Origin of the sequence: Westiellopsis prolifica IICB1, assembly GCF_004323185.1 — a bacterium.
Lineage (GTDB): Bacteria > Cyanobacteriota > Cyanobacteriia > Cyanobacteriales > Nostocaceae > Pelatocladus > Pelatocladus prolificus_A.
Genome location: NZ_NAPS01000002.1, coordinates 1,954,049 through 2,000,313 on the forward strand (window position 1 = coordinate 1,954,049; position 46,265 = coordinate 2,000,313).

Sequence of the window (46,265 nt, forward strand, 5' to 3'; positions counted from 1 at the left end):
ACTACTATAGTCTAAGACTGTAGCTTTGATGCTTTTACCATCAATCGCTAGCCATTCAAATTCGCCTAACTCCATGTACTGGTTTGCCCAGCAATTAAACACTTGTGTCAAGTCATTAAAGTTCACACGCATCATTACACGTCGAATTGTTGAATAAGATGGGACTCGTTGTTTAGGTATCTCCAATGTTTCAATTAAAGATTGTTTATGCCGTTTGACGAAATCTCCCAACCCTCTATAACCAAGACAACCACTCATTGTTCCCATGATTACTAGCAACAACACAAACCACAATGGATGTCTTTGTCCCTTTTTGGTGCGAAAATCTTTAATTTTTTTGAGTTCTTCAATCAAGCCTGCTGTCATAGATACCCCCGGACAATTTGTCGAAAGTCTGATTAGCGCTTGGGTGCGGCGTAGCCGCACCCTCGCTTAAGTTTGTTACCTCAGTTTCGATTGAATCATTTTTCTTCCAAGAATGAAACAGCCCTGCCCAAGGGAGTGGGGATTAGGGGCGAAGGGGTAACGGGGATCGGGGACAAGGGAGACTTATCAGTTATCAGTTATCAAATTAAACTGTTAACTATTAACTGTTAACTGATTCATGCCCAATCCCCAATCCCTTATCCCTTATCCCTTATCCCCAATCCCCTATCCCCTATCCCCTACTTAAACTTATATGCCACCTCAACTTTGGCCTTATATTAGTCCTGGTATTCCCGATGATTTATTCGAGCATTTACCGGGAATTCCCCTCAGTCAGAGAGAAATTCGACTGTTATTGATCGCCCAATTACGTCTATTACCCAACACTGTTTTGTGGGATATTGGTGCGGGTACTGGTACTATTCCTGTAGAAGTGGGATTGCTATGTCCCAAAGGGCGAATCATCGCCGTGGAACGAGATGAAGAAGTTGCTAACCTCATCCGTCGTAATTGCGATCGCTTTGAAGTCAAAAATGTTGAAGTCATTGAAGGTAGCGCCCCTGAATGTTTGCATGATCTTAAAGAAGCACCCCACCGTGTTTGTATAGAAGGTGGACGGGCCATCAAAGAAATTTTGCAAGCAGTTTGGCATTATTTGCCGCCATCAGGTAGAGTTGTCGCCACAGCTGCTAATCTAGAAAGTCTGTATGCAATTTCTCTAAGCTTTGCTCAACTACAAGCGAGAAATATTGAAGTTGTGCAGTCTGCGATTAATCGCTTGGAAACACGCGGTTTTTCTCAAACTTTCAGTGCTGTCGATCCAATTTTTATCCTTAGTGGCGAAAAGCTAGATTAAACACACATAAAACTATCTAGGAGATGACTAAATTAATAATTTTTAATTTTTAGTTTTTAATTTTTAATTGAGTAGTGCTTATTCTCTAGTCTTTAGTCTTTAGTTATTTATGCCTTGGTCTCGAATTTTTAGTGGAATTGTTGCGATCTTTGTCGCTTTATCGGCAACTGTTTTGGGCGGATGGTACTTTACCATTGTATTTGCAGTCATCATTTTTTTAGGTCAAAAAGAATTCTTTAATTTAGTCAAAGCTAAAGGCATAGCTCCCACTGTGAAAACTACTATGGTTGTTAGTCAAATTCTCCTAGTAATTTGCACATTAGATGGAAATTTGGCTGATGCTGTTATGCCAATAGCGGGTACTTTTATCTGTTTTTACCTATTATTTCAACCCAAAATGGCAACGATCGCGGATATTTCCGCTTCAATCTTAGGGCTTTTTTACACTGGTTATTTGCCGAGTTACTGGGTAAGGTTACGAGCATTTAATACAACAGCCAGCAATCTTCCTTTGGGAGGCTACTGGCCGCCAAGTTGGTCAGATTTCTTTGCACATAGACATTCAGTTTCTTTACCAGACGGTTTGACTGCTACAATGCTGACTTTCCTCTGTATCTGGGCAGGAGATATTGGTGCTTATACTTTTGGGAAATTTTTTGGCAAAACCCCTTTATCTGATATTAGCCCGAAAAAAACTGTAGAAGGTGCTGTCTTTGGTGTTGCGGCTAGTGTACTCGTTGCATTTGCTGTGGCTTATTATTTCAACTGGCCCAAGTATCCTATTACTGGTCTGACGTTAGGCTTGTTAATTGGTGTAGCTGGTCTTTTAGGTGATCTGACGGAATCAATGCTCAAGCGAGATGCTGGGGTAAAAGATTCAGGACAATTGATTCCCGGTCATGGTGGCATTTTAGACCGTACTGATAGTTACATTTTTACTGCTCCTTTGGTTTACTATTTTGTATCTCTTATATTACCGTTGCTGATTTAGTTATTAGTAGCACTCTAGGCTAACGCACCATCCCGGATTTTTGGTGCGTTATACGATTTCACAAAATTCTTCCCCTTTTCTTCCCAGTCGATACATTATCCTGATATTTCTTAATATTTAAAATAGTGATTACTCACAACAATAAAAGATTGAAATCTAAGTTTTAAATTCTGATTAAGATTGATTTTTTAGCATAAATCGAAAAAATATAGCTAATTTGTTAAGTAAGCCAGATAACTCAACAGTTATAAAGATTAGCAAACAAGAGGTTATAGCTTTTTCGTAAAAATAATACTAATGATAGATGCATAAATCAGAATCTTATCAATACCTGAAAGCGAATCTCAGCTTTAATAAATCTATGTAAATTTGTAGTGATCCTAATGGTAAATATTACAAATTTGAATTATTTATTTGGGTAATTTACCCTAAAAAATATACTTTAATTAGGAGAAGATAATTATTGTCTCAATTTATTGAGAAAAGCGGCTGTCTTGCAATCTTATAAGAAGCTGCCTCTATTTCTAGGCTGCATTTCATTAACAACTTCGTACTTGTATAAGTAGTGTTTTGAAAAAAAAGTGGCACTAACAGCCCAGCGGCAAAGGAGAAGATAATGCAAAGGGAAAAGTCTCTGGGTATTGACGTGACTAGATTAGATGCTCGTAAGCATGTCCTTACCAAGTCGCCCATATTATCAAGTCATGAATCAGGATGGAAAAATCTGGGTTTGGAGTATCACATCCAACCTGCTTATGAAAGCCCGGAACATTACTCCAAGAATTATGTGCTTGTAATTCGGCTAAAATGCCAGTTAGAATTACAAAGGTGGTTGGGAGAATGCCACAGAAGTGAAAACCCTTTAGCAGGAGACGTCGCAGTCATACCGCCCTACGTAACTCACAGAGCAACTACTATAGGGAAATCTGAGTTTATTGCTTTGACTTTAGACTCTGATTTCGTAGCAAACATAGCTTACGAATCAGTTGATTCAGAAGCGGTTGGAATACTACCACATTTTTCCAAACCTGACCCATTGATATATCAAATTACCCTTGCCCTCAAAAAAGCGCTAGAATATAATAGTCAGGTTAGTGGTCTGTATGCTGATTCTATGGCGACAGCATTGTCAGCCCATTTGTTGCAACAGTATTCTGCACCTAAACATTCTCTGCAAAACTATCATGGTGGTTTACCCAGACATAAGCTACAACGGGTAACTGAGTATATCATTGACAATTTGGCAGAAGATTTATTGCTAGGAGCAATGGCTCAGGAAGTTGGTATGAGTAGATACCACTTTGCCCGATTATTTAAACAATCCACAGGGCTTTCTCCTTATCAGTATGTCATTCACTGCCGCATTGAGCGTGCTAAGATGTTGCTCCTACAAAATAAACTAAAAATTGCTGAAGTAGCCTCTATAGTTGGTTTCGCTGATCAAAGCCAGTTTACACGTCATTTCAAGCGCATATTGGGAGTCACGCCCAAAGAAATCCGGAAGAAATAGCAATAATTTTCTAAAAAAGCAATAATTATCTATACAGCAACAATCAAGTTTATATATTTTTAGGTAGAAAGATTTAAAATCCCTATTGTCCTCGGCTAGTGGTGTTCAGCCCTAGCAATCCCCTCTATTTTTGCCCCAAGTAGTAGAGTAGCTAGCTGTCTACAACCCAAAAATTGATGGAGGGATGGGAAATTTGGGAAATGGGGAGATGAGCAATCATACTTTTTCTCTCCATTACCCCATCACCCTATCCCCACAGACCCCTCAACATTCCTGGGGCTACATATTTTATTTATAGGTGTGATGGGGGATTAAAGCTTTAGCCAAAGTTCTGAAAAGCAATTTACAGATACTGATGCAAAAAGCGCTAGCTGGGCGTTATACCACTAGATCCTTTCTTCTTTAAGGAAATCTAATGAACGGTAGTAGCGAACCTCTCGGTAAAAGCCTAGATCAAAGTGAAATTAGTCTATCTTTACAAGTTCGAGCGCAATTAATCGATATTCTCAATCAAACGCTTGCAACTACAATAGATCTCAAGACTCAAATCAAGCAGGCCCATTGGAATGTTGATATTACAAAATCCTCTAACCTGCACGAGTTGTTTAATGAAATCGCCACAGAACTAGATGTGTATATCGATTTGCTTGCACACAGAGTCACAACTCTTGGGGGTTTGGCAATTGGTACTGCTCGGAGTGCAGCAGAGCTATCAGTTTTACCTGAATATCCTCTTAATATTATAGAAGGTAAAGATCATGTGAATTCGATCGCAGAGCGTTTGGCTATCTACGGAAATTTGCTCTGGGAAAACATTGATCTTACGGCTGTTTTGGGGGATGCAGATACAGCCTATCTTTACGCAGAAGTTTCTATGGTTGTTGACAAGCGTCTGTGGTTCCTAGATGCTCATCTAGTTAGTTCAGTTTTGCAAGTGGAGCCTCAGCTAGCTGAGTATAACTAGATTAAGGGATGGAGTCAATGGTCAATGGTCAATGGTCAATGGTCAATGGTCAATGGTCAATGGTCAAGAATTTATTGCTATTACACTGGACACTGGACACTGGACACTGGACACTGGACACTTGACACTTGACACTTGACACTTGACAACTAAGGATTAACATTGATTTTTCCCTGACAAAATAACTTTCCTCTGATCAGCTTTAGTTCTTGGATCTCAACATCAGAACCGAGATTGAGATAGTGTCGATCATGAGTTTCTAGCACTACTCCCATAGGAGCTTTGGCTTGGATATGCGATAGCTCTAACTCATAACTACTCAGTAAGTTGATGTCTGCACAAACTTCTGAGACTGTGGAACTGTTGTCAGAAGGTTGGGAAACGTGAAGTATGATCTGGCTGTTGTCAAGAATAATTTTTTGGTAAAAAATTGACTTGGATTTTGGACACTGTTCTGGTAAAACTTTATCCAGTACATCATTTAAGCCAGTCGATAATAAAGTAGATGAAGTAGAAGCATTCAGATCATCCTCTTCTACTACTAGTTCGCCAACCACTGGTACAGTCTCTAATAGCCGTAACGGCTGACCCTTGAGTACTGAACCAATGTTGATACGAATATTTTCGGCTACAAGTTGAATTTGGGTAATATGAAGACCTTGATAAACCGCATGATTAGCAAAAATCGACACCCAAGGAATGGAACCAGAGAGAATTTGGCGATCGCTCGCTTTGATCTCGACTTCCAACTGAGATACTTGACTGACCTGGGATCTCAGCCATAATTTGAGTGCTGTCGTCAGTACGTTCGTAATGATGCGAACTTTATTGCTGGAAGTTTGTGTTTCTAAATTGTTTTGTGCCATCTACCACTTTATTGATTACTTATGGTTAATTACTTACAAATATATAAATATTTAAACGATTCTTAACTTTACCATTTGCGGCTATTAACCACAAATTGCCAAGGTAAAGTTTTGTGCAATTAATTGTATGTTTTACTATTGACTTAAAGTCAAGTAATTTCCGCATGGAGGAAAGACTACAAAAGATTTTAGCCCAATGGGGTATTGCCTCACGCCGTCAAGCCGAAGAAATGATTAGGCGATCGCGCGTGCGGGTAAATGGCGAATTGGCGCACTTGGGTCAAAAAGTTGACCCTCAAAAAGATACAATCACTGTTGACGGTAAGTCAGTATCACCTGACCAACGTCCAGCTTTAGTGTATCTGCTACTGCACAAAGAAGTAGGTGTAGTTTCCACTTGTCATGATCCCCATGGAAGAAAAACTGTTTTGGATCTATTACCAACAGAATTACATTCTGGTCAGGGTATTCACCCTGTTGGTCGCTTAGATGCAGACTCTACAGGAGCAATTATACTTACCAACGATGGAGAGTTAACATTTTGGCTAACCCATCCACGTCATAATATCCCAAAAACTTACCAAGTTTTAGTAGAAGGGCATCCGACCGAATCAGTAATCCGCACTTGGCGTCAGGGTGTGCTGTTAGATGGGAGAAAAACACGACCAGCACAAGTGAAATTCATCGAAAAATTTGCCGATAGTACTTGTTTGGAAATCATTTTAAAGGAGGGAAGAAATCGTCAAATTCGTCGTGTCGCCGAACAGCTAGGACATCCAGTAATTAAATTACATCGTACCGCCATAGGTAAGATTCAACTGCGATCGCCTAGAGGTAAATCCTTACGCGAAGGTGAATATCGTCACTTAGAAGAAAGTGAAATTCGCTTTTTAGAAAAACTTAAAGCAAATTCCTATTGAAAAATTTAGCTGGATTTTAGGAGTGTAAATAAACCATGAAATGGTTAAGCAAGAAAAAAAAGCATGAGTTCATAAATACATTGGATCATCAGCAAAGAGAAAAACTGACAGTAATGGGTTCACAACTTAGCTCCTCACGTCAAGAAAAAGGTTTATCATTAGACGAAATGGTTGTAATGACCAGAATACCCCGACGACTATTACAAGCAATTGAAGAAGGTAATTTACAAGAACTACCAGAACCTGTTTATGTTCAGGGTTTAATTCGACAATTTTCTGATGCATTAGGCTTTAATGGTGCAGAATTTGCTAGTGATTTTCCAGTTGGAATTAATCGAGTTAGCTTAAAATCTGGTTGGAAAAATAAATCAGTGGGTGAGTTACGTCCATTTCATCTGTATTTACTTTATATATTGATGATTTTTTGTTCTGTGGGTGGTTTATCTCAGTTATTGAATGCTAATGCTTTGCAAACAGCAAGCAATAATCAAAATTCCAAACATAATCAACAGACTGTAAATCCATCACAAAAGTTTCAGCCTGTGAGCAACCTTACTAGCAATCTCAATCATGCTCAACAGGTACAAATAGGTTTGACCTTAACAGAAAAAACTTGGATTCAGGTATTAGTTGATGGCAAAGTAGAGTATGAAGGCGAACTACCAGAGGGTACTCACCGGATTTGGAAAGCTCAAGAGCAATTAACAGTGAGAACTGACAATGCTGGTGGGGTATTGGTAAGTATCAACAAAGAAAAAGCCAAGCAACTGGGAGAACCAGGGAAACAAAAAGAAGTAACGATCGCAGCTCATACAAGGTCGTAGTTATATTCTGAAGAAGCAATTTTGTGCTGTCAATGCTTTGTGCATAGCAGCACTATTTTTTGATAAATTTATAGATTTAAGACTATAGTTAATGCTTGTGATACTAATTCCATTTCATCATTAGATAGTAGTCCTAACTTTTTTACTAATCTAGTTTCGGAAACTGAACGAATTTGAAATGTATCCACAGCAGAAGTTTTAATTAAGTTGTTTTCTGTGCTGGGTTCCAATCGCACCATCCAAGGTCTAACTGTATATCTTTCTTTCCATTCAGTAATTGGGACAATAACCTTCAATGGCAAAATTCCTATAGCATTGTCATTAACGATAATGCTTGGCCGAGTTTTGCTGATTTCTGTACCTATTGTTGGATCTAGATTAACCAACCAGATTTCTCCTCTACGCATGTGCATTTGACTCGTGGAGATCATCACCTGGATAATCGTAAAAATCTTCTCCCTCTATATCAGAGAAAACAATTAATTCGCTATCAGGAGCATAATCTGTAATGGCTGTCATTGCTGCTATTGCCATTTGATGCTTTTGCTCTTCTTTTGTGATTGATTCTTTTTCTTGACGGATTAGTAGCAAAGCTGCTTCAGCTATCTTTAAGCGATCGCTAATACTAAGTTTTGGCAGTGCTTGGAGAATTTCTTTAGTTTCCATACAACTGTGGTGACCATCTTAATTTAAATTTATGAGTATCAAAAATGCTTTTCTAGGGTGACGACACAATAGTAACTTATCTTTTTCTTCTACATGATATCCATTAAATTCCAATCACCTGTCAACTCAGCCAAATTCAAAAGGAAAAGGTCGAGGTACAATCCTGCTGACGGGTGCTACCCCTAGAATCAGAGGTTCGGCGTGGTTTGCGGCTTGAATTCAAACCCCTGATACCATTTCACAATATTTTTGATACAAATCTTCCCTCTTGTTCTCACACCCTCTTCTCAACGCGTGAATTTTGAATCAGCGATCGCACACCTGTTTTAGAAGCATGACATTTTGAGGTGAAGCGATCGCATCCTCATCTAAATTTTTACTAACGAACTGCTTCCCCACGAACAGTATTTTCTTTTCTTACTTCGTTAGAATAAACTCCTAGCAGCTAATTTCTTCTATTCAAACTTTAATTTAGTTACCTACTATTACTGATGTCTGGTGACTAATTGTGTTTGTTCATGCATACACACTATTTGTCTGGTGAGTTGTTAACTCTAGTTAATCAACTTGAATTAATGCCTAAGTATAGTTTAACGTAGGTATGCAGTAGTTTTTGATCAATATGCGGGGGAAAATTTGTATTTAAATTGACACATTAAAATTTAACATTCCAAGGGTGCTATATACTGATATCTATTAAGTAACTATTAATTCATCGGAGAGCAAAACGTGATTATTTTTGCAGATAGCATGAACTATATTGATAAAATCAAGTTGTTTTGTGTCTGGAAAAATGAGCCAAAAGTTAAATATTAAATTCCCTATTTTATCTAGTGGAATTGTTGACTAATTATTTCTTCTTCTGTTTGATTTATTTACAATTATCTGCACAACTCATTGCTGGCGCTAGAAGTTTGCAGTACCCTTGCGAGGTTTTTTGATGGATTGGATTAGCTTACTCAAAGCTCAACAAGCTGATTTCCTGCAACGAGTGAAAAAACCAAGGACTCATGACGTATCTTTGCTAGAAACTCAAGTCAAAGGTTGTCACACTGAAATCATGGCATTTTCAGGTGAAGCACTGGAAAAAATGCTGACAGTTGCTTGCCAAAAAGCAGAAATTATTGGTAAAAACCCACCTCCCATACCACCTGAATATCCAGAATTTTCTGACTGGAATATACCCTTTGATGCATACTTCCAGCAGCAAGCAGAAGATTATGTTTTGCGGGAGCAAATTGTTGATCAAATCATGCATCAATGCTTGGGTAAGTCAGTGAAAAAAATACCACAAGATGCTATTCAAAACATGGTTTTGGATGATGAAGGTAACTTAGGTGGAGAAAGCAAATTTCCTTATTTATTTCTCAATAATCTCAGCAATCAAATTCTTGTTTGTGTCGCCGATGGAGAAAGTTTTAATGGAATTAAAAAAAATAAAATTAAATGGTCAGTTACTCAAGAAGACATAAGAAATTATAGAGTCTTGATTTTCATATGTCTGTTTTATCCATCTCATAGTGAGAGAGGTTATGAGAAACAAGCGATAGTTACTGGTTTTTTGCCGACCAATCAAATTGAATTTAGCGAACCAAAAATTTATGTTTCTCCCAGTAATTTATTGTATGCAGGTGGATTGAGTTGGTATTTAGGAGGTGGAATCAGCAAAGAAGATACGCCACCATTGTTTGATAATATATTTATGCCAGAAAAAACTCAAACTTTACCACCAGAGCATCCCCTCAAAAAAATAGTTGGAGATTGGCAATTTTGGCAAACACTCAAAGGACATACTAAAGGTATTAACTGTCTGGCTTTTTATCCAGGAACTAATAATAGCGGTCATTCTACTTTAGTAGCAAGTGGAAGTCGCGGAGAAACAAAATTATGGGATTTAACTAAGGGAGAACTAATAGGTACTTTATCAGAGCATCCCTGGATGTTGTCTGGATTAGTAGATGAAGTCAATGCTTTGGCTTTTAGTCCAGATGGACATACTTTGGTAAGTGCTGGTGCAGATTCTACAATCAAAATGTGGCACGTCGGTGCTAGGGATTTGATCGATATTCTACACAAGCATAATGGCATGGTGCGGTGTGTGGCGTTTACTCCTGATGGACGTATGCTAGCTACAGGAGGAGACGATAGAACAATCTGCTTTTGGGACTTGATGCAACGCCGCGTTATCGTTACTCTGTCTTTAGATGATACTGCGGCTCATTCTCTAGCTTTGAGCCAAGATGGAGAAATTATAGTTACAGGTAGTTACCGCAAAATCAAAGTATGGCAAGTTTGTCAACAACCACAAGGTAAGACTCCAAATACCCAATTATTACATGCTCTAACTGGTCATTCTCATATTGTGACTTCTTTGGCGATGAGTAGCGATCGCAAAATTCTTGTCAGTGGTAGTCGAGATAAAACCATTAAAATTTGGCAATTAGAGACAGGAGAATTATTGCACACTCTCAAAGGACATGCAGATGGAGTCTATGCAATCGCTCTTAGTCCTGATGGACAAACTATTGCTAGTGGTAGCGCTGATCAAACAATTAAATTGTGGTACTTACAAACTGGCGAATTATTAGCTACATTTACAGGTCATCACCACACAGTGACAGCAGTAGCATTTACTGCTTCCGGGGAAATTTTGGTGAGTGGGAGTTTGGATAAGACGATTAAAATATGGCAACGGAGTTAAATTGTCTCAAAATATTTTGGGCAAATGCCCAATGAACTATAGTGCATAACTATGTAACTTTAAAACAGTTGCCCTTGCAGATAAAGATGCATGTTACACGAACTTCAATGCCTCAAGCAACTGTCTACTTGTCGAATAGCTATTGTGCGATCGCTCCCGGCTTTGAGTGATTTACTTTGTACTGTACCAGCTTTAAGATCGCTGAGAGCAGCTTTTCCTGAAGCTGAAATTATCTTCATTGCTCCAGGTTCAGCGCGTTCTTTTGTAGAACGTTTCAGCCATTATGTTGATCAGTTCTTAGAATTTCCTGGCTATCCAGGAATGCCAGAAATACCACCTTCAGTTCATAAATTACCAGAGTTTTTGGTGAAAGCTCAAGGGCAGCATTTTGACTTAGCATTGCAAATGTATGATAACGGCATTATTAGTAATTCCTTTACTGCTTTACTTGGCGCTCGTATTAACGCAGGTTTTCGTCTCCCCGAACATTATTGCCCGAATCCAGATTACTTTTTGTCTTACCCCCATAACGAACCAGAAATATGGCGTCATCTGCGGTTGATGGAATTTTTAGGGATACCACTCCAGGGAGATGAGCTGGAATTTCCATTGCAAAATGAAGATTTTGGGGTTTTGCGCCATATTCCTGATAAATATGTCTGCATTCATCCTGGTGCTACTTTGCCAGAAAAACGCTGGTCTTTGAAAAGCTTTGCAGTTGTTGCTGATGCGATCGCTGCTAGTGGGTATCAAGTAGTCCTTACTGGTATAGCATCAGAAGCAAATTTAACACATTCTTTAGCAGCAATGATGCGTTGTAAACCGATTGATTTGGCTGGAAAGACTAGTTTAGGTGCAATAGCAGCGCTTTTGAGTAAAGCTAGTCTACTAGTTTGTAATGATACGGGTGTATCACATTTAGCAGATGCTTTAAAAGTAAAGAGCGTTGTCATTTTTACAAATGCATCAATATATAGATGGGCGCCTTTAAACCGTGATATTCACCGTTCTCTCAGTCCTAGTTTTATGCAGATGACGGATGTAGAAGAATTATTTGTAGATTCTACGACCAACCTCAGTGATACAAAATTTGGTGGTTTTTATTTTCCCGTTATACCAGAAGTAGTAATAACTCAGGTCGAAGATCTACTGGCAATAGAAGCTTCAAATGTTACTTAATTTTTTGGAAAATCGCAGAGCTTCGGCGTATGGTGGGGGATTTAAATCAGTGAACAGTGTAGACGCGTAAGCGGCTTCCCGTAGGGTACAGTTATCAGTGATCATAAACCCAAGAAAAAAGACATCACTCTTTACTGATAACTGATAACTGATAACTGATATAGGACTCATATTTGATTTCTGAAATACACGTAGTGGCGTGTCAAGGCTAAAATAGTGCATTAATAAACCGCAGAGGCGCAGAGAACACAGAGATAGAATCAGAGATTTATTGCATCATTTTAGCCTTGACAGTCCAGTAGGGTGCGTTACGCCAAAGGCTAACGCACCAGTTAAGGATTTAGGTGCGTGATAGCTACGCCATAACACACCCTACAGATACTGTACAGACGGCTGCATTAACAATGTAAGCCGATACATTAACAATGTAAGTCGATACAATAACAATGTAAGCCGATACATTAACAATGTAAGCCGATACAATAGCAATGTAAGCCGATACAATAGCAATGTAAGCCGATACAATAACAATACAGGTCGATAAGTAGGCTTATTTTAGGAATACTATAGTTTCAAACCCGACGAAATCTCCTCAAACCCTTCATACTCGCTTTCTCACATCAGAAATATTCAGTTTCCGCAGCAGCAAAGCCAAACGGATTTGTACTGCATCATCGAAGTGGCGGGGGTTAAGCCCGGTTAACAGCTTCACCTTATCTAATCGATAACTCAAAGTATTTCTGTGAATAGAAAGCCGATTAGCAGTCGAAGAGGGACAGCAGTCTTCTGCAAAGAAAGTATCAAGGGTAGCTAACAATTCCGGTTCGTGGTTGAGAGGACTAAGTAAATAAGCAGCCAGTTCAATTTTTGTGCGCTCATCGCCAATACCGACAAACGCAGTAATTCCTAATCCATCTAAACAGTATACTTGGTTGCGATCGCTTATTGTAGTTTGACTAATTACTAGTTCTACAAGTTCTTGGACTAGACGAGAAGAAATTACTTCGCCGTTGCGTGGTTTAGAAACAATGACCTCACCAACTTGTGTATTAAATGATAATGGTACTCGCAAATAGTTAGAAGCTTTTTCTTTATAAATGTAGTTGAAAGAATAATTAATTAACTTGGGGTTGCTACTAGCAATCACATGAGCATCTTGGTCAATAACAAAAACTTCAGTACACAATAACTGTGCTACACGTTCTGTAACTATTGTGGCAATTTTTCCAAATTGTGTAGTAGTGTTCAATAAAGCGTTCATTTAATCAAATTCAAGGACACTGGCAAATAAACTTGTGACAAAATGACTATTATTTTAATTATAAAAAGTAGCCAAATTTACATTATTATTTTTTGAGATAATGGGTTAGAAAAATTTTCCAATCAAGTTATGAACAGCTAACTAAATTTTAGAGAGAAAAGCATCTTTCTTAAGTTGTATTTATATTTGGTAATTTTGTGAACACTTAGAAACAAAATTAAATATAGGTATTTTGTTAATTAATCAATGCCTAGTTTTAATGCTATTTTGCTGATAAAATAAACAGCGATCGCTCTTTTGTGGGGCGATCGCTATTCAAGCTTAAATTTAATCTAAAATTCTTACACCAGCAACGTTTGCATCAAAGGTTTATCTTCTGAGACTTTACCTGTCCGCAACCATTCTTCTAACTCTGCTGGTGGTTTGGCTTGGCTGAGTTTCTCTCGCAGTTCTGCACCTTCTAAAATTTCTTTTTGCAACAATTCTTGAGCAGTTTCCTCTAATAAATCACGGTTTTCGTGCAAAATTGTCAAGGCAATGTGGTGAGCATTATCTACAATTTGCTTCACCTCGCGATCAATTTCTTCAGCTACTTTCGGACTGATAGAACGACGAGGATTACCATAACCTTCTATAAATTGTTGTTGAATCTTCTCAAATGCAACAGGGCCGAGTTTATCGCTCATCCCGTAGAGAGTAATATAACGTTCTGCCAAATCAGTAGCTTTTTGAATGTCATCACTAGCACCAGTGGAGACTTTAGCAAACACTGTTTCTTCTGCGGAACGTCCACCCAACAGGATAGCAATTCGACCACGAATCTCATCTTCAATCATCAAAAAGCGGTCTTCTTCTGGCATTTGGATTGTGTAACCCAAAGCACCCACTCCTCTAGGAACTACGGAGATTTTTTCAACTTTACCCGCTCCAGGCATCAAAGCACCAATAATGGCGTGACCAACTTCGTGATAAGCTACGGTTTTCTTCTCGGTTTCATTGAGAACACGAGAGCGTTTTTCTAAACCAGCTACCAGACGCTCAATCGCTTCGTTAAAATCAGCCATGACTACTGATTGACGATTTTGGCGTGCAGCCAGCAGTGCAGCTTCATTCACCAAGTTAGCTAAGTCTGCTCCCGCAAAACCAGGAGTTTTGGCGGCGATATTACCCAAGTCTACATTATCAGACAACAAGACGTTGCGGGCATGGACTTTGAGAATTGCTTCCCGACCAATTTTATCAGGACGATCCACAACTACTTGACGGTCAAAACGTCCGGGACGACGCAAAGCTGGATCAAGGACTTCTGGACGGTTGGTAGCGGCGATGATAATTACGCCAGTGTTCGCATCAAAGCCATCCATTTCGGTGAGTAACTGGTTGAGGGTTTGTTCTCGTTCATCGTTACCACCCATAATCGGGCCTGCACCACCACGAGATTTACCCAAGGCGTCTAATTCATCAATAAAGACGATACAGGGTGCTTGTTGTTTGGCTTGTTCAAATAAGTCACGTACACGGGCCGCACCTACACCCACAAACAACTCAATAAATTCTGAACCAGAAATACTGAAGAAAGGTACACCAGCTTCTCCAGCGATCGCTTTAGCTAAAAGTGTTTTACCTGTTCCTGGAGGCCCTACCAACAGCGCACCTTTAGGGATTTTCGCACCCAAGCGGGTGTATTTCTCAGCATTTTTTAGGAAGTCTACAATTTCTTCCAATTCGGCTTTGGCTTCATCTACACCAGCAACATCAAGAAATTTGACGCCTGTTGTTCCTTCGGAATAAATACGAGCTTTACTTTTACCAACTGTCAGCGCCGCAGGGCCGCCGCCGCCACTACGATTAAGTAAGAAACCCCAAATTCCAAAGAAAATTAATGGTGGTATCACCCAACTCAGGATAGTAGAAATCCAACCAGTTTGATTTGGTGGTGGTGCAGCAAATTCCACATTATGATTGCGAAGAATCTTAGGTAAATCTAGATCAATTGCTATGGGTGTGGTTTGGAAAACCTGTTCACTTGGTTTACCATCAGGGGTTTGAGTTTGAAGTGAATATTCAATGCGATCGCTACCCACAACCGCCCTATCTACTTTACCTGCTTCTACCTGAGCAACAAAATCACTGTAGGGGACTTGGGGTATTCTGGGGCCAAGGAAGCTAGGAATAATCAAGTTAAGAATAAATAACAGAGTCAAAAGAATCAGCAAGCTACCACCAAATTGGCGTATTTTTGGGGGTTTAATTTGTTTGTTATTATTAGTTTCTACAGGCATTTGTGTTTTACTCTCCAATTGAAACTTTTTTGTCATTAGTTATTTGTCCTTTGTCCTTTGTAATAAGAAATAACCAATGACCAATGACTAATGACTAATGACTAATGACTAATGACCAATGACTAAGGAATAGTAGTAATAGCAGCAGAAATAGTAGTAATGAAACTGGCAAATAGATCATAAGAGGTGTGCAAGCAGAGAGTTTGCTTTTGCTCTGCTTGAATTTATTGTAAAAATTGGGTGTTACAATTCGTTATCGTGTCTACCGCCCAGAACAATGTGAATAGCCGTACTTTCTATGAAAAATCAACTTGGATTTCTTTTAAAGGTATTTTTACTCTCTGCTGTGATTTCGTTATTGATTAAGTATGCAGGCCCTTTTGTGTTCATCCCTGCAACGTCAATCAATGCCTTAATTATAGTTTTATTGCCGACTGTGATTATGGCGATCGCTCTGCTGTGGCGATTCCAAACCCAAAAACAAATGCTCGATTAAATTTAAAATCCTCAAGTCCTCGGATAAATGCTGGGGATCAATCCAAAATCGGATGACTACCAGGAGGTTCGGTGAATCTAGGTCAATGGATCGGCTTAATTGCCATACTCATGTCTGTGTATATATTGTGGCAACTCAAAGAAGTACTTCTACTAATGTTTGCTGCAATCGTATTAGCAACTACCTTGAATCGGCTCGCTCGGAGATTTCAACGCTCTGGGATGAAACGCGGGTTTGCCGTAGCCTTATCAGTGGGAATTTTTCTTGCTACTATAGTTGGTTTTTTCTGGCTAATTGTCCCGCCTTTTGCCGTTCAATTTCAACAAGTTACCTATCAGGTTCCTAGAGGTTTAGAACGCTTTAATATTTGGTTTTCCCAAATTAGATCAGCCCTTCCCAGTCAAGTAACTCCATTCATTCCTGATATTAACAGTTTGAGTCAACAAGCACAGCCATTTATTAATCGAGCAGTTGGTACTTCCTTTGCAGTCGTTTCTGGTTCTTTGGAAGTAGTTCTCAAAATATTATTAGTGCTTGTTTTAACAGGGATGTTTTTAGCCGATCCCCAAGCTTACCGCAAGCTATTCATTCGCTTATTTCCTTCTTTTTATCGACGACGGGTAGATGGAATTTTGGATAGATGCGAAGTTTCCTTGGAGGGATGGGTTACAGGTGCTTTTATCGCTATGTCTGTGGTGGGATTGATGAGTGTGATTGGCTTATCAATTTTGCGTGTTCCCGCGGCCCTCGCTTTAGGGGTTTTAGCAGGATTTTTAAACTTGATTCCCAATCTTGGCCCGACACTCAGCGTTATTCCAGCAATGGCGATCGCACTTTTAGATGCTCCCTGGAAATCTCTGGCTGTGTTGGGACTCTACTTTTTCATTCAACAAACTGAAAGTAATTTCATCACACCAATTGTAATGGCACATCAGGTTTCCTTACTCCCAGCCATTACTTTAATTGCTCAACTATTTTTTGCATATTTGTTTGGCTTTTTAGGCTTATTTTTAGCCCTACCTTTAACTGTTGTGGCTAAAATTTGGCTAGAAGAAGTTTTTGTAAAAGATGTTTTGGATCAATGGAATAGTAAACCTAAACGAGAAACTGAATTTATCATCGTTTCTGATAAACTCAACGATGAAACTACACGAGTAACAGACGATTTAACAGTGAAAAAAATTACAAATAACGAAGAACAGTCTGATATTGATGATAGTTAGTATCTTTGTGACCTATGATTTTTTGTTCAAGAATTTGTCTTGTTTTTACGTCTTCTGTAAATTTTATCAAAGATGCGATCGCATCTTTTGTTTAATTTAGATAAGAGTCGATAACTTTTGCGAACAATATCTAGGAAAAAGTAGGGAATTCTGAGCCGCAATGGTGAGAATATAGGGCGATACAACCAATAGTATGCTCTTTTGAGATTCTCCCATTTGAAACATTTTTCTTCATGAAGAAAGTCTGAAATATCTACGACTAATCCCCTACCTTGATACATCATCACATTACGCCCATGCACATCATGGGGATATAGTCCCCGCTGACGTGCATAGTCTAGGGCCTGGTCAATGTCTTTGATAACTTGCTTGGGGATACGCAAACCACGTTGAATAGAGTCATAAAGGGTAACTCCATGTAACCGCTTCAGGATTAAAAAGCCTTCTGTAGCATATAGACATTCAGAAAAAGCGGGGTGAGAACCCAGACGACGGTAGACTTCTACCTCTTCCTCAAAACCTGGACGTCCGGGTGCGTAAATCTTTACTACCCAGTCTGGGTAGTCCGGGTGGTAAACTACTGCGGCGTAATTTCCTGCTCCCAGTTTTTGCCAAGGATGGGGAAGATAGCTGATTTTTACTGGGTCATGGGGATGTATGCTCTCAATCTGTAATTTAGGAATTAACTCTTGGTGAACAGTCTCTATGATCTGATCTATGAGCGATCTATCCATATTGAGTCTCGTGAGAGTAGTTCAATTGTTCGGAATTATACATTATTGCTCATTTAGTGTCATTCATAGCCTAACAACACTTTGGAATTGATGAGCCTTGCTCAGAAAAATTCTCAATTTTTTGTCAGAGACAAGATCCCCGACTTTTATCAAAAGTCGGGGATCTAAGCTCTGCGATTCTCACAAATCATCTTATGGATTGTGATCTGATTTTGTGCGCTCTTTCATAAAGTTGTGAAGAAAGCTTTACATAAGTCATGATTATTCATAAATCATTAATTTAATTACTCAATATTAATCAAAAGTTAATTAAACATTTCCTGACACTTAACCTATAAATATCTTATTCTTTAAGTCAACGATTTTAAACTGAAATAAATAATTAAATGCGATTAAATAAGATATACATAATTACTTTTCTCGATTTCTAAACTTTACTTTGTTAAAAAGGAATATTCTTCCCAGATTTTTGCTCACTTTTCTATTGATTCTGAAATAACTTTAGAGAAAATCATGCTGAAAATTTTAAGTAAAATTACTGTATTACATTCAATTTTATGTTGTCGATTTTGCTAACGATATTCTATTTCTTATTTTTATATAGAGAATATATTGCAATTTTTATATAAATTATTCTTGCTCCAACCACACATAAGTACTTGAGTGAAATTAAGTAACAAATTTATTCACCATGACACAGGATACAATTCGCTTTGCTCAGTTTAATGCTTCCTTAAACCGGAATACAGAAGGTCAGCTAGTTGCAGATTTATCTACACTAGACAATTCTCAAGCTAAAGCTATTGCCGAAATTATTCAACGCACAAATCCTGATGTCATCAGTATTCAAGAATTTGATTATTATGCAGATGACCCAACCAAAGCAGTTGATTTATTTCGCAAGAACTATCTGCAAGTCAGTCAAAATGGAGCAGATCCCGTTGAATATCCCTACTTTTATATTGCTCCTTCCAATACGGGGATTAGTTCTGGTTATGATTTGAACAATGATGGCAAGATTGTAACCACACCAGGCGAAAGTGGATACGGAGACGATGCTTTTGGCTTCGGTAATTTTCCTGGGCAGTATGGAATGCTCGTGCTGTCCAAGTATCCAATTGATACAGATAACGTGCGTACTTTCCAGAATTTTTTGTGGAAAGATATGCCCAATTCTTTGCTATCAACGATCGCACTTCCTAATTCTGACACTCCCTGGTACTCTCAACAAGAGCAAGAAGTACTGCGGCTATCTTCCAAAAGTCATTGGGATGTGCCAATCGAGGTGAATGGTCAAATTATTCACGCATTAGTCAGTCATCCCACACCGCCTGTCTTCGATGGACAAGAAGACCGCAATGGCAAGCGTAACCATGATGAGATTCGCTTCTGGTCAGACTATATCACTCCTGGAGCAGGCGATTATATTTATGACGACAACGGCAATTATGGAGGACTGACGAAACAATCAGCCTTCGTGATTCTGGGTGATCAAAATGCCGATCCTAATGACGGAGACAGTTATAACTATGCGATTCGGCAGTTACTAGAAAATAGATATGTCAATACTAGTGTCACACCAAACAGCCTGGGTGGTTCGGAACAAGCGCTACTGGATGGTAGAAATAACACCACTCACATCAGTGATCCAGCGTATGACACAGCAGATTTCAATGACAATAATCCTGGAAACATCCGTGCTGACTACGTTTTACCTTCTAAAAACCTAGCAATTCAGGATGCCAAAGTATTCTGGCCTACCACTAACGATCCACTTTATCGGCTAGTGGGCGATCGCCAAAATGCAAATACCACGCCTTCTTCAGACCACAGTTTAGTTTGGGCAGATTTAACCATGACAAAAGCTTCTCTGATCAAATATTCTTCACTACCCGCTGATACCTATGCCGACGGCCCACCATCGGGTCAAAATGATGGTAATGGCAAAGTCATTTCCGGTAACGGGCGTACTGGGCCTTTTCCGGGACAACCTGTACAAGGTTTTAGTGGAGTCCAGTTTGCTGACTCCGATAGCTACTGGTTTTTGTCAGATAACGGTTTTGGTGGTCAAACCAACAGTGCAGATTATCTACTGCGGGTTTACAAAATCGATCCAGATTTCAAAACGGTAGACAATGGTAGTGGTAATGCACAGTGGACTGACTATATTCAATTATCCGATCCGAATAACCTCATTCCTTGGCAAATTGTCAACGAAACGACAACAGACCGCTTCTTAACAGGGGCTGACTTCGATCCTGAATCTATTGTTTTAGCTGAAGACGGTACAATTTGGATTGGTGAAGAATTCGGTCCCTATCTCTTACATTTTGATAGTAATGGCGTGTTGATTGATGCGCCTGTTTCTACCCCCAATATTTACCCAGTTAACACTCTCAACGGACAAGACCCAATTGTTATCGGTCATCGTGGTGGGGCGCCGGGAATTCGTCCAGAACATACAATTGGCGATTTAGGCGGAAATTTAGTTGCTTCTAATAATTTGGGCGCTGAATTTGGCGCTGATTTTCTGGAACCAGATTTAGTTGTCACCAAAGATGGAGTTTTGATCGTCCGTCACGAACCAGTGTTGGCGAGTGTGAAGACGGATGCAAACGGCAACATTATTTATGATGAGAATGGCAAACCTGTTATTCTCGAAGCCACAACCAACGTTGCTAATTTTGAAAAATTTAGCGATCGCCTAACGACTAAAGTATTAGATGGACAAACGATCACAGGCTGGTTTGCAGAAGACTTCACACTGGCTGAAATCAAAGAACTGCGCGCTATTGAACGTATTCCCAACATCCGTCCTGATAGTGCTAAGTATGATGGTTACTTCCAAATCCCCACACTGGAAGAATACATCAACTTTATCAAAGAGTACGAAGCCCAAACCGGGATCAAACTGGGTATCTATCCCGAAACCAAACACCCCACCTACTTTGCTCAAGAAGGCAAGTTTTTAGATGGTACTCCCATCAATTACAATACCTCACAAATTTTAATTGATACCCTAATTGCCAATAATTTCGTCGATCCTGACCGGATTTTCATTCAATCTTTTGAAGTTTCTAATCTCGTTGAACTAGAAAACGAGATTATGCCCGATGCTGGGGTTGATATTCCCTTGGTGCAGTTAATAGATAGTAGTGGTTCTCCCTACGACTATACATATCAGGGAATTGGTAAAACCTACACCGATCTAATTACTCCCGATGGCTTGACAGAAGTCGCTACCTATGCTGAAGGTATTGGTCCCAGTAAGCGACTGATTGTACCAGCTAAAACCGTTGATAGAAATGGTGATGGTCAACCAGACGATATTAACGGCGATGGACAAATTAGTGACGCCGATAGATATTTAGAAGAACCAACCACCCTAGTCTACGATGCTCATCAAGCAGGATTATTAGTACATCCGTATACCTTCCGTAGCGATTCATATTATCTCTCACCCGACTACAAAGGCAACCCACAACTAGAATATGAGCAATTTATTCGGTTAGGAGTAGATGGCTACTTCACCGATTTTGCCGATGATGGAGTGATTGCAAGAGACAAAATTATTGCAGATTATGTTGCTTCTCCCCAGAATCCAGGAGTAGAAAACAACGAAGCGATCGCCAATTTATCAGGTTCACGTGGCTTTGAAGCTATTAGTTACAGCCCTGATCACAAAACACTTTACCCAATTTTAGAAGGATACGTTACAGGCGACCCCACAGACGCCTTACGTGTTTACAAATTTGATGTTGCAACTAAAACCTTCAGCAATGATTTGGTTGGTTACTATCAATTAAGCGATCCCAGCCATGCGATCGGCGATGCAACTCCCATCAACGACCACGAATTTCTGATCATTGAACGAGATAATTTGTCAGGAGACAATGCAAAGTTCAAGAAAGTCTTCAAAGTCGATATTTCCCAAACCAACGCCCAGGGTTATCTCTACAAAGAAGAAGTAGTTGATTTACTTAACATTGCTGATCCCAATGATCTCAATGGCGATGGTAACAATGTCTTCACTTTCCCCTTCCAGACTATTGAAAATATTTTAGTTCTGGACAAAAATACCATCCTGCTCGCTAACGACAACAACTATCCATTCAACGCCACCCGCAACGCATCTCAACCAGACAACGATGAATTTATCGTATTGGAATTATCTAATCCCCTTGATCTTGATCCGCGTTTAGGAACACCCAAATCAACCATCTACGGTACACCAGGAGATGATTATTTTGATGATTATCTCTACGATCCAAATACCGATAATGCTGCTCTCTATCCAGATTTATTCATTGGAGATAATCAAAAACTCTTTACCGGAGATGGTAATGACATCGTTGATGTCAGTATATTTGGTAGCAACAACCAAATTGACACTGGTAATGATGATGACATCGTATTGGCTGGTACAAAAAATCTCATAAACACCGGTTCAGGTAACGACGAATTATATGTTGGTGTTGGCGGAGGCCAAAACATTGTTACTGGCGGTGAAGGATCAGATGAGTTTTGGATTGTTACCGATGAGACAGACTTACCAGCAAAACCTAATACAATTACTGACTTTAACATTACAGAAAAAGATGTAATTGGCTTTGCAAACATCAGCTTTACCTATGAATCTCTTGGTAGCGATTGGACAACCCGCCAAGAAGGTGATAACACCATCATCAGTGTCTATGGACAAGATGTAGCCGTATTACTCGGAATTCAAGCTACTAGTCTGACTCAATCAAACTTTGCTTTTGCTTAAGAAGAGGGAAAGGGGATCGGGGATCGGGGATCGGGGAAAGGGGAAAGGGGAAAGGGGAGACATCATGACAAAGGAAAATAACCAATCCCCAATTCCCGTTGTCCCTTATCCCCAATCCCCATTTCCCAATCCCCGATCCCTCATCCCCGTACTCTATGAGAAGCCGCTGACGCGTCTACGCGTAGCGTCTCCTCTGGAGAATCCCCAATCCCTAATCCCCAATCCCTGATCCCTAATCCCCGATCCCCGTTTCCCGATCCCCAATCCCCAATCCCCGATCCCTGATCCCCTAATTATGAGCGTTGTTTTACAAGTTCGCGAACAAAAAGTTACAGCAGAAGAAATTATTCCTTTGCTGGCAAACTACCAGTTATTGCCACAACTGTTGCGAGAAATGATCATAGATCAGGCGATCGCACCCTTTGATTGCACCCCAGAAGAAGAAGAAAAAGCCTATCAAGGTTTTTACTTACAGCAACGTTTAAAAACAGAAGCTGAACGTCAAGCTTGGTTAGGCGATCGCAACATGACTCCAGAACAAGTCCGCAAATTAGTCATACGGGCGTTGCGACTAGAAAAGTTTAAACAGGCTACTTGGAAAAACGAATTAGATGCTTACTTTCAAATTCGTAAACCCCAACTTGATCGAGTCATTTATTCGGTTATTCGTACCAAAGAAAGCGGTATTGCTCAAGAAATATACTTTCGTTTGCAAGCAGAAGAACAATCTTTTGCCGAACTTGCTCCCAAATATTCAATGGGGCCAGAAGCCCGCACTAAAGGTATCGTTGGACCAGTAGAACTAGGTAAACTCCACCCCAAGCTGGCTAAATTGTTAACTGTCATTCCGCCAGGACAAATTTTACCACCCACACCAATAGATGATTGGTTAGTCATTCTCAGGTTAGAAAAGATACTTCCTGTTGAGTTAAATGACGTTATCCGTTGGCAGTTGCGCCATGAGTTATTTCTCAAATGGTTGGGACAACAAGTTGCTGAGTTGAATCCGATAAATCACATTCAAGAGGCTGTAAATTTTGAAACTCATTAAATCAATGAACAGTGAAAGGTGGGGAACTTTGACCCAACGGATAAAACTGACAATTGGTAACTGATAACTGTTAAGACTCTTGGTGTCTTAGTGTCTTAGTGTTTCATTTTCACCGCCAAGACTCCAAGGCACAAAGGTACATAGTTGTGATCGCTTTATGACCCAAATTTCTAGTGCAATCCAAACTTTTTTATCAGGTATCCCACCCTTTAAACAATTATCTCCTGCTCAATTGCAGCAATTATGCCAAAAATTGCAAGTGCGGCGTTTCGGGATGGGACAAGCTATTCTACCACTGCAAGAGTTACCGTCTTATGTAGCAATTATTTATACAGGACAGGCGCGGGTAATTGGTAATCACTCCCAAAATAATATCCCTGTAACATTGCTCAAATTACAACCGGGGAAAATAGTTGGCTGGAGAAGCTTGTTGCAAGGTACACCCTGTGAAAAAGTCATGGCTTGTGAGGAAGAAACCCTGTGTCTTGTACTTCCAAGTGAAGAATTTTTGACTCTGTTAGAAGAGGAACCAAGTTTAAAAGCTTATTTTGTAGGGTCAAGTAGAGACGGGATTCATCGTAAAGACGCGATTAATTGTACAGACGCGATTAATTGTACAGACGCGATTAATTGTACAGACGCGATTAATCGCGTCTCTACAATCCCCGATTCCCAAAATAAAAAATACCCCCACGTCCGGGACTCTTGGCGCCATGCTACTCTCGCCTGTTTACAGATGGTGAGTCAGTATTATGGAATGCCTTTTCGTCGGGAGACTATTCGTAGAGCGATCGCCAATAACCATAAAGATACAAGCAAACCAGTTTCTCTACAATTATGTGGGGCAATTGCGGATTTTATGGGGTTGAAGGTGCAATTGGTAACAGTACCAGCCAGTGCGATGAATCGTTTACCGACACCTGCGTTGATTCATTGGCAAGATAGCATGGCAGTGGTTTATGAAACAAGCGATGCAAAAGTGGTTTTGGGTGTACCAGAACGCGGTATTGTGCGTCCAAAAATGGCTGAGTTCCTCAAAAATTGGGGTGAACAAGCTCAAGTTTTACTACTGACAGCCACTTCAGCGACACCACAGCAAAAGTTTGGCTTGAGTTGGTTTTTGCCTTCACTTAACCGTCACCGCACAGTTTTATTGGAAGTTCTGATTGCTTCATTTTTTGTGCAGTTGTTTGGACTTGCCAATCCGTTGATGATTCAAGTGATCATTGATAAGGTTTTGGTGCAGAACAGTATCGATACTTTGCAAGTTTTGGGTGTATTTTTACTGTTAGCAGCGATATTTGAAGCGGTTCTCGGTACTTTACGAACTTATTTATTTGCAGAAGCGACTAATAGAATTGACTTAGCTCTGGGTTCAGAAATTATTGATCACTTGCTGCGTTTACCTCTGCGTTATTTTGATCGTCATCCGGTGGGAGAATTAGCAACTAGGGTAAATGAATTAGAAAACATCCGCTCTTTTCTCACGGGTACAGCTTTGACTGTGGTGTTAGATTCGGTTTTTTCGGTAATTTATATCGTTGTGATGGTGATTTATAGCTGGGTGTTGACACTGGTATCTTTGTCTACGATTCCTTTGTTTGCCATACTCAGTTTAGTTGCAGCACCGATAGTTAGACGACAATTGCGGGAAAAAGCCGAACGCAACGCCGAAACCCAATCTTATTTAGTAGAAGTGCTTTCTGGAATTCAAACAGTCAAAGCCCAAAATATTGAATTGCGTACCCGTTGGCAATGGCAAGAACATTATGGCCGTTATGTTTCATCTGGGTTTAAAACTATAGTAACTTCTACTGCTGCTAGTTCAGCGAGTAATTTTCTCAATCAACTTTCAGGATTATTGGTGTTGTGGGTGGGCGCGTATTTAGTACTCAAGGGCGAACTTTCTTTGGGTCAGTTGATTGCTTTCCGGATTATTGCGGGGTATGTTACTAGTCCATTGTTACGATTATTGCAATTGTGGCAGAACTTCCAACAAACAGCCCTGTCTCTAGAACGTCTGAGTGATATTGTTGATACACCGCAGGAAGTTACACAAATCGACCAAGATAATATTCCCATGCCTGTGATTCAGGGTGCTGTTACTTACGAAAATGTTTCTTTTCGGTTTTCTGCTGGCGGTTCACTGCAATTAGACAATATCAATTTAGTGTTTCCGGCTCAAAGGGTAGTAGGAGTTGTGGGAATGAGTGGTTCTGGTAAAAGTACGTTGATGAAATTGCTACCACGTTTGTATGAACTCAATGCAGGTCGAATTCTCATTGATGGTTACGACATTAGTAAAGTTGAATTATATTCACTGCGATCGCAAATTGGCATTATTCCCCAAGATACTTTGTTATTTGACGGCACTGTTCTAGAAAATATCGCCCTGACAAATCCGGAAGCAACCAGCGAAGAAGTTATTACTGCTGCCAAAATTGCCGTCGCCCACGACTTTATCATGAACTTGCCCAATGGCTACAACACAAGAGTTGGTGAACGTGGTTCCGCACTATCGGGAGGACAAAGACAACGAATTGCGATCGCTCGTACAATTTTACAAAATCCCCAGTTGTTAATTTTGGACGAAGCAACTAGCGCCCTCGACTACGATACTGAACGCCAAGTATGTACTAATTTAATCCAAGCCTTTCGAGGGCGAACAATGTTCATCATCACCCACCGCCTTAGTACAATTCAACAGGCAGATGAAATTGTACTCATGCACCAAGGTAAAGTCGCTGAACGTGGTACGCACAACCAACTCATGAATCAACGCGGGCGCTATTACCACCTGTATCAACAACAAGATGGATTAGTTGTTGGTTAACCAATTCACAATCTCGGAAGTTCTAATTTGAAACCTGAAAGTTCTACTACTCCACCACACAAACTTTGCCAGGTAAACCAATTTCTAAACTTATCCTCTCTTTCTCTTCCTCTGCGTTCTCTCTCTTGAAAAGCTTTGATCGCCGGAAACCGGCGCACCCTAACGGGAAGCCGCAAAGCGTCTACAAACTTTTCGCTGCTTCCTCTGCGGTTTTTTATTTAACCCCTCATTGTTGACTCACACCTCCATGAATAACCATCCTCACTCTAACGGTCACGAAAACAACGGTAAAACTGCTGTTGCGACTCAGGGGGATACATCCTTAGCGACTCCTTCGCTTAATGTAGCGCCAACACTCAAACGCTTTGATCAGTCTGTGGTGTTACGACAGTCGTCGATTTTACCGAGAGCGGTAGCTTGGACTTTAATAACTATGACTACTGCTGGGGTAATCTGGGCTTGTGTGGCACAGTTGGAAGAGGCGATTCCTGCTCAAGGTAAACTCGAACCGGAAGGAGCTGTGACGGAAGTACAAGCACCGATTACTGGTGTTGCTAAAAGAATTTTAGTTAAGGATGGGCAACTAGTAAAACAAGGTGATTTATTGCTGACTCTTGATCCAACGGTTGATAATGCTGAACAAACATCACTGCGAAAAATTCGTGCTGCTTTGATGGCGGAAAATCGATTTTACCAGATGCAAATGGCTGGTAAAACTCCTGCTAATTCCCAATTGCTAGCGTCGCTACCTGCTGAACAAGCTTTTTTAACAAAACATCGTGCGGAATTGCTTGCGGAAAATCAACTTTATCGGCTGCAATTGCAAGGTGCTACGACTGGTGGAGGGTTAAGTGCAGAGCAACAAACACGATTACAGTCTGCGGAAGCTGAGGTGCGATCGCGCGTTAGTGCTGCGAAGTTAGAAGTTGAACAGTTGCAAAAGCAGTTAAAACAAAATCAAGTTGAATTGGCTAGTGCTAAAGATTTACTAGTTATAGAAAAAACGATTCTTACAGATTTGACAGTGTTGGCAAATCAGGGGGGAATAGCGAGAAATCAGTATTACAAGCAGCAACAGCAATTCCGTAGTCGAGAAGCAGATGTGGATCGACTTTTAGAGGAACAAAAAAGACTACAGTATGCAATTACACAAGCTGATGAAAAGGTAAAAAATGCGATCGCTCTCAGTCAAACAGAGGTGCTGACTAAAATTGCTGATAATCAAAAGCGAATTGCAGAAATAGACAGCCAATTAACTAAAGCAATTGTTGACAATGAGCAGCGCATTGCTCAAATTGATAGTCAAATCAGCAAGACTCAGCAAAACCTCCGTTATCAAGAACTTAAAGCCCCTGTTTCGGGTACTGTATTTGATTTACAAGCCCATAATCCTGGTTATGTGACTAATTCTTCAGCGCCAATTCTCAAAATAGTTCCCAATCAATCCCTTGTTGCTAAAGTCTTCATTACCAACCGCGATATCGGTTTTGTCAAAGAAGGAATGAAAGTTGATGTGAGAATTGATTCATTTCCTTATAGTGAATTTGGGGATATCAAAGGTAAACTAATTTGGGTTGGATCTGATGCTCTACCCCCAGATAATATTTATTCCTTTTACAGATTTCCTGCTAAAGTCGTGCTTGAACAGCAGTATTTAATGATTGGCGATCGCCAAGTCAATCTCCAATCAGGGATGTCAGTCAGTACCAATATCAAACTTCGCAAACGCAACGTTGCTAGCATTTTTACTGACTTGTTTAGCAAGAATATAGATAGTTTGAAGTTTGTCAGATAAATAAGTTTACCCTCATCCCCCAGCCTCTTCTCCCAAAATTGGGAGAAGGGGAGATACTCTCTCCCATGATTGGGAGCGGTTAGGATGCTCCTATCAAATACTCGTTTATCTATTTCAAACACTCGACGACGAGTATCAAAGACTCGACGACGAGTATCAAAGACTCGACGACGAGTATAAAAGACTCGACGACGAGTATCAAAGACTCGACGACGAGTATCAAAGACTCGACGACGAGTATCAAAGACTCAACGACGAGTATAAAAGACTCGACGACGAGTATCAAACACTCGACGACGAGTATAAAAGACTCAACGACGAGTATCAAACACTCGACGACGAGTATCAAAGACTCAACGACGAGTATAAAAGACTCGACGACGAGTATCAAANACGACGAGTATAAAAGACTCGACGACGAGTATCAAACACTCGACGACGAGTATCAAACACTCAACGACGGGTATCAAACACTCACGTTAATTTCTCAATCAAAAGTACCCGGATTTTGATCACCTGCAACTTGGGTTAATATATCCCCTATTGCTTTTGTGCAATTATGTGGGGAGTAGTGCAGGAAGATGACCGATTTCAAAACACTGGACATAGACAATCTTATTCATATCGCTAACCAATTCACTCTTCAGGGAAAGGTGAAAACTGTTCAAACCTTTGGCAGTGGTAATATAAATGACACTTTCCTGGTTACACTAGATTGTTCAAATGAAAAATATTTTGTTCTGCAACGCATTAATACACAAGTATTTCGTCAGCCGCAACTGATCATGCAAAATATGTGTACTTTCACTGAGCATGTTCGCAAGCGGCTACAGGTTAATCCCCTCAATCGTCGCTGGGAAGTGCCGCGTGTATTATTGACAAAGGATAATCAAGATTATTGCAGAGATCCTAAAGGCTCGTTCTGGCGGGCGATTAGCTTTATTGCAGGTTCCCAGTCTTTTGACACGATGCAAAATATCGAACAAGCCAAAGAAATTGGTTACGCTTTGGGGATGTTCCACAATCTGATCAGTGACTTACCACCCCAAAGACTCGCTGACACCCTCGAAGGCTTTCATATTACGCCGCTTTACCTGCAACATTACAACGAAGTTTTAGCAAAAACTAGCCCAATTCAATCCCCAGAAGTCAATTATTGCTTAAAGTTTGTGAGCGATCGCCAAACTTTTGCCCATGTTCTAGAAAATGCTAAAGCTACAGGTAAATTACCCCTACGTCTGATGCATGGCGATCCCAAAATCAATAATGTCATGTTTGATACTACGACTATGCAAGCCGTCAGTGTTATCGACCTGGACACCGTTAAGCCAGGACTGGTACATTATGACATTGGTGATTGTTTGCGCTCTGGTTGTAATCCTGCTGGAGAAGAAACTGAAGCATGGCAAGGAGTTTATTTTGATACAGATTTGTGTCAGGGTATTCTCCAAGGTTATCTCTGTGTCGCTAAAGAATTTCTGACTGAAAACGACTATACCTATATCTACGACGCGATTTGTCTTATCGCTTTTGAATTAGGACTGCGGTTTTTTGCTGACTATTTAGCCGGGAATGTCTATTTCAAAGTCAAGTATCCAGAACATAACTTAGCAAGGGCGCTTGTTCAGTTTAAACTGACCGAAAGTATCGAGTCTCAGGAAGCAAACATTCGCAAAATTATTCAGGATCTCAAATAAGATGAATAACCAAGAATTTTCGCTCCAACCTTTTGGTGATCACAAGTTGCTGCCTAATTTAAAAATAACAGGTAATATTACCCGAAATGGTAATCAGCTGCATCTGTGCTATGTACTTTCTGGCGATTTAGAAAAAGTTGCGATCGCTCCACCATCCAATTCACCAAAGCGCAAACATGAACTTTGGGAAAATACTTGTTTTGAGTTTTTCTTAGGTGTTAAAGGTTCAAATAAATATTGGGAATTTAATCTTTCTCCAACTGGAGACTGGAATATTTATCGTTTTGACGGGTATCGTCAAGGAATGCAAGAGGAAACAGTATTTTCCATCCTACCGTTTAACGTCGAGCATCAATCTGATGGTTTGGTGGTTGTTTTGAAAACGGATTTAAGTAAAATCGTCTTGATAAAACAAGCTCTTAAAATTGCAATTACTACTGTTATTAAATCCAAAGATGGCGAAGTTAGTTACTGGGCGTTAACTCATCAAGGAAAAGAAGCTGATTTTCATCTGCGAGATAGTTTCATCATTGATTTATGAAATGTGTTTTTAGGAAGTTAAAACATAATTTTCTGTTTATTTATAAAGATGCACAGAATATTATAAAATTAACCGCCATAGACGCGCAAGCGGCTTCCCGAACGGTAGAAGCCAAGAGCGCCAAGAGTGCAGGTTTATTCATTTAGTGTGGCTTTACATTAAATTGGTATTATACCAATTCTCTATAAACTTGCACTTAATGAATAATTCTGTCTTCCTTGGCGTTCTTGGCTTCTTAGCGGTTCGTTTATAAAGATTATTTATGATTGCTAGATAACAATTTTGTATGTATTTTGATTTATTTATATCTTAGAAAAACTAAATAATATATACCTATTTCTTTAGATGTAGACGTAATTTCTACCATTGGGAGAAATGCAAGTTCATCCAAGCGATTGATGAATAATTGATCACAAATAAAGCTTAATAGAGCTAAGTTACATGCCTCAATTTCACTTTAAAAAATAAATAAATTTTTGGTGGTAAGAAATATGGTTGTAGGTATACACAGACGTGCTGTAGGTGTATTTTCTCATCGTCGTGACGCGGAAGCAGCCCTACATGAATTAAGAGATGCTGGTTTTCCTATGGACAGAGTCTCTGTTGTAGCCCGCGAAGCTGATCGCAATGATCAAATTGCTGGCGCTGAAGTTACAGAGAAGGTTGGTAACAAAGCTGACGAAGGAGCAGCAACCGGGGCTGTTTCTGGTGGTGTTTTAGGTGGATTGACTGGTTTATTAGTTGGTCTTGGTACTTTGGCGATTCCCGGAATTGGTCCAATTATGTTGGCTGGTGCAGCTGCAACTGCTTTGGCTACAACTATAGCAGGAGCCGGAATTGGTGCTGTAGCTGGTGGTTTGCTTGGTGCTTTGATTGGTTTAGGAATTCCCGAAGAACGTGCCAGAGTATATAATGAACGAGTCGATAGGGGACATTACTTAGTAATTATAGATGGCACTGACGAGGAAATTGCCAGAGCAGAAGCAATACTCAGACGTCGGGGAATAGAAGAGTTTGAAGTTTATGACATACCTGTTGGTACAGCAAATTACACTGCTACTCCTGGACGGGATTTGGGTGTAACTCATAAACACGCCATTGGTTATTTTTCTCGTCTGGAAGATGCGGAAGCTGCAATTAACGATTTGCGGACTGCGGGTTTCCCCTTGGGTCAAATCTCTTTGATTAATAGAGATTGGTCACGACGCGATCGCTTTGCGGGAGTTACTTTACGCGATCGCTTTGATGAGGCGATTCATAATCTGAAATTAAGATTACCAGATCATCGCAGCCGTTTGTATCATGATCGCATCAATCACGGTGATTATGTAGTTGTTGTCAGTGGTACAGATGCAGAAATTCAACGTGCTGCGGCGATTCTCAATCGTCATGGAATTCGAGATTGGGAAATTTTTGACCCCACAGTAGATTACACTGCAACTTCTGGACGAAATTTGGGTGTAACTCACAAACACGCCATTGGTTATTTTTCTCGTCTGGAAGATGCGGAAGCTGCAATTAACGATTTGCGGACTGCGGGTTTCCCCTTGGGTCAAATCTCTTTGATTAATAGAGATTGGTCACGACGCGATCGCTTTGCGGGAGTTACTTTACGCGATCGCTTTGATGAGGCGATTCATAACCTGAAATTGAGACTACCAGATCATCGCAGCCGTTTGTATCATGATCGCATTAATCACGGTGATTATGTAGTAGTTGTTAGTGGTACAGATGCGGAAATTCAACGTGCTGCGGCGATTCTCAATCGTCATGGAATTCGAGATTGGGAAATTTTTGACCCCACAGTAGATTACACTGCAACCCCTGCGCGAAATGTAGTAAATACACCAGTTTCTGGTTACACTACAACACCTTTACACAGAAATAGAAGAGCGATTGGCGCATTTTCTCATCGTCGAGATGCAGAAGCAGCGCTCATGGAACTGAGAGATTCTGGATTTCCAATGAATCAAGTATCTCTGATTGCTAAAGATAGTGGCGATCGCCTTCCTGGTGTAAATACAGGTGTGGGTGTAAATCAGAATAATGTAGCAGCACAAACCAAAGCTGATGAAGGTGCAAAAGCTGGAGCAGCTACAGGTGGAGTGTTGGGTGGTCTAGGAGGGTTATTAGTTGGTTTGGGAGCTTTAGCTATTCCCGGAGTCGGCCCTGTAATTGCAGGTGGTGCAATAGCAACAGCTTTAGCAACAACTGTTGCAGGTGGTGCGATTGGTGCTGCTGCTGGTGGTTTAACAGGTGGACTAATTGGTTTGGGAATCCCTGAAAACCGAGCGCGCTTATATAGCGATCGCTTCAACAGAGGTGATTATTTAGTAATGGTAGATGGTACTGATGAGCAAATCCATCATGCAGAAGCCATTCTCAAGCGCCGCGGAATTACAGACTTTGATATCTTTGATGCTACTGACATAAACCGTACACATCACGCTGCATCAGTTACAGATACCAGTCAAACCAGCTATTCACCAGAATTAGGAGTCGAAGAGCCGAAGGTTATTATTGTTGATCGTCGGGAAGAAACAATCTAAGCAGAACCTGAATTTGATTATCTTCTCCTTCGCTTTTAAGAAAACAGGAGAAACCTAAAAATCAAACTTGTAAACCTCTCCCTTTCGGGGAGAGAGGTTTATCAGAGAGAGTAAATCTAATTTTAGCTCTCAATCACTCAATTTTTCTCATTTCCATATCTTGTATTAATGTTAAGAGTTAAACAAATGAAAAAGGTAACTTTCTTATTAATTAGTAGTCTTTTAGTATTGAGTGTTGGTTGTGAGAATGTTTCCAAAACCAGTCAGACAGCACCCGATAATACTAATGTCTCTCAAGTAGAAACACCAAGCGCTGAACAAACTCAAGAAGCTAAAGAAGACGCGCAAAGCGAACTCCGCAGAAGACAGCTAAACCAAGATATTCGCGCTCGTGAACAACGAAACAATATATTTAATGAAGGTAGCGCCCAAAACAGAAGTGAAAGCAACATCGAAAGTGAAGTTCGCTCTAAGTTAGAAGCAAATATCCCCAGAGGTAGTTTAACAGTTCAAGCCTCTGAAGGTGGCGTAATCACAGTTTCCGGGACTGTAACGAATCAACAAGAGCTAGCTAAAATTGAACGTTTAGCGAAGGAAATTAAAGGCGTTAAAACTGTGAATGTCAAAGCTGTAGTTGCTCAACCAAAAAGCTAAAGCTGTTCATTTGGTTAATTGAGTGCTGTTGATCAAGTAGAAAATATTTTTTCTACTTGATTATTTTTATTCACCCTAGTGTAGGTAGTTGATGATGGCTACTTTGAAAAAAGCCTCTTCACTAACCGAAGAGGCTTAAAAAATTGTTTTTTCCTCAAAAATCATTCTTTTGCTGTTGTTGGGATTGCTTCAAGATCTAAATAAATGGTTATGCGATCGAAACTTAACTTAAATCTCAAATTGGTTTTTACCATTACCCACACGGGCGGATAATAGAAGTATTCTAGCGGACATGATATCAGTCTGTTATTGACTTGTGATATTAATTTTTATTGACATGAAAATACTTTTATATACGCCTAAAATATTTGCTAATTCTCTATAAATAGACTATTTTTAATTTTTTTGCTGAAGCTAACGTTAATTAAATAGCAGAGAAATATCTAAGTTTTCGATAAGATTCATCTATGATTTATATAGAATTTTGCCAAACACAAATAAATATGATCTGTCAAATGATAGATAGAAAAATTTAATTTCACATTTTACTCTATCAGAAAGCTAAGATAAAACTGAAGAGTTCTTCTACTCTATCGACATGTAAATACTCATATTATCTGAACTCAAAATTTCAAAAAACCAAGTTTTGGACTTTTGAGGTTTGATTTTCGATGATTTATTAAGAATTCAATGTAAAGACGTGCCATAACACGTTTTTACAAGTCACCATTCTCACTAACAACCGTAAAATAAATATTTGGCTCAAAGCTTTAACCCATTTTAATTGGTTAAAATCTTAGGCAGTCGGTTAAAAAGCGACTTTAGCTTTAAGCCCAAATATTAAGTTAGGGCTAGGTGCAAGATATGAAGTTAAGCGACAAGCCAAGAATTTTCATTTTTGGCGGACTAGATGAGAATCAAATAATCTTTAACTAAACCGTATTCTTTTATCACCTTATATTTAATGATATTTGTCCAAAACTTTTCAGATATCTCTGCCTAACTTGATCAGCGAAACATGCAGACCAATTATCTTTTCAAAGTACCTTTGGTGCAATCAATAATGAAAATTCAGCTCCTGCATAGTTATCTTGTGCTTTTTTGCTCAATTTAATCAAGCTAACGAGTAAACATCAACTCAAATGTTCAACTGTATCGTAATTGTTGAAGAAACAGAGGAAGATTGGAAAGTGAAGGAAGCTCTACAGCAAGTTCGTGATGACTTAGAAAACCGAGTAAAGCAAAGAACTAGGGAACTTTTAAACATCAATCAGCAATTGCAGAAAATTTTGGGAAAACTGCACATTACAGAAGAAGAACTACACCAGCAGAGCAAAGAATTAACTGCTACTCGTGAAATGTTAAAGTTAGAACGCCAGCGTTATCAAGATTTGTTTGAGCAGAACAAAAACCTGGAAAAACAATTTTTGCGCGCCCAACGCCTAGAAAACCTTGGTAGTCTGGCTAGTGGTATTGCCCACGATCTGAACAATGTTTTTACTCCTATTTTAATGATTTCGCAATTACTACCATTAAAATTGCACACTGCTGATGGACAAATTGAGGAATTATTAGAGGTACTAAGACAAACTTCCAAGCGAGGGTCTGATTTAGTCAAACAAATTCTGGCATTTGCACGGGGGACAGAGGAAAAATGCAATTATGTACAACTTGGACACTTGCTTTTAGAAGCAGCCAAAGTTACTAAACAGACATTTCCCAAATTCATTGAAATCTCTACTCAGATTCCAACTACAAACCTATGGATGGTTGATGCTAATGCTACCCAACTGCATCAAATTTTGATGAATCTTTGTGTAAATGCTCGTGATGCTATGCCCAATGGCGGGATTCTCAAAATTTCCGCCGAAAATCAAGTTGTTGATCAAACCTATGCTCAAATGTATCTTGATGCCCGTGAAGGAAACTATGTTGTTGTCACTATCTCTGATACAGGGATAGGGATTCCCCCAGAGTTTATGGAACACATTTTTGATCCGTTTTTCACCACTAAAGAAACTGGTCAAGGCACAGGATTAGGTCTTTCAACTGTTCTCAGTATCGTTAAAAATCACGGTGGCTTTGTACAGGTGTTAAGTGAAGTGAACAAAGGTACTAAATTTAAAGTTTACTTACCAGCAGCAAACATTAGCCCCACTAACCAAGTACAAGAAGAGGATATTCCAACAGGTAACGGAGAATTGATTTTGATTGTGGATGACGAAGTAATGGTGCAACAGGTAACTCAAGCATCACTAGAAGAAGCTAATTACAAAACCTTATTAGCCAGCAATGGTATTGAAGCGATCGCACTCTATGCCCAGCATAAGCAAGAAATCAGTGTGGTCTTCATTGATATGATGATGCCGACAATGGATGGATTAATCGCTATGCGTACCTTACAAAAATTGAATCCCCAAGTAAAAATTATTGCCACTAGTGGATTACCTGTTATGGAACAGCAGTCTTTGTCAGCTGGTGCTAAGGCGTTTTTGCCAAAACCCTACACGGCAAAGGAATTATTAAAAAATTTACACCAGCTAATCATTTAGTAATCAGTTAATAACTGATCACTGACAACTGTCAAGGCATCCACTCCAAACCCACTCCTACACTGCTATCTTGATCTTGTTGTGAAGTCCGTTGTTTAAAACCAGTAGATAGACGTAGATTACGAGTGATCGCATAACCAATCGCAGCCGTTGTTAAACCTACTTCTTCTTCACTACCAGGAGAAATCCAGCTTTGAGTTACAGAAATATCAGCAGCACCACCACGAGATAATGCCAACAGCAACTTGATACCTATATTTACCCCATCTGTAGAATTATCACTAGTTCGTAAATACTGATATCCTACCAACGGCGCAAAGTTAACATAGCTACCTAAAGGACGCAGATAATAATATAAATCAGCACCATAAGATTTATGCTTACCGTTGAATGCTGACTCATACTCAGCACCCACCGTCAAACCACTCCGACCGATAAATACATTTTCGACACCAAAATTGATTCCCCCTCCCTCTTCACCAGAAGTGAACCGAGAATAGCCCAGCCGTATCTGAGTCCGAAAACTAGGATCATTCTGAATTTCTGACAATACATTTGGAACTCGACGCCGCCAGCGCTGCAAAACTGGACTCTTTTTAATAATTTCTGGACTTATATCTAAATCCTGGGCAGATTTACTAGGAGTTTCACACCAACCAGGGCTAGCTACCAAAAGCAAATTCATCCCCAACCCTAAACAAAAAATAGACAACTGGCCTCTCATTCCTTGGCGTCCTTGGTCTCTTGGCGGTTAAAAAAAAGTGGCCCTGCTTTCAGCAGAACCACTTAATTTTTAGCAAAACTTACAGAACTTAGCGCACACTACCTTCCACAGCAGCAGCATCAATAGGCTTAATAAAGTACAAGCGCAGAACTTGCCAACCATTGGAAATGTAATAGGGCAGCTTCTGGAAGAACTGTAAGAATTTAGGAGTGTTGGAATTTGCGATCGCTGTCAATTTTTCGTTATTCTTGACACAAGTTTCTAAGCGATCGTAAAACTCCGGCTTGTTAACATCCAGCATCACCGGGAACACTCGCCCAGCAGTTTCATTTGTCTTCTCAATCACATATTTGTCATATTCTCGCGCATCCAACCCAATAGAGGCGTAGAAGTCTTGACGCTGAATATCATTGAGATACATCGTCGCAAACACTGACAGCAAGAAGAACCGACACCACAACCGCGCCTTCCAGTCATTTAAAATTTGTGGCTGTGCTTTCATCACAGCATCAAAGAAATCACCGTGGCGATTTTCATCTTGACACCAGTTTTCAAACCACCGGAAAATAGGATACACCCGATCTTCAGGGTGTGCTTCCAAGTGGCGATAAATTGTGATATAGCGCCAATAACCAATCTTTTCAGAAAGATAAGTAGCGTAAAAGATAAATTTCGGTTGGAAGTAGGTGTAATTTTTGCTCTTAGTCAAAAATCCTAAATCCAGAGACATGTTAAAATCTGCCAATGCTTTATTTAGAAAACCAGCATGACGCGCTTCATCACGCGACATTAGGTTAAAGCATTCTGCCAATACAGGGCTTTTGTCCTTGAGGCGACGGCTGAGTTCTTTGTATAGCAAAAAGCCAGAAAATTCTGCCGTACAAGAACGCTCTAAAAATTCAACAAATAAGCGGCGAGTATCCCCGTCAATATGATCCCAGGATTGTTCAAAGTCCGCATCCCGAACAAAGTGATGGCGGTTGTAGTCAGCGCGGAACTCTTCTAGGATAGCTCTCAACTCATCTTCATTGACGGAGATATCCATCCGCGCCATCGCATCAAAATCTGTGGTATAAAACCGGGGTGTTAACAGGGTTTCTTTTGCCGGGACTTTAATTCCCGGACGCAATTCTTCAAAACCTGGTTTTTTTAGGGAATCTACCATGTTGTGATTGCTCTTGTGTTTTTTTTATTGTTCAATGCCCTAGAAAGCCAAGGTTTTTGCTTTCAGGCCGTGCAACAGACAGAATAATGCATTTTGTGTATTAAAAATCAGTCTAACAAGGCATGGCGTAACAGTAGAGGGATAAAACGTTAAGAGTTGCAACAAATTTGGGGGAAAGGGGATTGGGGATTGGGGAAGGTGGGGTCCCCTCTGGGGATAAGGGGTAACGGGGATTGGGGATTGGGGATCGGGGATCGGGGATTGGGGATCGGGGATTGGGGATCGGGTATTATTGTCTCCCTTGTCTCCCTTGTCCCCCTTGTCCCCCTTGTCCCCCTTGTCCCCCTTGTCCCTGTTCACTGATAACTGATAACTGATAACTGTTAAAAAGCGCTCCACTCAGTACCAACTTGTGGTAAAAATGTACCATTAGCAGTTGTGCCATTCATAAACCAAACAGCAACTTCACCGGTTTCACCATTGCGCCAGAAAACATCAGTCTTGCCATCGCCATCATAGTCGCCTATGCTTGGTTGCCAAGTTGCACTCGTTGCAGGTAAAAAAGCAGCAGTTTCGACTGATGTTCCATCCATTAACCAAGCGGTGTTCTCACCAGTTGTCTGATTGTGCCAAAATACATCTGTCTTACCATCGCCGTTGAAGTCGCCAATAGAAGGTTTCCAAGCAGAGTCTTGTTTTGACAAATTACCTTCACTGATGAAGATACCATTCATCAGCCAAACTTTATTCTCGCCTGTTTCGTAGTTACGCCAGAGAATATCACTGTTACCATCGTTGTTGAAGTCACCAACGTTAGCCTCCCAGTTACCTTCCAATTTACTCAGAGCATATTCTGATGTATTTGTGCCATCCATGAACCAGACTTTATTTTCACCGGTGATATTATTGCGCCAAAAAATATCGTTTTTGCCATCACTATTAAAATCAACAACACTAGAAGTCCAGGTTGTGTCAGTAGTAGGTAAAAAAGCGGCAGTTGTGACATTTGTACCATCCATCAACCAGGTAGCATTTTCTCCAGTCTGAGTATTACGCCACAGAATATCACTCTTACCATCACCATTGAAATCTGCTATGTTGTAAGTCCAAGCTGGGCTGATTGTCTGTACGCTAGCTTGAGACGCAATATTTGTGCCATCCATTAGCCAAATTACATTTTCACCGCTATTTTTATTGCGCCAAAATATATCAGTTTTGCCATCCCGGTTAAAATCAGCATAAGTAAAGTCCCAGGATGCATCTACTGTAGTTATATTAGATGCTCTAGGGTTGCTACCATCCATCAACCAAATTGCAGTTTCACCTGTTTGAGAGTTCCGCCAGAATTTATCAGCTTTGCCATCTCCATTGAAATCTGCAACAATGGCTGCATTGCTGAATCTAGAATTAGGATTAGGATTTTTTGCTGCTACTAAAGATTGTTTTTCATCATTTGAGCTTGAGGAACTTCCCAGGCTAAAATTAAGATTGGGAAGGGTATTGTCATCAAAAAGATTTGTGGAAGCATATTTTGAGGCGCTAGTTTCTATAGATAAATTCAAGGGTGAATTAGAGTTAGACATACTGTTTGTTGATTACTGGTATAGTCGGCAGAGTCTAATTTGTAATTTAGAACTCCCAATTAATAGTTGAGAATTGCAAATGTACAATAGTTCATCAAATTTTCATCTATTATTCATGTGATTTATGTCAGAAAATAACATCTGACACTTTTAATATTGTTGTTTATGATTAACAGTTTTGGGAATTAGAAATTAATTAGAGAGGCTAGATCCCCGACTTCTTTAAAGAAGTCGGGGATCTATAAAACCTGATAATTAGTTATCAGTTATCAGTTATCAGTTATCAAATGAAATTATTTACTGTTAACTGTTAACTGTTAACTGAGCTAGAATGTATACCATTCTTTGCCAAGTGTAGGCAGAGCGGTAGGAGTAGAGTCAGTACCAGTTACTATGACAACGGCGTTTTCACCTGTTTCGTAATTCCGCCAGAAGATGTCGGTTCTACCATCGCCATTGGTATCGCTGATACTAGGAACCCAAGCTCCACTGGGTGCATCCGCAGCTACTGTGGTGAGAACATTGCTACCATCCATGATCCATATCTGGTTTTTGCCAGTTTCCTGGTTGTACCACAAGATATCGGTCTTACCATTACCGTCAAAATCACCAATTAACGGTTTCCAATTAGAACCTTCGAGCGTAGGTAGAGCAGTGTCACTAGCAACGGTTGTACCATTCATTAACCAAACTTTGTTCTCGCCTGTGGTTTTGTTGCGCCAGAGAATATCGGTTTGGTAGTTGAGGTCAAAATCACCCAAGGTAGCTTCCCATTCTGTACCTAGTGTGGGTAAAGATGCACCAGTGGCGTTTGTACCATCCATTGTCCAGACTGCATTTTCACCTGTGGTTGTGTTGCGCCAGAAGATATCTGTCTTACCGTCGCTGTTGAGATCGACAATGTTGGCTGTCCAGTTGGAATCAACAGTCTGGAGAAAAGATGGGGTGGTTACTTGGGTTCCATCCATTAACCAAGCTGCGTTTTCGCCAGTTGTTTTATTCCGCCAGAGGATGTCAGTTTTGCGATCGCCATTGAAATCTGCAATTACTGGTGTCCAGTCTGGACTTAATGTTGCTAAAGAGGCTTCAGAGACAACACTTTGTCCATCCATCAGCCAAACCTGGTTTTCACCTGTGGATTTGTTATACCAGAGTAAGTCTGTCTTGTCATCACCGTTGAAATCGCCGATTTTAACATCCCACTCTGTACCCATTGTCTTGACAAAATCCGCAGAGGCGACATTTGTACCATCCATCAACCAAATGGCATTTTCACCAGTTTGAGAGTTACGCCAAAACTTGTCGTTTTTACCATCACCGTTGAAATCGGCTACAATTGCCGCACTCGTGAATACAGGGTTAGGATTTTGCAGATTCGGAAGCTCAAGCTGAGAGTTTGCATCCGAAGAACTCCTGTAGCCTGAGTATGTCTGTGTCTCTAATTGATTTTTGCTTGTGTATTTGTCTGTTGAGATTGGAGCGCTACTAGAAGTAGAAATCTGATCGGACATGGCGTGTGTTTGAGACAAGTGGTCATAAACCTTTTAACTGTTTTTTTCTTTGAGATTCAAGTGTTAGTTAATAACATATCTAGCTTCTTAATTTTTTTTTAAGAAGTGTCATGTTTTGCTTAAAATAAAAGCTTTTACTAGCTCTTTTCTGAAAAAAAACAAGTGCAAGATAATCACTTTTGCCAGATATTAATGCTAATTATAAACAAATTGTTAACTAAACAAACATCTCGAAATTATCAACTGTTTTTATATGGAGTTTAAGAGTTAAATAATAAACATGCACTAAAAATATCTGAGTATTTATTATTTTTTATACACTTATATAAATAGAAATATCCCCGACTTCTTAAAGAAGTGGGGGATCTGGCCTCTCTTATTCATCAATTCTGCACGAGTTGCTATATTTATATATTTAATTAGAAGAAGAATGATTTCGTTTTAATTTTGTTGCAGGTAATTCTACTAAGTAGTATGTAACAGTAGCTAGTATAACTGACAAAGTCAGTGTTGCTACTAATCTATTGTAAAAAGCTTCAATGGGAATATCTGAAGAGAATATTGTATAAATTCTAAGTAAAATTGGCATATGCCAAATATAAACACCATAGGATAAATTTCCAAAGACTTCTAGTATCCTAAGAGGATTTTTTAAAATGGCAGCAAATGATAGTTTTTCAGTTTTGGTGTAGATATGATAATTATCTGATTCAAAAGCAAAAATCAAAAAAGATGTAATAATTGCGGTTAAGGGCTGAAAAATAAAGAGAGTTGTGATTGTTCTCCAACCACCAGGACGATTAGGTAATCCCCATAATTCTTGATGATATAAGTGATGAGCAGTAAACAGATAAAGTAAAATCATCAAGAGTATAGCTATATATTTTTGAACAATAAATAGTTTATGATTAATTTTTTTATCTAATTTAGAAAATTTAGGTTTCCAATATTTAATGAATGTATTAACCAAAAAGCCAAATAAAAAAACATCTATATTGTTAAAAAACGGAGTGTACCAATATTTAAATGCATATCCCATTTGATGATTAATTTGAGTATAGAAACTCATCCAGTATAAATTTTTAATCAAAAATGCTAGTAATATAATTAATATTGCTGCTGTAATTACATGCTTTTGCTTGAGAATGAGAGATTTGCTCAAATTATAAATAAAAGGAACTAATATATAAAATTGCACTTCTGTAGAAAGTGACCAAAAAACATCATTAAAAGCTATTGGCACAGACGCAATGTAAGGATGATATGTGAAAGTACAAACTCGTAGCAGGTATCCCCAATTCTCGAATTTGAGAACATCAGGATAAACAAAGAGAGATAAAATCAAAACAGCAAAATAATAAAGAGGAAAAATTCGCAAAACACGATTACGCCAAAAATTAATTACTCCTGTGACATCGCTGCTATAACGCTCAGTGTAAAAGGCTTTTCCCATCAAATAGCCAGACAAACAAAAGAAAATCCAAACTGCGATCGCACCATGACTAAAGATGAGCCAACTGAAATCGTAGTTGTGATAAATAAGTGCTTTTCTGGGTGGAGCGCAATGGATAATTACTACCATTAAACAGGCAAAGCCACGCAAAGCCAATAGAATATCTAAACGATTGTTATTTTGAATAACTTTTGGCAGATGCAAGTAATTTATTGATTTTTCCATGAATACTTTTAAATCAGTGAACAGTAAATAATTTAATTTGATAACTGATAACTGATAACTGATAACTGATAACTGACTTAACATGTTGCCAAATTGGCAAAAATATGATTTTGAATTTATGAGTACTAAAACAATCACCATCGTCTAGCTATTTTGCTAAACGAGCATAAATTTCCGGTGCATTGTTTTTCAGGTCATTTAATAGTGCGATCGCACCCTCTTGAAAGTAAGTCTTGGCGATCGCGCACGTAGCAAAGTTGGGCAAGTTTTGTAGGATGGGGGTGAGGCGTTGGAAAACAGGTTGCTGTATCCTATTTAAACGAGCTACTAAAGTTTTAGTGTAGAGCAAGCTCTATTTGTTACAGCTTGTACACTGAAATTTGCTTATTGTCTTAATATACTCGTAGCTTTTGTTTAGTCGAAACTACTAGCTTCCTCTTTTTCTCCCAGTCCTAAAGGTGCTGGGTTTCCACACTACCCGCAAGATTTTATGAATCCATTTCTATTCGTGACCGATTTAGATGGCACTCTAGTAGGAGATAAACATGCTTTAGAGAAATTAAATTCAAAGTTAGAGTGGCATAGAAGAGAATACGGAACAAAGATAGTTTATGCAACTGGGCGTTCACTAACTTTATATAGTAAGTTAACAACTGAAGAACTTCTCATCAAACCAGATGCACTTGTGACTTCAGTAGGAACTGAGATATATTTTGACAATCATAATGCACCTGATACCGCATGGTCAGAAAAATTATCTGCTGGCTGGGATCATGGTAAGATACTAAAAGTTGCAGAAAATTTTGTAGAGTTAGTACCTCAGCAAAAATCTGAACAAAGCTTATATAAAATCAGTTTCAATATATCTGAACAAGGTGCAACACAAGTTTTACCACAACTAAAGTCTGCGTTAGACGATTTGAATTTGCAATTCAAGTTAATCTATAGTGGTGGTAAAGACCTTGATATACTTCCTATTCATGCAGATAAAGGACTAGCAGTAAAATTTTTACAACAAAAGTGGGAAATTCATTCTCATACAACCGTTGTCTGTGGTGATTCTGGTAACGACATAGCTCTGTTTAATGCTGGAGAAGAACGAGGAATTATTGTTGGGAATGCTCAACCAGAATTACTTAAATGGTACAAAGCAAATTTAAAAGACTATCGCTACCTTGCTAAAGCCGAGTACGCTGCTGGTATTTTAGAAGGATTGCAATACTTTGAGTTTATAGAAAAAGATTTGGCAAGTTAATATTAGATTTGCAAAAATTATATTCCTGGTAAGCAGTTTATCAAGATACTGCTTATACCAATTTAATATGAAGACGCATACAAAGACCCCACCCGCGCTAACGCACACCCTCCCCGCTTGCGGGGAGGGTTGGGGAGGGGTAAAATTCTATGCAGCTTCACGAAGAATTGGTATTACCATTATGTTTTTATTGAAACAACCTCAATCATTAGCAAAATGGGATTGAGATAAATCTGATTTAGTAAAGCGCTTAAATACAACTATATTGTGGAAATTACTGATGATTTAAGGTGTCATACCATTTCACGTTAATCGCGATACATATAAATTTTGTCCCAGACGCGATATATCGCGTCTCTACGGATTTGTATTTGTATCAGATTTTTTGTGAAATGGTGTCAGGGCGATCGCGAAGTTAACGAAGGTGTTTAATACCTGTTTATGAGGATGTCAATTAAAGATACTAACGTAGTTGTAGTTGACCAAGTAAATTTTAGACAAAATTAGATTAAGTTCTTTATAGCGGAATTATGCAGACAGAATATAAACAGCGTCGGGAAGCATTAATGTCCAAAATTGGTAATGGTACTGCAATTTTTCGTAGTGCGCCAACAGCAGTAATGCACAACGATGTCGAATATAACTTTCGTCAAGATAGCGATTTCTTTTATCTGACTGGGTTTAACGAACCGCAAGCAGTAGCAATTCTAGTACCACATCACCCAGAACATCAGTTTGTGTTGTTTGTGCAACCCAAAGATAGGGAACAGGAAGTTTGGAATGGTTATCGCTGTGGAGTAGAAGCAGCGAAGGAAGTATATGGCGCGGATGAAGCTTATCCAATTGCGGAAATAGATGAGAAACTACCGCAATATCTGGAAAAAGCCGATCGCATTTATTATCACTTAGGACGCGATCGCACTTTTAATGATACAATCCTCTATCATTGGCAACGTTTAATGCGGACTTATCCCAAGCGGGGTACAGGGCCGATTGCGATTGAAGATACTAGTCCCATCCTCCATAGTATGCGTTTGGTTAAAAGTAAAGCAGAATTGGAGTTCATGCGTAAAGCTGCTGACATTGCAGTGGAAGCACATAACCACGCCATGCAATTTACCGCACCAGGACTTTTTGAGTATGAAGTGCAAGCAGAAGTAGAACATATCTTCCGCAAGCGGGGTGCTTTGGGGCCTGCTTATCCTTCAATTGTTGCTTCTGGTGTCAATGCTTGTGTACTGCATTATGTAGAGAATAATCGACAGATGCAGGACAACGAGTTACTGCTGATAGATGCTGGATGTGCCTACGAATACTACAACTCAGATATTACCCGGACATTTCCTGTCGGAGGTAAATTTACTCCAGAACAAAAAACCTTGTATGAGATTGTTTTAGCAGCACAAAAACAAGCGATCGCCCAAGTCCAACCAGGCAACCCTTATAATCTATTTCATGATACCGCCGTCCGTGTTCTCACAGAAGGTTTAGTGGAAATCGGTATTCTCAAAGGCGAAATTGACAAATTAATAGAGGAAGAAAAATATAAGCCATTTTACATGCATCGCACTGGTCATTGGTTAGGCTTAGATGTGCATGATGTAGGAGTTTACCAGCACGGTGACAACCCACAAATTCTGCAACCAGGACAAGTGGTGACGGTAGAACCAGGACTTTATATAGTACCAGATACTAAACCAGCAGAAGATCAACCAGAAATAGATCAACGTTGGGTTGGTATTGGTATTCGGATTGAAGACGATGTCTTGGTGACTCCCACGGGAAATGAAGTATTAACTGCTGGTGTACCCAAAGAAGTAGAAGATTTAGAAAAATAGGGTATTGCTGAACGCGGTATGAATCCAAATGTAGAGACGCGATATATCGCGTCTCTATTTATTGACCTACATTGTTAATGTATCGACCTACATTGTTAATGTATCGACCTGCATTGTTAATGTATCGACCTGCATTGTTAATGTATCGACCTGCATTGTTAATGTATCGACC

34 protein-coding genes are annotated in these 46,265 nt (G+C 39.6%); 21 read left to right on the forward strand and 13 right to left on the reverse strand.

Going from position 1 to position 46,265, the window contains the following annotated elements; all coding sequences use genetic code 11:
* Positions 1 to 366 (reverse strand): transposase family protein (locus B4U84_RS22730; RefSeq protein ID WP_131121041.1); only part of this gene is annotated, 366 nt, incomplete at its 3' end.
* A 313-nt stretch (positions 367 to 679) separates the two neighbouring features.
* Here B4U84_RS22730 and cbiT point away from each other — a divergent pair.
* From cbiT to dps, 4 genes are all read left to right on the forward strand, one after another.
* Positions 680 to 1,282, forward strand: coding sequence for a precorrin-6Y C5,15-methyltransferase subunit CbiT (gene cbiT, locus B4U84_RS22735; RefSeq protein ID WP_017311437.1), 603 nt, complete (start codon positions 680 to 682; stop codon positions 1,280 to 1,282).
* 109 nt (positions 1,283 to 1,391) lie between these two features.
* A complete protein-coding gene (locus B4U84_RS22740) occupies positions 1,392 to 2,273 on the forward strand; it encodes a phosphatidate cytidylyltransferase (RefSeq protein WP_017311438.1) in 882 nt (293 codons plus the stop codon).
* A gap of 616 nt (positions 2,274 to 2,889) precedes the next feature.
* The gene (locus B4U84_RS22745) at positions 2,890 to 3,783 is read left to right on the forward strand and encodes a helix-turn-helix domain-containing protein (protein WP_131120649.1); all 894 of its coding nucleotides are present in this window, start codon (positions 2,890 to 2,892) and stop codon (positions 3,781 to 3,783) included.
* A gap of 415 nt (positions 3,784 to 4,198) precedes the next feature.
* Complete coding sequence (gene dps, locus B4U84_RS22750) at positions 4,199 to 4,747, forward strand: DNA starvation/stationary phase protection protein Dps (protein ID WP_131120650.1); 549 nt, start codon at positions 4,199 to 4,201, stop codon at positions 4,745 to 4,747.
* Between the two features lie 149 nt (positions 4,748 to 4,896).
* Here the strand turns inward: dps and B4U84_RS22755 are convergent, their stop codons facing one another.
* Entirely contained in the window at positions 4,897 to 5,613 is a 717-nt protein-coding gene (locus tag B4U84_RS22755) for an LmeA family phospholipid-binding protein (RefSeq protein ID WP_131120651.1), read from the reverse strand.
* Positions 5,614 to 5,777: 164 nt separating this feature from the next.
* On the opposite strand from B4U84_RS22755, the gene B4U84_RS22760 reads away from it, so the two are divergent.
* Both B4U84_RS22760 and B4U84_RS22765 read left to right on the forward strand, forming a co-directional pair.
* Positions 5,778 to 6,533, forward strand: coding sequence for a pseudouridine synthase (locus B4U84_RS22760; RefSeq protein ID WP_017311442.1), 756 nt, complete (start codon positions 5,778 to 5,780; stop codon positions 6,531 to 6,533).
* Between the two features lie 35 nt (positions 6,534 to 6,568).
* A complete protein-coding gene (locus tag B4U84_RS22765; RefSeq protein ID WP_131120652.1) occupies positions 6,569 to 7,357 on the forward strand; it encodes a helix-turn-helix domain-containing protein in 789 nt (262 codons plus the stop codon).
* A gap of 68 nt (positions 7,358 to 7,425) precedes the next feature.
* Here the strand turns inward: B4U84_RS22765 and B4U84_RS22770 are convergent, their stop codons facing one another.
* Both B4U84_RS22770 and B4U84_RS22775 read right to left on the reverse strand, forming a co-directional pair.
* A complete protein-coding gene (locus B4U84_RS22770; RefSeq protein WP_131121042.1) occupies positions 7,426 to 7,764 on the reverse strand; it encodes a type II toxin-antitoxin system PemK/MazF family toxin in 339 nt (112 codons plus the stop codon).
* Positions 7,757 to 8,023: a hypothetical protein gene (locus B4U84_RS22775; RefSeq protein WP_044450881.1), complete on the reverse strand. Its 267-nt coding sequence runs from the start codon at positions 8,021 to 8,023 to the stop codon at positions 7,757 to 7,759. Before B4U84_RS22775 ends, B4U84_RS22770 begins: the two co-directional genes overlap by 8 nt.
* A gap of 940 nt (positions 8,024 to 8,963) precedes the next feature.
* Here B4U84_RS22775 and B4U84_RS22785 point away from each other — a divergent pair.
* Both B4U84_RS22785 and B4U84_RS22790 read left to right on the forward strand, forming a co-directional pair.
* Positions 8,964 to 10,724, forward strand: coding sequence for a WD40 repeat domain-containing protein (locus B4U84_RS22785; protein WP_131120653.1), 1,761 nt, complete (start codon positions 8,964 to 8,966; stop codon positions 10,722 to 10,724).
* A 90-nt stretch (positions 10,725 to 10,814) separates the two neighbouring features.
* Entirely contained in the window at positions 10,815 to 11,903 is a 1,089-nt protein-coding gene (locus B4U84_RS22790) for a glycosyltransferase family 9 protein (protein WP_131120654.1), read from the forward strand.
* A 601-nt stretch (positions 11,904 to 12,504) separates the two neighbouring features.
* On the opposite strand, the gene B4U84_RS22795 is transcribed toward B4U84_RS22790, so the two are convergent.
* The gene (locus tag B4U84_RS22795) at positions 12,505 to 13,164 is read right to left on the reverse strand and encodes a PucR family transcriptional regulator (RefSeq protein WP_017311449.1); all 660 of its coding nucleotides are present in this window, start codon (positions 13,162 to 13,164) and stop codon (positions 12,505 to 12,507) included.
* Between the two features lie 341 nt (positions 13,165 to 13,505).
* Complete coding sequence (ftsH, locus tag B4U84_RS22800) at positions 13,506 to 15,446, reverse strand: ATP-dependent zinc metalloprotease FtsH (protein WP_026081972.1); 1,941 nt, start codon at positions 15,444 to 15,446, stop codon at positions 13,506 to 13,508.
* A 298-nt stretch (positions 15,447 to 15,744) separates the two neighbouring features.
* On the opposite strand from ftsH, the gene B4U84_RS22805 reads away from it, so the two are divergent.
* The gene (locus B4U84_RS22805) at positions 15,745 to 15,942 is read left to right on the forward strand and encodes a hypothetical protein (RefSeq protein WP_017311451.1); all 198 of its coding nucleotides are present in this window, start codon (positions 15,745 to 15,747) and stop codon (positions 15,940 to 15,942) included.
* Between the two features lie 71 nt (positions 15,943 to 16,013).
* Positions 16,014 to 17,165: an AI-2E family transporter gene (locus tag B4U84_RS22810; protein ID WP_131120655.1), complete on the forward strand. Its 1,152-nt coding sequence runs from the start codon at positions 16,014 to 16,016 to the stop codon at positions 17,163 to 17,165.
* Between the two features lie 26 nt (positions 17,166 to 17,191).
* Here B4U84_RS22810 and B4U84_RS22815 read toward each other — a convergent pair whose 3' ends face one another.
* Positions 17,192 to 17,899: a serine/threonine-protein kinase gene (locus tag B4U84_RS22815; RefSeq protein ID WP_131120656.1), complete on the reverse strand. Its 708-nt coding sequence runs from the start codon at positions 17,897 to 17,899 to the stop codon at positions 17,192 to 17,194.
* 691 nt (positions 17,900 to 18,590) lie between these two features.
* Between B4U84_RS22815 and B4U84_RS22820 the strand changes: the two genes are divergently transcribed.
* The 9 genes from B4U84_RS22820 (at position 18,591) to B4U84_RS22865 (ending at position 36,339) form a co-directional block, all read left to right on the forward strand.
* Positions 18,591 to 22,667, forward strand: coding sequence for an esterase-like activity of phytase family protein (locus B4U84_RS22820; protein WP_131120657.1), 4,077 nt, complete (start codon positions 18,591 to 18,593; stop codon positions 22,665 to 22,667).
* Positions 22,668 to 22,962: 295 nt separating this feature from the next.
* Positions 22,963 to 23,718 (forward strand): peptidylprolyl isomerase, encoded by a 756-nt coding sequence (locus B4U84_RS22825; RefSeq protein ID WP_017311456.1) that lies wholly within the window; start codon positions 22,963 to 22,965, stop codon positions 23,716 to 23,718.
* 157 nt (positions 23,719 to 23,875) lie between these two features.
* Positions 23,876 to 26,551: a type I secretion system permease/ATPase gene (locus B4U84_RS22830; RefSeq protein ID WP_131120658.1), complete on the forward strand. Its 2,676-nt coding sequence runs from the start codon at positions 23,876 to 23,878 to the stop codon at positions 26,549 to 26,551.
* Positions 26,552 to 26,798: 247 nt separating this feature from the next.
* Positions 26,799 to 28,346 (forward strand): beta-barrel domain-containing protein, encoded by a 1,548-nt coding sequence (locus B4U84_RS22835; RefSeq protein WP_131120659.1) that lies wholly within the window; start codon positions 26,799 to 26,801, stop codon positions 28,344 to 28,346.
* A gap of 581 nt (positions 28,347 to 28,927) precedes the next feature.
* Positions 28,928 to 30,043, forward strand: a complete 1,116-nt coding sequence (locus B4U84_RS22845; protein WP_131120660.1) for a phosphotransferase enzyme family protein — start codon at positions 28,928 to 28,930, stop codon at positions 30,041 to 30,043.
* A 1-nt stretch (position 30,044) separates the two neighbouring features.
* The gene (locus tag B4U84_RS22850; RefSeq protein WP_131120661.1) at positions 30,045 to 30,584 is read left to right on the forward strand and encodes a DOMON-like domain-containing protein; all 540 of its coding nucleotides are present in this window, start codon (positions 30,045 to 30,047) and stop codon (positions 30,582 to 30,584) included.
* 491 nt (positions 30,585 to 31,075) lie between these two features.
* Positions 31,076 to 33,133, forward strand: coding sequence for a general stress protein (locus B4U84_RS22855; RefSeq protein WP_131120662.1), 2,058 nt, complete (start codon positions 31,076 to 31,078; stop codon positions 33,131 to 33,133).
* Positions 33,134 to 33,319: 186 nt separating this feature from the next.
* The gene (locus B4U84_RS22860; protein WP_026081973.1) at positions 33,320 to 33,787 is read left to right on the forward strand and encodes a BON domain-containing protein; all 468 of its coding nucleotides are present in this window, start codon (positions 33,320 to 33,322) and stop codon (positions 33,785 to 33,787) included.
* Between the two features lie 1,142 nt (positions 33,788 to 34,929).
* The gene (locus B4U84_RS22865) at positions 34,930 to 36,339 is read left to right on the forward strand and encodes an ATP-binding protein (protein WP_242677686.1); all 1,410 of its coding nucleotides are present in this window, start codon (positions 34,930 to 34,932) and stop codon (positions 36,337 to 36,339) included.
* A 31-nt stretch (positions 36,340 to 36,370) separates the two neighbouring features.
* Here B4U84_RS22865 and B4U84_RS22870 read toward each other — a convergent pair whose 3' ends face one another.
* The 6 genes from B4U84_RS22870 to B4U84_RS22900 all read right to left on the reverse strand — a co-directional run bounded on the left by B4U84_RS22870 (position 36,371) and on the right by B4U84_RS22900 (position 43,349).
* Positions 36,371 to 37,063 carry a hypothetical protein gene (locus B4U84_RS22870; protein ID WP_165490334.1) on the reverse strand — a complete coding sequence of 231 codons (693 nt, stop codon included), beginning with the start codon at positions 37,061 to 37,063 and terminating at the stop codon, positions 36,371 to 36,373.
* Positions 37,064 to 37,151: 88 nt separating this feature from the next.
* Complete coding sequence (gene acsF, locus B4U84_RS22875; protein WP_017311465.1) at positions 37,152 to 38,228, reverse strand: magnesium-protoporphyrin IX monomethyl ester (oxidative) cyclase; 1,077 nt, start codon at positions 38,226 to 38,228, stop codon at positions 37,152 to 37,154.
* 383 nt (positions 38,229 to 38,611) lie between these two features.
* A complete protein-coding gene (locus tag B4U84_RS22885; RefSeq protein WP_017311467.1) occupies positions 38,612 to 39,811 on the reverse strand; it encodes an FG-GAP repeat domain-containing protein in 1,200 nt (399 codons plus the stop codon).
* A gap of 326 nt (positions 39,812 to 40,137) precedes the next feature.
* A complete protein-coding gene (locus tag B4U84_RS22890; RefSeq protein ID WP_017311468.1) occupies positions 40,138 to 41,322 on the reverse strand; it encodes an FG-GAP repeat domain-containing protein in 1,185 nt (394 codons plus the stop codon).
* Positions 41,323 to 41,737: 415 nt separating this feature from the next.
* Positions 41,738 to 43,000 carry an acyltransferase family protein gene (locus B4U84_RS22895; RefSeq protein WP_131120664.1) on the reverse strand — a complete coding sequence of 421 codons (1,263 nt, stop codon included), beginning with the start codon at positions 42,998 to 43,000 and terminating at the stop codon, positions 41,738 to 41,740.
* Positions 43,001 to 43,148: 148 nt separating this feature from the next.
* On the reverse strand, positions 43,149 to 43,349 hold the full coding sequence (locus B4U84_RS22900) for a hypothetical protein (protein WP_044452810.1): 201 nt from the start codon (positions 43,347 to 43,349) through the stop codon (positions 43,149 to 43,151).
* 141 nt (positions 43,350 to 43,490) lie between these two features.
* On the opposite strand from B4U84_RS22900, the gene B4U84_RS22905 reads away from it, so the two are divergent.
* Both B4U84_RS22905 and pepP read left to right on the forward strand, forming a co-directional pair.
* The gene (locus tag B4U84_RS22905) at positions 43,491 to 44,255 is read left to right on the forward strand and encodes a sucrose-phosphate phosphatase (RefSeq protein WP_131120665.1); all 765 of its coding nucleotides are present in this window, start codon (positions 43,491 to 43,493) and stop codon (positions 44,253 to 44,255) included.
* Between the two features lie 530 nt (positions 44,256 to 44,785).
* Positions 44,786 to 46,093 carry a Xaa-Pro aminopeptidase gene (gene pepP / locus B4U84_RS22910; RefSeq protein ID WP_131120666.1) on the forward strand — a complete coding sequence of 436 codons (1,308 nt, stop codon included), beginning with the start codon at positions 44,786 to 44,788 and terminating at the stop codon, positions 46,091 to 46,093.
* The last annotated feature ends 172 nt before the right edge of the window (positions 46,094 to 46,265 follow it).

What these genes read in the sequence shown, in the direction of transcription:
- B4U84_RS22830 (WP_131120658.1), top strand. Translation starts at nt 23,876, where the DNA reads ATGACCCAAATTTCTAGTGCAATCCAAACTTTTTTATCAGGTATCCCA.
- B4U84_RS22865 (WP_242677686.1), top strand. Translation starts at nt 34,930, where the DNA reads ATGTTCAACTGTATCGTAATTGTTGAAGAAACAGAGGAAGATTGGAAA.
- B4U84_RS22895 (WP_131120664.1), bottom strand. Translation starts at nt 43,000, where the DNA reads ATGGAAAAATCAATAAATTACTTGCATCTGCCAAAAGTTATTCAAAAT.
- B4U84_RS22870 (WP_165490334.1), bottom strand. Translation starts at nt 37,063, where the DNA reads ATGAGAGGCCAGTTGTCTATTTTTTGTTTAGGGTTGGGGATGAATTTG.
- B4U84_RS22790 (WP_131120654.1), top strand. Translation starts at nt 10,815, where the DNA reads ATGTTACACGAACTTCAATGCCTCAAGCAACTGTCTACTTGTCGAATA.
- B4U84_RS22850 (WP_131120661.1), top strand. Translation starts at nt 30,045, where the DNA reads ATGAATAACCAAGAATTTTCGCTCCAACCTTTTGGTGATCACAAGTTG.
- B4U84_RS22835 (WP_131120659.1), top strand. Translation starts at nt 26,799, where the DNA reads ATGAATAACCATCCTCACTCTAACGGTCACGAAAACAACGGTAAAACT.
- B4U84_RS22755 (WP_131120651.1), bottom strand. Translation starts at nt 5,613, where the DNA reads ATGGCACAAAACAATTTAGAAACACAAACTTCCAGCAATAAAGTTCGC.
- B4U84_RS22775 (WP_044450881.1), bottom strand. Translation starts at nt 8,023, where the DNA reads ATGGAAACTAAAGAAATTCTCCAAGCACTGCCAAAACTTAGTATTAGC.
- B4U84_RS22825 (WP_017311456.1), top strand. Translation starts at nt 22,963, where the DNA reads ATGAGCGTTGTTTTACAAGTTCGCGAACAAAAAGTTACAGCAGAAGAA.
- B4U84_RS22885 (WP_017311467.1), bottom strand. Translation starts at nt 39,811, where the DNA reads ATGTCTAACTCTAATTCACCCTTGAATTTATCTATAGAAACTAGCGCC.
- B4U84_RS22760 (WP_017311442.1), top strand. Translation starts at nt 5,778, where the DNA reads ATGGAGGAAAGACTACAAAAGATTTTAGCCCAATGGGGTATTGCCTCA.
- B4U84_RS22785 (WP_131120653.1), top strand. Translation starts at nt 8,964, where the DNA reads ATGGATTGGATTAGCTTACTCAAAGCTCAACAAGCTGATTTCCTGCAA.
- cbiT (WP_017311437.1), top strand. Translation starts at nt 680, where the DNA reads ATGCCACCTCAACTTTGGCCTTATATTAGTCCTGGTATTCCCGATGAT.
- B4U84_RS22855 (WP_131120662.1), top strand. Translation starts at nt 31,076, where the DNA reads ATGGTTGTAGGTATACACAGACGTGCTGTAGGTGTATTTTCTCATCGT.
- B4U84_RS22905 (WP_131120665.1), top strand. Translation starts at nt 43,491, where the DNA reads ATGAATCCATTTCTATTCGTGACCGATTTAGATGGCACTCTAGTAGGA.
- B4U84_RS22820 (WP_131120657.1), top strand. Translation starts at nt 18,591, where the DNA reads ATGACACAGGATACAATTCGCTTTGCTCAGTTTAATGCTTCCTTAAAC.
- B4U84_RS22795 (WP_017311449.1), bottom strand. Translation starts at nt 13,164, where the DNA reads ATGAACGCTTTATTGAACACTACTACACAATTTGGAAAAATTGCCACA.
- pepP (WP_131120666.1), top strand. Translation starts at nt 44,786, where the DNA reads ATGCAGACAGAATATAAACAGCGTCGGGAAGCATTAATGTCCAAAATT.
- B4U84_RS22890 (WP_017311468.1), bottom strand. Translation starts at nt 41,322, where the DNA reads ATGTCCGATCAGATTTCTACTTCTAGTAGCGCTCCAATCTCAACAGAC.
- B4U84_RS22745 (WP_131120649.1), top strand. Translation starts at nt 2,890, where the DNA reads ATGCAAAGGGAAAAGTCTCTGGGTATTGACGTGACTAGATTAGATGCT.
- B4U84_RS22815 (WP_131120656.1), bottom strand. Translation starts at nt 17,899, where the DNA reads ATGGATAGATCGCTCATAGATCAGATCATAGAGACTGTTCACCAAGAG.
- B4U84_RS22845 (WP_131120660.1), top strand. Translation starts at nt 28,928, where the DNA reads ATGACCGATTTCAAAACACTGGACATAGACAATCTTATTCATATCGCT.
- B4U84_RS22860 (WP_026081973.1), top strand. Translation starts at nt 33,320, where the DNA reads ATGAAAAAGGTAACTTTCTTATTAATTAGTAGTCTTTTAGTATTGAGT.
- B4U84_RS22805 (WP_017311451.1), top strand. Translation starts at nt 15,745, where the DNA reads ATGAAAAATCAACTTGGATTTCTTTTAAAGGTATTTTTACTCTCTGCT.
- ftsH (WP_026081972.1), bottom strand. Translation starts at nt 15,446, where the DNA reads ATGCCTGTAGAAACTAATAATAACAAACAAATTAAACCCCCAAAAATA.
- acsF (WP_017311465.1), bottom strand. Translation starts at nt 38,228, where the DNA reads ATGGTAGATTCCCTAAAAAAACCAGGTTTTGAAGAATTGCGTCCGGGA.
- B4U84_RS22740 (WP_017311438.1), top strand. Translation starts at nt 1,392, where the DNA reads ATGCCTTGGTCTCGAATTTTTAGTGGAATTGTTGCGATCTTTGTCGCT.
- dps (WP_131120650.1), top strand. Translation starts at nt 4,199, where the DNA reads ATGAACGGTAGTAGCGAACCTCTCGGTAAAAGCCTAGATCAAAGTGAA.
- B4U84_RS22765 (WP_131120652.1), top strand. Translation starts at nt 6,569, where the DNA reads ATGAAATGGTTAAGCAAGAAAAAAAAGCATGAGTTCATAAATACATTG.
- B4U84_RS22770 (WP_131121042.1), bottom strand. Translation starts at nt 7,764, where the DNA reads ATGCGTAGAGGAGAAATCTGGTTGGTTAATCTAGATCCAACAATAGGT.